Genomic DNA, 56159 nt, shown 5'->3' with positions numbered 1-56159 from the left:
GGACATCGCGGGCGGAGAGGTCCTACCGTCGCGCCCATGATGATGCACCACATCCGGATCCGACCCGCCGCCTGACAGGGGCGGCCGGCCCCGCGCCGGCCAGGGATCGGAACGAAGAGGCGCCGTCCGGAGAGGCGCGCCCATGGAGCATATCGCAATGACCACCACACCCAACGGCGGCCCGTCGGCCGCCGACATCAACCGTTTCATCGAGACCGGCGCCCTGAGGGTCGAGAACGCCTTCGACCCCGCCCTCGCGGCGGAAGTGCGCGGGATCGCGCTGCGCGAGGCCGGACCGGCGAACGGCGTCCCCGTCCTGCGCCTCGGGATGCTGACGGCGCCGCCTGCGGTCGCCGCGGCCAACACGCCGCGGCTCCACGCCCATTACGACGCCCTCGCCGGCGCCGGCCGCTGGGTCCGGCCCGGGGCGATGGGGACCTTCGTCCTGCGCTACCCCTCGGACGAGGCGCCCGCCGACACCGGGTGGCACGTCGACGTCAGCTTCGGCGACAGCCCGGACTTCATGGACTGGCGGGCCAACGTGACGAGCCGGGGGCGGCTTCTGCTGATGCTGTTCCTGTTCTCCGACGTGGGAGAGGAGGGCGGGCCGACCCGGATCCGCCTCGGCTCGCATCGGCAGATCGCGCGCGAGCTGCTGCCCTTCGGCGAGGCGGGGATGTCGTTGCGCGACCTCGCGGCGGACGGTTTCGCCTCGACCGCCGACTGCTCTCGGGCGCTGGCCACGGGTCCTGCGGGGACGGTCTGGCTGTGCCACCCGTTCCTCGTCCATGCAGGACAGCCGAACCGCGGGACCGGCGTGCGCGTGCTGGCGCAACCGCCGCTGCTGCCCGTCGCACCCTTCGACCCGGCCCTGCCGCCCAGCCCGGTCCAACGGGCGATCCGCCGCGCCTGCGGCCTGCCGTAGACGCGTCAGGGGCGCCGGCTGCGGCGCCGGAGCACGTGGCACCCTCCCGCAGCGTCCGTGCCGGGCGCTGCGGGCGGCGGGTATGCGACGTCGCTGCCAGATCGCCCGCGAGCCCGCGCTCAGTCGCCGGCTCGAGCCCGGGCCTGCGCGAGGAAGAAGCGGATCATCTCGACCGAGGCGTCCGGGCCCTTGGGGTCCGTGTAGCTGCCCGTCGTGGCGCCGCCGGACCAGGCGTGGCCGGCTCCGTCGATCTCCCACAGCTCGACGGCACTGCCGGCGGCGTTGCGGCCGGTGGTCACGCGGGCGGAGCGGGCGGCGCCGGAATGGGCGCAGGTGCGGGTGTCGCTGAGCGGTCCCGTGACGCGCTGGGCGTTCACCGGAGCGACGGTCTGATCCGACAGGCCCTGGAACACGATGCAGGGCAGCGTCAGCGCGCGGGCGCCGGGGGCGGCGTCTCCGCGCATCGCGCCGAAGGCGGACATCACGTCCCGGGCGGAGCAGGGCGCGAGGCCGGAATGCACGCCGACCGCGCCGAAGAGGTCGGGGTGCGTCTGGCCGAGGATCGCGGCCATCGCGCCGCCGGCGGAAAGGCCGGCTGCGAACACCCGGCCGTCCGGGATCCCGGTGTCGCGGGCCACGGAGCGGGCGAGATCGGCGAGCAGCGCCGGCTCTCCGCCGGTGGCGGCCTGATCCTCGCCCCGGAACCAGTTCCAGCAGAGCGACGCGTTGTCGCCGCGCCCCTGCTCGGGCCAGATCACGACGAAACCCGCCGTCTCCGCGGCGGCGTTCATCGCGGTGCCGCGGGCGAAGTCCTCGGCGCTCTGGGTGCAGCCGTGCAGCATGACGAGGGCGCCCGTTACGGGGCCGGAAGGCGTGTAGAGGAGGTAGTCGCGCGCGCCGTGGACGCACGTATGCCGCCGCCGCTCGAACCGGGCGCCCGGAGGGGCGGCGAGGCCGGGGCCCCCGCCGGCCCTGCGGGCGCGCGCCGGACGGCCGGTCGCGGGGCTCACCTTCGGGGGGGTCACCTCGAGGATCTCGGCATCCTCCACCGGGCCGCCGGGCGCGGCTGCGGCCGGCCGGCGCGGTGCGCCCTTCGGTGCGGCAAGCGGCTCGACCGACGGCTCCGCCCGGACGTCAGACCGCGAGCGCCGCAGCGAGTCCTGGATCAGCTTCGTCGCGCCTGCGGGGTCTCCGGCGCGCGTCATCTGAAGCGAGCGCCGCATCGTCTCCCTGAAGTCATCCATCTCGGTCGCCTTTCGGGCAGGGGGCCGACGCCCCGGACAGGTCCGGCCGCCGTCGCGGCCGCAGGACCGGCATCGCCGGTCCTCTGTAAAGAGATGGGGCCATGCTGCACCGCAGCAATAGGCGGCGGAGGTTTATTCGCCCGCCGTCTCTCGCGGTCAGCCAGCCGCAACGACCGGGCGGGCCCGGCATGGACGATCTCATGATGGGTGGCGGAGACGATGGGATTCGAACCCACGAGACGGTTTCCCGCCTACTCCCTTAGCAGGGGAGCGCCTTCGACCACTCGGCCACGTCTCCGTCGACCCGTTTAGCGACCGGTCCCGAGAGGAACAAGGCGAAAGTCCGGTTTGGCGAGCGGTGAGTGAGCCGGACCAACGAGATGCGAGCGTGGCAGGGTTCGACCGGAACGAGGGGCCGACGGGTTCACGGAGGCTGACGGGTCGGCCTCCTCCTTGGTCGGGTGGCCGATCAGCGGCGGACGGAAGGGCCCGGAGTCCGCGATGTCAGGCGCCGCCGGCCAGTCCGGTCCGTGGTTGGAGCAGGAGGCTCGCCTCCGGCTGCGCTGGGGGTTCGACGGGCGAGAGGACGTCGGCTACCGTCCTGTTCCGGCCGCCGCGCTTGGCGGCGTAGAGGGCGCGGTCGCTCCGGGTCAGCGCCTCGGACAGGAGGGGGACGCCGCCGTCGAAGTGCACCACGCCGATGCTCGTCGTTACCTGGAGGCGCGGGCAGTCCGGGAGGGTCATGCCCTCGATCGAGAGCCGCACCCTCTCGGCGATGCGGTACGCGGCGGCCGCACCGACCGCAGGAAGCAGTATGGCGAATTCCTCGCCTCCGATCCGCACCACGCTGTCCTCGGCCCGGCAGACGTCCTGGGCTGCCGCGACGGCGCCCTTCAGAACTTCGTCGCCGATCGCGTGGCCGTGGGTGTCGTTGACGGCCTTGAAGTGGTCGAGGTCCATGAGGAGGAGGGCGCCGCCCCTCTCCTCCATCCGCGGCATCAGATCCTCGTAGCGCCGCGCCAGCCCCCGGCGGTTCAGCGCGCCGGTGAGGGGATCGGTCATCGTCTGGCGCGTCAGCCGGCGCTCGTGGCGCGCCAGGGCGCGCTCCCGTTCGATCATCGCGCCGAAGATCAGCGCGCCGAGGATGTTGAAGGCCACGAGGATCGGCACGAAGTTCTGCAGCGCGCTGTTCCGCTGCTCGGCGGGGAGGAGAAGGACGGTCGCCAGCGACAGCGACACGGTGAGCCCCATCGCGGAGAAGCGCGCCCAGTTCGGGGCGGATCGCAGGAGCCGGCCCTGGTTCCAGACCAGCCCGACGCCGGCGGCGAGCATCATCGAGGCGATGCCGAGCGCGGCGCCGCTTCCGCCGATCGCCAGTCGCGTCGTGCAGGCCACAAGCAGCGACGCCGCCGCGCCGACCGGCCCGACGAAGGCGCCGGAGAAGGCGACGAAGAGGTTGCGGCTGTCGACGATGACACCGGGGCCCACGACCACGGTGTTGAACATCATCAGCGACGCGCCGACCCCGAACACGAGGCCGATGAGGAGGTGGCGGACGTACCGGTCCCAGCCGCGCCGCTGGACGATGGCGTAGGACCCGGTGGCGAGCGCCATCATCCCGAGTCCGTTGACGAAATTCAGAAGAAGATCCACGGCACCACCACCCACACCGATCAATACTCGAAGACGCAAGGTTTTGTTTACCCTGAGATGTGGTGAGTTCGTGGCAGGAGCGCGACCGACCGGAGGCGCGGGGGCGTCCTTCCCCGCCGGCAGGCTGGCATCGACTGCGCCGGCGTTGCGCTTGCGGCACGGTTCCCGCTCTGTGTGTGGCTCGCGGATCGAACCGCCGGGCGCGGGCGTTGCAGGCCCGTTTATCGGAGGTCGCGGAATGGAGACGACGGAACGGCAGCAGGTCGAGACACTGGCCGCTGATCTGCGGGCGAGCATCAGGGCTCTCGCGGCCCACGAAGGGACGGGCGAGGCGAGCCGCCTCGCCGTCACGGCATATCTGACGCTGCACCTCCTTCTGGACGAGCGGGACACGGCCTGGAACTCGGCGATCGAGGCGGCCACTTCGGAGGTCGAACGGCTGGACGTGGGCCGGACCGGGGCCGACGTCGCCGCTGTTCTTCGCGGCATGAGGATCTAGTTTCCCGGCAGCGCCGGGCTGTCGGACGGGCCTGTCCACTCACGGCTCGCAGGACGGGGCCGTCAGGCGCTGGCCCGTCCAAGCGTCGCTGTCGTCGGGTCCGCGGCGGCCCCTTGCTCGGCTCTCCACGACGAGCCGTCTGCCGGGTCGGGCCATGGATCGGCCGCCGGCCGCGGGCGGCCGAAGCGGAAACCCTGGCCGATGGCGCAGCCGAGGGTGGCGGCGATGCGGGCCTGCGCTGCCGTCTCCACCCCTTCCGCAACCACGTCGAGGCCGAGGGAGCGGGCGATCTCGACCACCGCAGCGACGATCCGGCGGGCCGATTCCGCCTCGGTGAGGTCGGTCAGGAAGCTCTTGTCGAGCTTCACCTCGTCGGCCGGCAGGGTGCGCAGATAGGCGAGGGACGAATAGCCCGTTCCGAAGTCGTCGAGCGAGATCCGGCAGCCGAGCGCCCGCAGCGCCGTCAGCAGGCGCATCGCCGTTGCCCAGTCGTGAACCGCCGCGCTTTCCGTCAGCTCCAGCGTCAGCAGCGGCGCCGGCAGACCCGAGGCGGCGAGCGCGGCCTCGACCTCGGCGACAAGGCCGGGTTGGCCGAGGCGCTGGGGCGAGAGGTTCACGCTGACGCCGAGGGCCGTGCCGTGCCGGCGGTTCCAGTCTGCCATCGCACGGGCCGCTTCCCGCAGCATGAAGCTGTCGAGACCCGCGATCTGGCCGTTCTCCTCGGCCAGCGAGACGAATTCCTCGGGAAGGACCAGCGTGCCCTGGTGCCGCCAGCGGGCGAGCGCCTCGAAACCGGCCAGCGCGCCGGTCGCCAGCGTGACCTTGGGCATGAACCAGACTTCCAGCTCGCCGGTGGCGGCGGCGCGGCCGAGCGCCTCCAGCCGCTCGCGGCGGCGGGCGAAGGCGCGGGCGATCTCTGGATCGAACAGCCGCAGGGCGCCCGCTCCGTCGTCGTCGCGGGCCCGGGCCAGTGCGAACTGCGCGGCGCGGACCATCGTGTCGGGCCCGGCGGCCGCCAGCCGGGCCACCTGTGCCGCCTCGGCGATGCCGATGGAGGCGCAGGCGCGGATCGAGGCGTTCGCCGCCGGGACGGGTCGGTCGATGGCGGCGCCGATCCTGCGCCCGAGCGAGGCGAGGCCGGCCGCGCCGGTCGCGGGTAGGATCGCCGCGAACTCGTCGCCGCCGATCCGCGCGATGAACAGCCCCTCGCGCGCCGCCAGCCTCGCCAGAGCCTGGCCGACATGGCGCAGCACATCGTCCCCGGCGGCCTGGCCGTGCCCGTCGTTGATGGCGCGAAAGCCGTCGAGGTCGATGCAGGCGAGCGCGACCGGCGCTGCGCCGGGGCGGGGCGGGAAGACGGTCCCGGCCATCTCGGCAAAGCTGGTGCGGTTGGGCAGGCCGGTCAGCGTGTCGTGGTAGGCGATGTGCCACGCGCGGCGCTCGGCTTCGTTCCGGGTCCGGCGGATCAGCACCTCACGGCGCAGAAGAAGGATCAGGCCGCCGCCCGCCGCAACGATCAGCCCGAGGAAACCGGCGTGGATCCGGGTCAGCCGCTCCATCGAGCCGAGCGCCGCGCGCAACGCCGTGGTCTGCGCGGCGTGCAGTTCCTCCAGCCAGCGGGTGATCGCTGACCGGGCCGACACGAGCGTCCCGTCCGCCGCCGTCTGAAGCGGCGGCAGGCTGTCGTCCGCCGTCGCCATCGCGGCATCGACCTCGTCCACGATGTCGGACAGCCACGCGATGGCCATTGCGCCGCCACCGGTCGGGTCGCCCCGGGCCGCGATCATCTGCAGGTTCACGTTGCGGACGTACAGCATGTCGAGGGCTCCCCCGATCGCGGCCCTCTCGGACGGGGCCAGTCGCCCGTCCTCGCCCGCGGCAGCGATGAGTTGGGCGAGGCGCTGCATGTCGGCGAGGCTGACCGCGGCCTCGCGGACGCCCGGCCCGCGGAACATCGCCTCCGCCTCTGCGACACGGCTGGCGGCGTTCCGGATCTGGATCACACTCGACGCGGCGAGGGCGACCAGAAGCGACAGCATCAGCGCCGTCCCCCGCGGCGTCGCGAGCGCATCCAGCAGAGCGTCGAGATCGAAGAACCGTCGGACCCGGTTGCGCCGCGGAGTCATCGGCCGCTCAGGGTCCGGGGCGAATCTCGGCCGCCATCCAGACGAGATGGTTCAGCTGGACCGGCCGATCGGGGCCGACCCGGTCGGCGGGCGCGACGAAGTAGATCGGGCCCCGCTCACGCCGGCCGATGGAGTGACCGTCGGCCCGCGTGGCGACGAGAAGGGCACCCGTGACCTGCGGGTCGGGTGGGATCCGCGTGACGTAGTCGTTCTCGGCGATCACCTCGACGCCCACGCCGGCGAGACCGTGTCGGGCGAGAAGGTCGGCCAGCAGGACACCCTCGAACCTCACTTCGTCCTCCCAGGGGGTGGCGGTCGTCAATGCCCATGTGCCCACCTCTTCGAGCTGTTCGGGCGTGTAGACCGTGGCGGTCCCGTCCGGTGCAACGACACGGAGCGTCGCCTCCGCATGTTCGATCGGCGGAAGGTCCACCCGCCGGAACGGCCCCTCTTCCTGAGCCAGCGCAGGCCATGCGCCGAAAATGACCGCCGCCGCGATCAGCGCCGCGGCCCGGAAGCTACACATCGGCCGACCTCCTTCGCGCCCCGATGGGCCGAAGCATTAGGGCAGGAACCTTTCACCCCCGTTAAGGCCAGAACCGATCGGCCGGGATGGTGCCCGCGAGGCGGCCGGCGGCGCACCAGTCGCGCTCCGCTCCGCTCGCGGCATTCCGCCGCTGCGCGCCCGAGGGCGCTTGCCGGGAACATTAGGCGAACATAAGTATATCCCGATGTCGCGCCTCTCGCTCCAGGACAAGCTCGCGATCCTGTCGGACGCCGCCCGCTACGACGCCTCCTGCGCGTCCAGCGGCACCACCCGGCGCGATTCGAAGGACGGCAAGGGCCTCGGCTCGACCGAGGGGTCGGGAATCTGCCACGCCTACGCGCCCGACGGCCGCTGCATCAGTCTCCTCAAGATCCTGATGACGAACTTCTGCATCTACGACTGCGCCTACTGCGTGAACCGGGTATCCTCCAACACCCGCCGCGCCCGGTTCAGCGTGGAGGAGGTCGTGACGCTGACGCTGGAATTCTACCGGCGCAACTACATCGAGGGCCTGTTCCTTTCCTCCGGCATCATCCGCTCGCCCGACGAGACGATGGGCGACATGGTCCGCATCGCCCGGACCCTTCGGGAGGAGCATCACTTCCGCGGCTACATCCACCTCAAGACGATCCCCGACGCCGATCCCAAGCTGATCGAGGAGGCGGGCCTTCTCGCCGACCGCATCTCGATCAATGTCGAGATGCCGACGGACCACGCGGTGAAGGCGTACGCGCCCGAGAAGGACCCCGACCAGATCCGCGGCGCGATGCGGGACACGCGCCAGCGTCTGGACGCCGCGAAGGAGCGCAGCTTCCGCGGCAAGCGCCCCGCGAAGTTCGCCCCCGCGGGGCAGTCGACGCAGATGATCGTCGGCGCCGACGGCTCCACCGACGCGACGATCCTGACGCATTCGACGCGCCTCTACTCCGACTACCGCCTGCGCCGCGTCTACTACTCCGCCTTCTCGCCGATCCCCAATGCCACCGCCAAGCTGCCGCTCATCAAGCCGCCGCTCCAGCGCGAGCATCGTCTGTACCAGGCCGACTGGCTGATGCGGTTCTACGGCTTCGAGGCGGGCGAGATCACCGCGGCGCGTCCGGACGGCAACCTCGACCTCGACCTCGACCCCAAGCTCGCCTGGGCCATCGCGCACCGCGACAGCTTCCCCGTCGACGTGAACCGCGCCGACCGCGAGGCGCTGCTCCGCGTCCCCGGCCTCGGCACCAAGACGGTCGGCCGCATCCTGACCAGCCGCCGCCACCGCACGCTGCGCTGGGACGACCTCGCCCGCATGGGCGCCAACCTCAAGGCGGCGCGGCCGTTCCTCACCGCCCTCGACTGGCGGCCCCGTGCGCTGACCGATGCCGCGGATCTGCGCGCCCGCTTCGCGCCGCCGCCGGAACAGCTGACCCTGATCTGATGCGCGCCGTGCCGCTTCCCCGCATCGGCACCGACCGGGCGTGGCGCGACGCCGCCCGCGGCCTGCTGGCGGCCCGCGTTCCGCCCGAGGACGTGCTGTGGGAACACGGCGAGGCCGCGCCCTCCCTGTTCGAGGGCGACGCGCCCCCGCCGCCGCCCGCGACCGGCGACATCAAGGTCCCGAAGGCCTTCGTCGGGATGGCGGGCAAGGTGGTCTGGCACCGCGACCCGCAGCGCTTCGCCCGCCTCTACGCCCTGCTGTGGCGCCTTCGGCGCGAACGCCGGCTGATGGAAGATCGCGGCGACGCCGACCTCGCTTACCTGCGGCAGATGGAAAAGCACGTCATGCGCTGCCGCCACAAGATGACGGCCTTCGTCCGCTTCCGCGAGATCGGCGACCGCACCGCGCCCCGCCGCTCCTTCGCCGCCTGGTTCGAGCCGACGCACCGCACGATGGAACTGACGGCGCCGTTCTTCGTCCGCAGATTCGGCGACATGGACTGGCTGATCGCGACGCCCGATGTCTCCGCCCGGTTCGAGGGCGGCACCCTCACGCTGCACGACGATCTGCCCCGGCCGGACCTGCCCGAGGACGCGAACGAGGAGCTCTGGCGCACCTACTTCTGCAACATCTTCAACCCGGCCCGGGTGAAGATCCACGCGATGACGTCGGAGATGCCGAAGAAGTACTGGAAGAACCTGCCAGAGGCGCAGGCGATTCCCGGCCTCCTCGCCGACGCCGAGGCGCGGGTCCGCGAGATGGCCGAGGCCGCGCCGACCCTGCCGCCGCTTTTCGCAGAGCGGATCGCCGCCCGCGCCTCCGCCTCCCCGGAACGCCCCGCCGCGCCCCGCGTTGCCGCCCCGATGAGCTGGGACGACCTCAAGACACGGGCCGACGAGGAGAGTCGCGACCAGCGCGAGGGCTACGGCCGCGTCGTGCTGGGCGAGGGTCCGCCGGACGCCGACCTGATGATCGTGGGCGAACAGCCGGGCGACATCGAGGATCAGGAGGGCCGTCCCTTCGTCGGCCCCGCCGGCCAGCTCTTCGACCGCATCGCGCAGGACGCCGGCATCGAGCGCCGCCGCGCCTACGTCACCAACGCCGTGAAGCGGTTCAAATTCCAGATGCGCGGCAAGCGCCGGATGCACCAGACGCCGAACGGCGGCGACATCGAACATGCCCGCTGGTGGATCGAGAAGGAGCTGGAGCTGGTGCAGCCGAAGCTGATCCTCGGCATGGGCGGCACCGCGGCCGAGACGCTGACCGGCACCCGCGCCGGCATCCTCAAGCGCCGCGGCACGGTGGAGGAGACGCGCTACGGCCCGGTCTTTCTCACGGTGCACCCCAGCTACATCCTGCGCCTGCCCGACGCCGACGCGAAGGCGGCCGAGGAAGAGCGCTACCGCCGCGATCTCGCCGCCGCTCAGGCGGTACTGGAAGAGATGCGGGCGGCCTAGTCCAGGTCCCGACGCATCGTCGCCATGTTGCCCTGCACGCCCAGCTCCTCGTACCCGGAGGAGCGGTAGAGGGCGAGCGCCGGCTCGTTGTCCAGCTCGACCTTCAGCGTGATCGACATCGCGCCGAGCGCCCGCGCCGCCTCCTCCGCCATTCCGGCAAGCTGCGTCCCCGCGCCGCCGCGGGCTGCTTCCTCCACGAAGACGTAGGTGAGGTGCCGCACCTCCGGCCCCACGCCCACCCGCAATGCGAAGAAGCCCACCTCGCGGCCGGTCTCGTCCAGCACGTAGTAGGATTCGTCGTCCAGCTCGTGCAGCCAGCGCTCCTGCCATTCCAGCGGATCGAACGGATGCTTGGCGTTCGGGTTGACCAGCGCGAGGTCGGCCTCGTCGGCCAGCAGCCGCGCCAGCGGGGCGAGATCGCGCTCGCGATTGTGCCTGAGGGCGAGGTCGGCCATCGGGGCCTCCTTCGGATACGGGACAAGGGCCGTACCTGCCACGGCAGCGGACCGGACTTCAACCGCGGCGGCCCGGAGCGCCCGGTGAAAACCCGTCGCGGGCTCCGACCCGGGACCTCGCGCAGCCGGGCGCCGCGGGCCCACCCCGGGGCGCATCCGCCCCTCCCTCTCATCGAGCCACAAGTATCCTCAGGGGGAGTCCGGCCCGACAGGACCGGACGGGGGCGGAACGCCCCCCGAACGCAAGAGAATGCGCCGTCAGGCGCTCCGCCGGATCAGGTGTTGAAGAGGAAGTGCAGGACGTCCCCGTCCTTCACCTCGTACCCCTTGCCCTCGGCGCGCATCTTGCCCGCCTCCTTCGCCGCGCTCTCGCCGCCGAGCGCGACGTAGTCGTCGAACGCGATCGTCTCGGCCCGGATGAACCCCTTCTCGAAGTCGCCGTGGATCACCCCCGCCGCCTGCGGCGCCAGCGTCCCCTTCGCAATCGTCCAGGCCCGCGCCTCCTTCGGCCCCGCGGTGAAGTAGGTCTGCAGGTTCAGCAGCTCGTAGCCGGCGCGGATCAGCCGGTCGAGGCCGGCCTCCTCCAGCCCCATCTCCTCCAGGAACATCTCCTGCTCCTCGGGGTCGAGCTGGGCGATCTCCTCCTCGATCTTCGCCGAGATCACGACGTGGGCATTGCCCTGCGCGGCCGCCATCTCGGCAACTTTCGCCGACTGGCTGTTGCCCGTCGCGGCGGAGCCTTCCTCGACGTTGCAGACGTACAGCACCGGCTTGGCCGTCAGCAGCTGCAGCATCCGCCACGCCCGCCGGTCCTCGTCCGCCACCTGGACCGTCCGCGCCGGACGCCCGGCCTCCAGCGCGGCCTTCGCCGCCTCCAGCAGGCGCTGCTGCTCCACCGCCTCCTTGTCGCCGCCCTTCAGCTTGCGCACGAGGTTCGCCATCCGCCGCTCCACCGATTCGAGGTCGGCGATCATCAGCTCGGTCTCGATCGTTTCGGCGTCCGCCACCGGGTCCACGCGCCCCTCGACGTGGGTCACGTCGCCGTCCTCGAAGCAGCGCAGGACGTGGGCGATGGCGTCGGTCTCGCGGATGTTGGCGAGGAACTGGTTGCCTAGGCCCTCGCCCTTGCTCGCGCCCTTCACCAGCCCCGCGATGTCGACGAAGGTCATCCGCGTCGGAATCACCTGTTTCGACTTCGCGATCTCGGCCAGCCGGTCGAGACGCGCATCCGGCACCGCGACCTCGCCCACGTTCGGCTCGATCGTGCAGAACGGGAAGTTCGCCGCCTGCGCCGCGGCGGTCCTGGTCAGGGCGTTGAACAGCGTGGACTTGCCGACGTTCGGCAGCCCGACGATCCCCATGCGAAAGCCCACGGCACTCTCCTCGCGGCAAAGACCGCGCTCTGGTAGGCTTCCGGCGGACCGAGGGCAAGGCGGCCTTGACGTCCTTCACCCCCAGGTCCACAATTTGAATTGATATCAATATAATTCAGCCCCCGGAGGAGCCGATGCCCACCGCCACGCCCTACCTCTTCTTCAACGGCTCCTGCCGCGAGGCCTTCACCTCCTACGCCGACATCCTGGGCGCCGAAGGCACGCCGGACTTCGCAGGGTTCGACCAGCTGCCCCCGGACGACGAGATGAGCGGCGCTGTCCCGTCGAACGCCGTGATGCACGCCGCGCTGCATCTCGGCGGCGGCAGCTGGATCTACGGCAGCGACGACGTCTCGCCGGACGGCAGCCCGGCGATGGCCGGCTGCAACGTCCATGTCAGCTATCCGACCTACGCCGAGGCCGAAGGCGTGTTCGAGAAGCTGTGGAAAGGCGGCGAGGTCCGCATGCCGTTCAAGGCGGAGTTCTGGACGCCGGGCTTCGGCGCCCTCAGCGACCGCTGGGGCATCCGCTGGATGGTCTCGGTCGATGCGCCGCAGCAGGAGGGCGCATGATGCTGGCCGGCCGGCGCGTGTGCAAGCGCCGGCCCCTCCATCCGACACAGACGAATGGCTGACGTGAGCCCGGACCTTCCCGCCTACCTCGCGCGGATCGGCCACGCCGGCCCGGCGCGGGCCGACCTCCCGACGCTGGAGGCGCTCGCGCTGCTGCACCCGGCCGCCATCGCGTTCGAGAACCTCGACGCGATGGTCGGCCGCGCCCCCTCGCTCGCGCTGCCCGATCTGGAGGCCAAGCTGGTGCGCGGCGGCCGCGGCGGCTGGTGCTTCGAGCAGAACCTGCTGCTGGCCGCCATGCTGCAGGCGCTGGGCTTCGCCGTCCGCCACGTGGCCGCGCGGGTCATGGTCGGCCGTCCGCCCGACGCGCCGCCGGGGCCGCGCAGCCACATGGCGCTGATCGTGGAGACGCCGGACGGCCCGCGGTTGATCGACGTCGGCTTCGGCGGGCGCACGCCCACCGCGCCGCTCGCGCTGACAGATGCGGTGCAGGCGACCCCGCACGAGCCGATGCGCCTCGTCCCCCTGGGCGAGGCGTGGCGGCTGGAGGTGCTGGTCGGCGCCGAGTGGCAGCCGCTCTACCGCTTCGACCTGGCCGAGACGCTGCCGGTCGATCACGAGGCGCCGAACTGGTACCTCGCCACGCACCCCGCCTCGCACTTCCGCGTCCGCCCGGTCGCCGCGCGGCCTCTGCCGGACGGCCGGCGGCTCTCCCTGGCGGGCCGCCGGTTCACCGTCCGGACCGGGGCGCGCGAGGAGGCGTATGTCCTCGCTGACAACGAGCGTGTCGGGATGTGCCTGCATGAGGAGTTCGGCCTCATCCTGCCGGCCGATGCCGCGACATGGGACGCATTGGGGCGCGAGTGACGGAGCGCAGTCCGCCGGGTGGCGGCCCCGGGACAGCTCGCCCGCACCGCCTTTCGTTCGCCCCGGACCTGACCCGGGCCTCTCGCATGGGGAGCGACTGGTCGATCGCGGTCCCGGGCAGGGCAGGGGACGGGCAGGGGCGCCGGCCAACCTTTCCTTGCGTTTCGCGTTCTGCCTTGGCACATCGGCTCGACCAGCCCGGGAGGCCGCCATGACCCGCATCGACGACACCTTCGCCCGGCTGCGGGCCGAGAAGCGCAAGGCGTTCGTGGCCTACGTCATGGCGGGCGATCCGAACTACGAGACGTCGAAGCAGATCGTCCTCGGCCTGCCATCGGCCGGCGTCGACGTGATCGAGCTGGGGCTGCCCTTCACCGACCCGATGGCGGACGGCCCGACGATCCAGCTCGCCGGCGCGCGCGCGCTCGCCGGCGGGCAGACGCTTGAGAAGACGCTCGACATCGCCCGCGCCCTGCGGGCCACCGGCGACCAGACGCCGATCGTCCTGATGGGCTACTACAACCCGATCTATTCCCGCGGCGTCGACCGCTTCCTCTCCGAGGCGAAGGAGGCCGGGATCGACGGCCTGATCGTCGTCGACCTGCCTCCCGAGGAGGACGAGGAGCTGTGCCTGCCGGCGCAGGAGGCGGGCCTCAACTTCATCCGCCTCGCGACGCCGACCACCGACGACCGCCGCCTGCCCAAGGTCCTGACCAACACCACCGGCTTCGTCTACTACGTCTCGATCACCGGCATCACCGGCGCCGCCGCCGCGGAGGCGTCCCAGGTGGCGCCCGAGGTGGCGCGGATCAAGAAGGCCACCGACCTGCCGGTCATCGTCGGCTTCGGCATCCGCACGCCCGAGACGGCGCAGGCGATCGCCGAGGTCGCGGACGGCGCCGTCGTCGGCACCGCCATCGTCGGCAAGATCGCCGAGGGCCGCCCGGTGAACGAAGTGCTGGACTACGTCCGCACCCTCGCCGACGGGGCGCACCGGGGCTGAGGTCCGGGCCGGTCGCCGGTCAGTCGTCTCCGCCGTCGTCGTCCTCCTCATCGTCGTCGTCTTCCGCGGCCGGATCGGCGCAGGCCGGAGGGACGTCCACGCCGGGCGGGAACAGCGTCGCGGCGTCCGTGCAGGCGGCGGCGAGGTCCCCCGTCCGCAGATCGATCGCCCCCCGCAGATCCGCGCCCCTGAGGTCCGTCCCCCGCATCAGCGCCCCCGCGAGCGCGGCTCCCGACAGGTCCGCGTCCCGCAGCACCGCGAAATCTAGGTCGGCGCCGGTCAGGTCCGCTCCCGACAGATCCGCCCCCTCCAGATCGGCGCCCTCCAGATCGGCCCCGGACAGCGCGGCGTCCTCGAGGTCGATCCCGCTCATCTGAAGGTCGGAGAGGTCCGCGCGCGTGAGGTCGATGCCCTCCATCTCGCCCGCGAACTCGTCCAGGCGGCCGATGGCGGCGAGAAAGCGCACGACGCGGCCGGCCTGCTCGGGCGGCAGCAGGGACAGGACAGCCACCGTCTGCGCGCGTCCCGCCGCGCGCGCCGTCTCCGGCGCCTCGGCGAGGGCCGGATCGACGAGAAGCGCGGTGACCCGGTCGACATAGGCGACGAAGATCTCCTCGTTCGCCCGCCGCTCGGACAGCACGAACTGCAGCGCGCCGAAGCCGGCGGCGGCGGCGGCGACCGCGCCGGGGCTGAGGATCAGGCCGAGCCAGTCCCAGAGCGTCCGCCCCTCGAACCCCATCCAGCGCGGACGGGCCAGCCGCCAGAAGGCGGCCGCCATCACCGCCACCAGGACGAAGGCGATCGCGCTGGCGGTCAGGCTGAGGACGAGGGGGTTGGACATGGCGCGGCTCCCGTGGCTGCCATCGAACCCGCCCCGGCGCGCGGGATCAACCCGGAGCGCCTATCCCAGCGTCACGTCGAGGATCATCATCACGATCAGCCCGACGATCAGGCCCGCCGTGGCACGGTGCTGGTGGCCGTTGCGGTGGGTCTCGGGCACGATCTCGTGGCTGATGATGTAGAGCATGGCGCCCGCGGCGAAGGTCAGGCCCCAGGGCAGCAGGGAGTGCGACACCGACACCAGCGAGGCGCCGACGAAGGCGCCGACGGGCTCGGCCGCGCCCGAGCCGAGGGCGGTCAGGAACGCGGTCCGCCGCGGATAGCCCAGGCCGACGACGGCGACGGCCACCGCCAGCCCCTCGGGGATGTCCTGGATCGAGATGCCGGTCATCACGGACAGCCCGCCGGCCCGGCCCTCGCCGAAGGCGACGCCGATCGACAGGCCCTCGGGGAAGTTGTGGATGGTGATCGCAATCACGAACAGCCAGATCCGCGCGATCTGTGCGGCGTCGCGGCCCTCGGGGCCGGAACGGAAATGCTCGTGCGGGATCGTCGCATTCAGCCAGGCGACGAAGCCGGCGCCGAGGGCGATCCCGGCCCCGGCGATCAGCGCGGCGACGACCTCGGACCCCGTCCGTTCGGTCGAGACCTCGATTCCCGGCAGGATCAGCGAGAAGTAGGCGGCCGACAGCATCACCCCGGCGGCGAAGCCGAGCATCGTGTCGCTCGCCCGCTGGCTGAGCGAGCGGCCGATCACCGCGGGGATCGCGCCCAGCGTCGTCGCCGCCATCGCGACGAACCCGCCGAAGGTGCCCCAGAGTATCGTCTCCATGTCCGCCGCCGTTCCTTCGCCAGGCTGCGGACCCTAGCGCCGGGCGGGGGCGGCGCAACCCGCCGCATTGCCACTCCGCGGGCGCGTTGCTAGGATGGATGAGAGCTGTGGCGGAGGACCCGGCGGGATGGCCGTCATAACCTGCATCGACGATCTCAAGCGCCTGCACCGCCGGCGCACACCGAGGATGTTCTACGACTACTGCGAAAGCGGCAGCTACACGGAACAGACCTTCCGCGAGAACACCAGCGACTTCGACCGGATCCGCCTGCGCCAGCGGGTGGCCGTGGACATGTCGGGACGCTCCCTCGCCGGGAGCATGGCGGGCGAGCCGGTGTCGATGCCGGTGGCGCTGGCGCCCGTGGGCATGTGCGGGATGCAGCGCGCCGACGGCGAGATCAAGGCGGCCCGCGCCGCCAAGGCGTTCGGCGTGCCGTTCACGCTCTCCACCATGTCGATCTGCTCGATCGAGGACGTGGCCGAGGCGACGCAGGCGCCGTTCTGGTTCCAGCTCTACGTGATGCGGGACGAGGAGTTCGTGGACGACATCCTCGCCCGCGCCAGGGCGGCGGGCGTGTCGGCGCTGGTGCTGACGCTGGACCTGCAGATCCTCGGCCAGCGGCACAAGGATCTCAAGAACGACCTCACCGCCCCGCCGCGGCTGACGCTGAAGAACATCGCCGACATGGCGATCCCGACGCGCTGGCCCTGGGGGATCGAGATGCTGCAGACGAAGCGGCGCACGTTCGGCAACATCGTCGGCCACGCGAAGAACGTCGACGATATCCGCTCCTTGATGAGCTGGACGGCCGAGCAGTTCGACCCGAGGCTCGACTGGGACAAGGTGGCGCGGCTGCGCGACAAGTGGGGCGGCAAGCTGATCCTGAAGGGCGTGCTCGACCCCGACGACGCCCGCAAATGCGCCGAACTCGGCTGCGACGCGATGATCGTGTCGAACCACGGCGGTCGGCAGCTGGACGGCGCGCTGTCCTCGATCCGGATGCTGCCGTCGATCCTGCGGGCGGTCGGCGGGCGCTCCGAGGTCTGGCTCGACAGCGGCATCCGCTCGGGACAGGACGTGCTGAAGGCGCTGGCGATGGGCGCGACCGGCACGATGATCGGCCGCAGCTACATCTACGGCCTCGGCGCGATGGGCGAGGCGGGGGTGACAAGGGCGCTGGAGGTGATCCGCCGCGAGCTCGACATCACGATGGCGCTGTGCGGCGAGCGGGACGTGAAGAACCTCGGCCGGCACAACCTGCTGATCCCCGACGATTTCGAGGGGCGCTGGGCGACGGAGCCCCTGCGGGCGGCGGCGGAGTGAGCGGGCGCCTCGCCGGCGGATGCCTGTGCGGGGCCTGCCGCTACGAGGTCGAGGACGCGTTCCGCTACGCCCTCATCTGCCACTGCCAGCAATGCCGCCGGGCGACCGGGGCCGCGAACAAGCCGTTCGGCGGGATCGAGATCGGCCGGCTGACCGACCTGTCGCCGCCGGGCGCGCAGCTGATCCACGGCGACCCCGCCGGCGCGCACGACGTGCGCTGCCGCAGCTGCGGCTCGCTCCTGTGGTCCGTGGTGCGCGAGGGGCAATGGGCGCACGTCGCTTACGGCACGCTCGCGGACGCGCCGTCGCTGACGCCGCAGGCCCACATCTTCGCCACGTCGAAGGCCCCGTGGGAGGTGCTGCCCGAGGACGGCCTGCCGCGCCACGCCGCCTACGGCTGATCCTTGCGGCCCGTCCGGGGCGCGGGCAGAGTCGCGGCACGCAAGCGGAGGGGACGGCATGGCGAAGGCGAGCACGCGCACGGCGAAGACCGCTCCGGACGATCTGTTCGAGCTGCGCTGGACCCGGGGGCGGCGCGACCTGATCGGCCCGCTGTCGAAGCTGTACGGCGCCGCTGCGCTGGACGGGCTTCTCGCCGACCTCAAGACCCTCCTCGCCCGGCACTCCGCCGAACGTCCGGACGACCTGCGCCGGCTGGACCTCCTGCGCGACGTCGATCCCGACTGGTTCCTCGGGCCGGAGATGGTGGGCTACGTCTTCTACGTCGACCGCTTCGCCGGCCGGCTGAAGGACGTGCCGAAGCGCATCCCCTACCTGACCGACCTCGGCGTCACCTACGCCCACATGATGCCGCTCCTGAAGCCGCGCTCCGGCCAGTCCGACGGCGGCTACGCGGTGATGGACTACCGCGCCATCGACCCGAAACTCGGCACGATGAAGGACTTCGAGGCGGTCTGCCGCGCCTTCCGCGAGGCCGGGATCAGCCCCTGCATCGACATGGTGCTGAACCATACGGCGAAGGAGCACGAGTGGGCCGAGAAGGCGAAGGCGGGCGATCCGCGCTACCAGGCCTTCTACCGGATGTACGACACCGACGACGTGCCGAAGCAGTACGAGCAGACCCTGCTGGAAATCTTCCCCGACCAGGCGCCCGGCAACTTCACCTTCTACCCCGACCTCGGCAAATGGGTCTGGACCACCTTCAACGAGTACCAGTGGGACCTGAACTGGGAGAATCCGGAGGTCTTCCTCGCCGTCCTCGACACGATCCTGCACCTCGCCAACAAGGGGGTGGAGGTGTTCCGCCTCGACGCCGTCGCCTTCATGTGGAAACGCCTCGGCACCCAGTGCCAGAACCTGCCGGAGGTGCACGACATCCTGCAGGCGCTGACCCAGGCGACCCGCGTCGCCGCGCCGGGCGTGATCCACAAGGCCGAGGCGATCGTGGGGCCGCGGGATCTGGTGCCGTATCTCGGCGTCGGAAGCCATGCCGGGCGCGAGAGCAACCTCGCCTACCACAACAACCTGATGGTGCAGTTCTGGTCCTCGCTGGCGTCGCGGGACACCCGGCTGATGACCCACGTCCTGCGGACGCACTTCCCCGAAAGCTTCCGCCGGGCCTGCTGGGCCACCTACATCCGCTGCCACGACGACATCGGCTGGGCGATCACCGAGGAGGACGCGGCGGCGATCCCGCACATGTCGGGGCCGGGGCACCGCACCTTCCTCGCCGACTTCTACAACGGCAGCTTCCCCGGCAGCTTCGCCCGCGGCGCCGACTTCCAGTCCAACCCCGAGACCGGGGACCGGCGGACCAACGGCAGCTTCGCCTCGCTCGCGGGGCTGGAGGCGGCGCTGGCCTCGGGGGACGAGGCGGAGGTGGATCTGGCGATCGAGCGCATCCTGCTGGGGCACGCGCTGATCGCGGGGTTCGGGGGGATACCGCTGATCTACATGGGCGATGAGATCGGGCTGTTGAACGATCATTCCTACGCGGAGGATCTGGACCTCGCGGCGGACGGGCGGTGGATGCACCGGCCGCGGATGGACTGGAACGCGGTGAAGCGGCTGGGCAAGGGCACGTCGCCGGCGGCGCGGCTGCACGCAGGGACGAAGCTCATCCTCGCCGTGCGCAAGGCGACGACGCAGCTGGCGTCCGGCCTGCCGACGCGGGTCCTCGACCTCGGCCACCCGTCGCTGTTCGCGGTGGAGCGCGAGGGCGAGGCCCGGCCGGTCCTGTGTCTCTACAACTTCGAGCCGCGGGCGCAGGACGTCCCGCCCTGGGCGCTGGGGCTGGCGCCGGAGGAGACCTACGAGGACCTGTTGGCCGGCGCCCCGCTGGCGGTGAGCCACGGCACGGTCCGGGTGCCGCCCTACGGGCGGATGTGGCTGCGGGCGATGCGGTAGGAAGCGGGGCCTTGCGCTGCCGTGCGTCGTCCAGCGGGCGGCGTCCGCGCTGCCGTAGCTCGACCGGAGGGCGGCGTCTGGCCGCGGACGGACGCTCCGACGCCGCGGTGGACGCGGTTTATCTCGCCACCCCCGAATACCCTCGGCCGTCTCGCAGGTGGTGAGGAAGCGTCTGGCCGGGGGGTGGCCAGACGCTGCCCGGGCCGCTGAAGCGGCCGATTCCGGGCGGGGCGGGTGGCGAAACCTGTCGCATCGGAACGCCCGCCCCGGCCGTGAGCCGGGGCCTCTTTCGACTGAAGCGCTCGTTCGCCGCGGGGCCCCGGCCCAGGGCCGGGGCGGGTGCTCTTGCTCTCGGACGCTGCATCACCGCCGCGGCGGGGCGCACGTCCCCCCTTTCCAAACACCGGATTCCCCCCTATAGGCCCGGGCTTCCACCCGGTCCCACACCCTTGGAGGGGGGCCGACCAACGCAAAGGATAACCGACATGGCACGCGAGATCCCGGATCTTGTCGCCGAGGTCCGGACGGGGACAGGCAAGGGGGCCGCCCGTCAAGCCCGCCGCGAGGGCAAGGTACCCGGCATCGTCTACGGCGGCGGCAACGACCCGCTTCCGATCAACCTCGACTTCAACAAGCTGCTGGCGCGCCTGCGCCAGGGCCGCTTCCTGTCGACGCTGTTCAACCTCAAGGTCGACGGCCAGGACGATGTCCGGGTCATCTGCCGCGGCGTGCAGCGCGACGTGGTCAAGGACCTGCCGACGCACGTCGATTTCATGCGCCTGCGCCGCACCAGCCGCGTGAACATCTTCGTCCACGTCGAGTTCGAGAACCACAAGGCCAGCCCGGGCATCAAGCGCGGCGGCGTCCTCACCGTGGTCCGCCCCGAGGTGGAGCTGTCGGTGATCGCCGGCGACATCCCCGAGCAGATCGTGGTCGACCTGACCGGCAAGGAAGTCGGCGACGTCATCCACATCCAGGACGTGACGCTGCCCGAGGGCGCGAAGCCGACCGTCGACCGGAACTTCGTGATCGCCAACATCTCGGCCCCGTCGGGCCTCCGCGGCGCCGCCGCGGCGGGTGACGAGGGCGACGCCGAAGAGGCGGAGACCGAAGAAGAGGCGTGAGCCTTTCCGTCCCCTGCGGACGCGCGCGGGGCCCTTCGGGGCCCCGCTGTCGTATCAAGGCCGGCCGCTTCGCCCCGCTGCGCGCCGACGGATCGACGTCCTCGCTGGACCTGCCTCCACCCGTCGGGCAGACAGGGCGCGAGGGAGGCGGCGCATGATCGAGACATCGCAGACCGGACCCGGCCGCCACGCCTGCGGCCCGCGCGCCCCCGGGCGACGCCGCGGTCCGCCTCCGGCCCTTTCGCCTCGCGGCTGCGACGTCGCAGCCGCACCTCGGCCGCTTCACGAGGCCGCCCGATGACCGCCCGCCGCCGCATCGTCATCGCGATCACCGGCGCGTCGGGCGTGATCTACGGCATTCGCGCGCTGCAGCTGCTCAAGGACGTGCCCGACATCGAAACCCACGGCATCCTCTCGCCCTCCGCCCTGCGCACTGCGCAGGACGAGGTGGAGATGGACGCCGAGGAGATGAAGGCGCTGCCGGACGTCCTGTACAGCCACCGTGACATCGGCGCGGCGCTGTCGTCGGGCTCGTTCCGCACGATCGGGATGCTGGTCGCGCCCTGCTCGGTCAAGACGCTGTCCAACATCGCCACCTCGAACGCGGGCGAGCTGATCCCCCGCGCCGCCGACGTGTGCCTCAAGGAGCGGCGGCGCCTCGTCCTGATGCTGCGCGAGACGCCGTTCCATGCCGGGCACATCGCGCTGATGGACCAGGCGACGCGGGCGGGTGCGATCATCATGCCGCCGGTGCCGGCCTTCTACAGCAAGCCCCGCTCGCTGATGGAGATGGTCGATCAGTCGGTCGGCCGCGCCCTCGACCTGTTCGACATCCACCTCCCCCACGTCCGGCGCTGGACCGAGGACTGAGCCTCAGCCGACCGGCACCACGTCCACCCGGTGCTCCGTCGTGTGCGTCCCGGCCGAGCGAAGCGTTCCCCGGACCGGGGAGACGTCGGAATAATCCCGCCCCACGGCGACCGCGACGTGATCCACCCCAGCCAGCATGTCGTTCGTGGGGTCGATCTCGACCCAGCCCGTCTCGGCCCCGCACCAGGCCCGCACCCAGGCGTGCATCGCGTCCGTCCCCTCCAGCCGCGGCTGGCCGGGCGGCGGGTCGGTCCGCAGGAAGCCCGAGACGTAGCCCGCCGGCACGCCGATCCCCCGCAGGCCGGCGATCATGACGTGGCTGATGTCCTGGCAGACGCCGCGGCGGTTGCGGAACGCCTCGGCCGGGTCGGTGGTGACGTCGGTCGCCTCGGGATCGAAGGTGAACTCGCCGTGCAGCGCAGCGGAGAGCGCCCGCACCGCCGCGAGGGTCGAGCCGCTTTCCACGGTCGCGGCGCGGGCGAAGGCCGCGATCTCCGGCACCGGGACGACGCGCGGCGAGGTGCCGATGAAATGCTGCGGCGACAGCGGGTGCAGGCTCTGCGCCGCGGCCAGCTCGGACGCCAGCTGCGACAGGCCGCACGACAGGTCGAGCCCGTCGTCGGGCCGCTGCCGCCGCACCCGGCCGTCGAACCGGAACTCCACCTCCTCCAGCGCCGTGTCGTATCCGATCTCGACCGTGGCGTTGCCCCAGAAGTCGCGCCCGTCCCGCCGCACCGCCGGCCCCGGCCGCGCGTCGACGAAGCCGGTGACAAGCTGCTGGCCGGGCCCCGTCAGCGGCAGCATCCGCAGCACCGCGCGGCTCGCGGCGGCGGGCGCGTCGTAGGCGTAGGCGATGCGCAGGCTGATGTCGTAGAGCGTCGCGTGGTCCATCGGTCAGCCCAGGTGGCGCAGGGTCAGCAGGTCCGAGATCGCGGCGATCCCGGCCGCCATCTCCTGCAGCCGGTCGCCGTCGAGTTCCACGGGACGCGCGACGGCGAGGTCGGTGCGCAGGCGCAGGATCCGCCGCCCCGCCTCGCTCAGCTGGCCGGGCGCGTCGGCGGTCGGCAGCAGGCGTTCCTGCTCGGCCAGGACGTCGGCCTGGAACATCAGCGAGCGGGGGTTGCCGCCGTCGAGGGCGAGGAGGTCGATCACCGTCTCGCGCGTGGTGCCGACGGCGTAGCGGCGGCGGTGGGCGAAGACGCTGTCGCCGACCTCGATCGCGACGTCCATCGCGCCGTCCGGCGCGTCGGGGTCGGCGAAGACCGCCAGCAGGTGCGCGGTGTGCGCCGCCCGCTCCAGCGCCCGGCCCATCGTCAGGAAGCGCCAGCCGGTGAAGCGGAACATGTTCTCGTGCACCAGCCCCGAGAAGCCGGCGAGCTTGCGCAGAAGGACGCTCATCGCGCGCGCCGCGTCGTCCCCGCACTCGATCCGCCCGGCGAAGGCACGGGCGGTGCCGGCGACGTCGTTCAGGGCGTTCCACCCATCCACGGAGAAGCGGTCGCGCACCTTCGCCGCGCAGCCCCGGCTGGCGTCGAACAGCGTCAGCAACCCCTCGGGCAGCGGCTCGTCCGGGTCGAGGCCGAGGGCGTCGAGCGTCTCCGCCAGGTGGTCGAGGAGCGGCCCCGTCCGACGCCCCGCCTCGTCGAGGCGCAGGTGATAGGCGCGCAGCAGCCGCACGCCGTTCTCCACCCGCTCGACGTAGCGGCCGAGCCAGAACAGGTTCTCGGCCGCGCGGGCGGGCAGCAGGCCCGGCATCCGCCGCAGCGCCCCGTCGCCCGCCGCAGCAGTGAGCGTGTCGGTCTTCACCGCGCTGTCGCTGACCACCCAGACGTCCGCGACCGACCCGCCCGCCTGCAGGGCAAGCGCCGTGGGATCGACGCCGCCGCCGATCCGGGCGTAGCCGCCGGGCATGACGGCCCAGCCGTCGCGCGTGCGGGCGGCGAAGACGCGGACCACCATCGGCCGCGGCACCAGCCGCCCGTCCTCCATCGCCGGGGTCGTGGACAGCGTCACCGATTCCTGCCCGACCAGCCGCGCCCCCTCCGCCTCCAGCCAGTCGCCGATGGAGCCTGTCGCCCCGCCGCGGACCTTGCCGCCGAGGATCGTCGTCGCCTCGCCGTCGAACGGCAGGCGCGTCGTCAGCGCCGGGCCGATCATCATCCGGTCGAGGTTGTCGCGGACGTACTGCCGCTCCGCCGGCTGGCCGCACCACCAGGTCGCGATGTTCGGCAGGCGCAGCGGCTCGCCCAGCAGCCGCTCGCTGATGCGGGGCAGGAAGGCCAGCAGCGCCCGCGATTCAAGCACGCCGGAGCCGAGGCAGTTCGCCATCGTCACCGCGCCCGACCGCAGCGCCGAGACCAGCGCCGGCGTGCCGAGCGTCGAGCCCTCGTCCAGCTCCAGCGGGTCGCAGAAGCGCGAGTCCAGCCGACGCCAGACCACGCTGATCGGCTCCGGCCGGTTGATCGTCTGAACCGCGAGCCGGCCGTCGCTGACCGTGAGGTCCGCACCCTCCAGCAGCATGAAGCCGAGGTAGCGGGCGATGTAGGCGTGCTCGTAGTAGGTGTCCGTGTGCTGGCCCGGCGTCAGGATCGCGACCCGCCCGCCGGTGTCGTCCCGCAGGTCGTTCAGCCCGTCGCGGAAGGCGCGGAAGAAGCCGGCCAACCGCTCCACGTTCGCGGCCGGAAACAGGTCGGGAAAGACCCGGCTCGTCGCCATCCGGTTCTCCAGCGCGAAGCCGGCCCCCGAGGGCGCCTGCGCCCGGTCGCCGAGGACGAACCACGACCCGTCGGGCGAGCGGCCGATCTCGAACGCCAGGAAGTGCAGGTGGTGCCCGGACCGCGGCCTGATGCCCACCAGGGGGCGCAGCCATTCCGGATTGCCCGCCACCAGCTCCGCGGGCAGGTAGCCGTCTGACACCAGCCGCCCCTCGCCGTAGAGGTCCGCCATCACCCGCTCCAGCAGGTCGGCGCGCTGGGCGATCCCGTCGGAGAGGCGCATCCACTCCTCGGACGAGATCATCACCGGCAGCGGGCTCAGCGGCCAGTCGCGGTCGGTCGCCGTGGCCGCGCCCGTGCCGTACTGGCGGAAGTAGACGCCGGCGTCCCGCAGGTACTGCTCGCCACGGGCGAAGCGCTGGCGCAGGCCGTCGGCGCTCTCCCCCGCCAGCAGCTCCAGCAGGGGCCGCCAGACCGGCCGGACCGAGCCGTCGGGCCGCAGCAACTCGTCCGCGACGCCGCGGGGCGGGCGGTAGCCGGTCAGCAGCGCCGACAGGTCGGGCAGGGCGCGGGCGGCGGGGTCGGGCATGGGCGGCGTCAGACCCCCGGGGCGCGGCGCAGGTCGAGCGTCATCGGAAACTCCGGATGCGGCACCTCGGGCTGCGAGCGGTAGCGGCCGGGCGTGTGGCCCATCTTCTCGAACCGCGCCAGCCGCCGCGCCTCGGCCTCGTTGCCGTTCACCGGGAACGTCTCGTAATTGCGCCCGCCGGGGTGGGCGACGTGGTAGATACAGCCCCCCAGCGCGCGGCCGGTCCAGGTGTCGAAGATGTCGAAGGTCAGCGGCGCGTTCACCGGCAGCACCGGGTGCAGCGCCTCCGCCGGCTGCCACGCCTTGAAGCGGACGCCGCCGACCCGGACGCCGCTGGTGCCCGCGTCCGCCAGCGGCACCAGCCGGCCGTTGCAGGCCACCGCAAAGCGGCCGGGGTCGGTCGTCGTCAGCTTCACCTGCATCCGCTCGACACTGCTGTCGGTGTAGCGCACGGTGCCGCCGATCGCGCCGCGCTCGCCGAGGACGTGCCACGGCTCCAGCGCCTGCCGCAGCTCCAGATGGACGCCGTCGTACTCCACCTCGCCGCAGAACGGGAAGCGGAACTCGGCTTGCGCCTCGTACCATTCGGGCCGCACCGGAAAGCCGTGGTCGGAGAGGTCGCGCAGCACGTCCAGGAAGTCGGCCCAGACGAAATGCGGCAGCATGAACCGGTCGTGCAGGGTCGTCCCCCAGCGCACCGGCCGGCCCTTCAGCGGGCTCTGCCAGAACCGCGCCAGCAGCGCCCGGATCAGCACCTGCTGCGCGAGGCTCATCTTGGCGTCGGGCGGCATCTCGAAGCCGCGGAACTCCACGAGGCCGAGGCGGCCGGTCGGTCCGTCGGGCGAGAACAGCTTGTCGATGCAGATCTCCGCCCGGTGGGTGTTGCCGGTGACGTCGATCAGGATGTTCCGCAGCAGGCGGTCCACCAGCCACGGCAGGGGCGGCGGCGCCTCCTCGGGGTCGGGGATCTGCGCCAGGGCGATCTCCAGCTCGTACAGCGTGTCGTGCCGCGCCTCGTCGATCCGCGGCGCCTGGCTCGTCGGGCCGATGAACAGGCCCGAGAACAGGTAGGACAGCGACGGATGCCGCTGCCAGTGCAGGATGAGCGAGCGCAGGAGGTCCGGCCGCCGCAGGAACGGGCTGTCGTCCGGCGTCTGGCCGCCGACGACGACGTGGTTGCCGCCGCCGGTGCCGGTGTGCCGGCCGTCGATCATGAACTTGTCCGCGCCGAGGCGGGTCTGCCGCGCGTCGTCGTAGACGCCGAAGGTGATGGCCTTGCAGTCGTCCCAGGAGTGCGCCGGCTGCACGTTCACCTCGATCACGCCGGGGTCCGGCGCGACGCGGATGACGTTCAGGCGCGGGTCCTGCGGCGGGGCGTAGCCCTCGATATGCACGGGCAGCTTCAGCTCGGCCGCGGCCGCCTCGGCCACCGACAGGAGCTCCAGGTAATCCTCCAGCGCCTCCACCGGCGGCATGAAGACGCAGAGCCGCCCGTCCCGCGGCTCGACGCTCATCGCCGTGCGGACCGCGCCGCCGACGGGACCGAGCTCCTGCTCGATCACGTCCTGCACCGGGCCGGAGGCCACCGGCTCGGTCACCGGCTGCTGCCGCTCGGGCGTCGGCTCGGGCGCGTCGGGCGGGGCGAAGTCGGGCAGGGGGCCGCGTGGGACGGAGGGGTCGGTGACGTGGATGTAGGGGAACTGCGACGGCGGAACGTGGGGGAGGGAGCCGAGCGGGATGCGGTAGCCGACCGGGCTGTCGCCGGGGACGAGGAAGACCTTGCCGCGCCGCAGGGTCCACTTCTCGGACTTCCAGCGATGGCCCGCCGCCTGCGCCTGCCAGCGCTGCACCGGCAGGACGTAGCCCGACGGCTCGGTCAGGCCGCGCTCGAACACGCGGGCGATGCGGTGGCGCTCCTCGGGGTCCCTCAGCTTCGAGTTTTCCGGGCTGACGTTCTCTGGCAGGCCCGCTTCCTTCAGCACCCACTCCGCCGGGTCCTCGTATGCCGGTACCACGTGGTCGCCGCCGACGCCGAGGCCCTCGGCGATCCGCCCCAGCAGGCGTTCGGCATCCTCCGCCGTCGCGCCCGTCTCCTGCGCCTCACCCGCGACCAGCGCCTCGTCGCGCCAGATCGGCTTGCCGTCCCGGCGCCAGTAGAGGGAGAACGTCCAGCGCGGCAGCGTCTCGCCCGGATACCACTTGCCCTGCCCGTAATGCAGGAACCCGCCTGGCGCGAAACGGTCGCGCAGGCGCCGGATCAGCTGGTCCGCCAGCCCCCGCTTCGTCTGCCCGACGGCGGCGGTGTTCCACTCCGCGCTCTCGAAATCGTCGATGGAGACGAAGGTCGGCTCGCCGCCCATCGTCAGCCGCATGTCGGCGGCGGCGATGGCCTCGTCGACCTTGCGGCCCAGCGCGTCCAGCGCCTCCCAGCTCTCCTCCGGGAAGGGCTTGGTAATCCGTGGATGCTCCGCCGTCCGAGTCACCTGCATGTCGAAGTGGAAATCGACCTCGGCGTAGCTCGCCATGCCCACGACGGGGGCGGCGTTGCGGTAGTGCGGCGTCGCGGCCAGCGGGATGTGGCTCTCGCCCGTCAGCAGTCCGGAGGTGGGGTCGAGGCCGATCCAGCCGGCGCCGGGCAGGTAGACCTCCGCCCAGGCATGCAGGTCGGTGAAGTCGTGGTCCGTCCCCGCCGGCCCGTCGAGGCTCACGAGGTCGGGCTTCAGCTGGATCAGGTAGCCCGACACGAAGCGCACGGCGAAGCCGAGGTGGCGGAGGACCTGTACCAGCAGCCACGACGTGTCCCGGCATGAGCCGCGCGCCGACCCCAGCGTCTCCTCCGGCGTCTGCACGCCCGGTTCCAGCCGCACGACGTAGTCGATCTCGCGCTGCAGCCGGGCGTTGAGATCCACGAGGAAATCGACGGTCCCGGTCGTCTCGCGCGGCACCGTGGCCAGGAAGGCCGAGAGCAGCGGGCCGGCCGCCTCGGGCGTCATGTAGATCGACAGATCCTCGCGGAACTCCTCGGGGTAGCCGAAGGGCCACTCCTGCGCGCTCTCCTCCGTGAAGAAGTCGAACGGGTTGTAGACGGTCATGTCCGCGACGAGGTCCACCTCGATGCGGAACTCCGTTACCGGCTCGGGAAAGACGAACCGCGCCAGCCAGTTGCCGTAGGGGTCCTGCTGATGGTTCACGAAATGACCGGCGGGCGAGACCTTGAGCGAATGCGAGATCACCCGCGTCCGGCTGTGCGGGGCCGGGCGCAGGCGGATGATCTGCGGGCCCAGCGTCACCGGCCGGTCGTACTTGTAGTGCGTCAGGTGGGTGATGCTCGCCGTGATCGCCATGAGGCCCCCTTCAGTTCGTCGCCGCGCGGTACCAGCGGACGAGTGCCAGTCGGTCCTCCTCGCCGATCATCGTCACGTTCGCAGGCGGCATGGCATGAGATAGCCCGGCCTGCAGGTAGATCTCCCGCGCGTGCCGCGCGATGTCGCCCTCCGTCTCCAGCACCACGCCCTTCGGTGGCCAGCGGATGCCGTCCCAGACCGGCTCGCGCGCGTGGCACATGGCGCAGCGGCCCATGACGATGTCGTGCGCCTCGTCGAAGCCGTCCGCCTCGGCGAACCGTGTCTCGAAGGGTGTCAGCGCCCGCGCCTCGGCCTCCTCAAAGGTGTCCAGCATCGGCGCGGTGGAGAGCCACGCGATGACGACGAACAGGACGACGGTCACCGCCCAGGTCCAGTGCGGGCTCCCCTTGCGGGCGTGGCGGGTGTTGAACCAGTGCCGGATCGTGACGCCCATCAGGAAGACGAGGGCCGCGATGATCCACGCGTAGTCCGTCGCGAAGGCCAGCGGGTAGTGGTTCGACAGCATCAGGAAGACGACCGGCAGCGTCAGGTAGTTGTTGTGGGTCGAGCGCAGCTTGGCGATCTTGCCGTACTTGGGGTCCGGCTTGCGCCCCGCCTTGAGGTCCGCGACCACGATCCGCTGGTTCGGCATGATGATGAAGAACACGTTCGCCGTCATGATCGTCGCGGTGAAGGCACCCAGATGCAGCATCGCCGCCCGCCCGGTGAAGACCTGGTGGTAGCCCCAGCTCATCGCGACGAGCATGACGAACAGCAGCAGCATCAGCACCGTCGGTCGCTCGCCCAGCGGCGACTTGCACAGGGCGTCGTAGACCAGCCAGCCGACCGCCAGCGACGCGGCCGAGATCGCGATCCCCTGCCAGAGGGCGAGGTCCGCCTTGCCGGGCTCGATCAGGTACAGATGCCCGCCGGCCCAGTAGACGATCATCAGGAGCGCGGCGCCCGAGAGCCAGGTCGCGTAGCTCTCCCACTTGAACCAGGTCAGGTGCTCGGGCATCGCGTCGGGCGCCACGAGGTACTTCTGGATGTGATAGAACCCGCCGCCGTGGACCTGCCACTCCTCGCCGTCCGCGGGGCCGGGGATGTCGCGGTTCAGGCCGAGATCGAGCGCGATGAAGTAGAAGGACGAGCCGATCCAGGCGATCGCGGTCACGACGTGCAGCCAGCGCACGGCGAAGCCCGCCCAGTCCCAGATCGCCGCGAAATCGTACATCCGTTCCCTCCGAAGCGCACCGCGCCCGGCCCAGCCTAGGCGCATCGGTCGGGCTGTGCCATATGGGCGGGCCGGGTGCACGGCGACCGGCAGGGCGATCTGGCGGCAACTGCCTGTTTCCGCGGCGCCGTGCGGCGCGCCTGCGACACCGCCCGGCCCTTGCCGGGCGCGTCCGGGTCGCCCAACTCTGTCGCGAAAAGGGGAGCGGAGACGATGACGGGACGCAAGCTCACCTGCCTCGACTGCGGGCAGGTCAACCGGGTGCCGGCCGAGCGGCTGGCCGAGGCGCCGAAATGCGGCACCTGCGGCGCGCCGCTGATGCCGGGCAAGGCGGTGGAGATCGACCTCGCCACCCTGCGCAAGGCGGCCCGGAATGACGACGTCCCGCTGGTCGTCGACTTCTGGGCGCCCTGGTGCGGCCCGTGCCGCTCGATGGCGCCCGCCTTCTCGGCCGCCGCCGGGACGCTGAAGGGGCGCGCCCGCCTGGTGAAGCTGAACACCGAGGCCGAGCCGGCCGCGAGCCAGGCCTACGGCATCCGCTCGATCCCGACGATGGTCCGCTTCGAAGGCGGGCGCGAGCGGGCGCGCCAGACCGGGGCGCTCCCCGAAGGTGCCATTCTGCAATGGATCGGCGCGTGAGCCGCCGGATCGCCGTCGCGCCCCTGACGGCGGAGGCGTTCGCCCGGTTCGGCGACGTTCTCGACACCGAGGGCGAGCCCGACCGGATCATCAACCAGGGCCTCTGCGGCCGCTTTCACGACCTCGCGGCGCTGGACTTCACCGACGGCCGCGCGGGAATCAGCCTGTTCCGGGCCGAGCCGCGGATGCTGCCCCTGGCGCTGGAAATGGTGGAACGGCACCCCGACGGCAGCCAGTGCTTCGTCCCGATGTCGCCGGACCCGTTCCTCGTGATCGTCGCGCCGGACGAGGGCGGCGCGCCGGGCCGGCCGCTGGCCTTCCGCACCGCGCCCGGGCAGGCGGTGAACTTCCACCGCGGGACGTGGCACGGGGTGCTCACGCCGCTGCATCCGCCGGGGCTGTTTGCCGTGGTCGACCGGATCGGCGAGGGCGCGAACCTGCAGGAGCACTGGTTCGACGAGGCGTGGACGGTGGGGTGATGGGTCGAGAACCCATCCTACCTCCTCGCGCGATGTCCCCCGCTCGCGCCACCTCGCAGCTCGCCAGGCCCGGAATCAGCCGCGCAAGCGGCCCGGGCAGCGTCTGGCCGCCCCCCGGCCAGACGCTTCCTCACCACCTGCGAGACGGTCGAGGTCGTCCGGTGGAGGCGAGATGAAGTGCTCCTACCGCAGCGTCGGAGCGTCTGTCCGCGGCCAGCCGCTGCCCTCGCGTTGGATGGAGGCTCTGACGGAGCCGCCGCCCCCGCTCACCGCGCCCGCAAGGCCGCGTGCCGGTTCACGTCCTTGTAGAGCAGGTACCGGAACCGTCCCGGCCCGCCCGCATAGCACGCCTGCGGGCAGAAGGCGCGGAGCCACATGAAGTCCCCCGCCTCGACCTCCACCCAGTCCCGGTTCAGCCGGTAGACCGCCTTGCCTTCCAGCACGTACAGGCCGTGCTCCATCACGTGCGTCTCCTCGAACGGGATCGTCCCGCCCGGCTCGAACGTCACGATGTTCACGTGCATGTCGTGGCGCAGGTCCTCCGGATCCACGAAGCGCTGCGTGCCCCAGCGCTCGGAGGTGTCCGGCATCCAGCGCACGGGCACGTCGGCCTCGTGGGTCACGAATACCTCCGGCGCCGCGACGCCCTCGGCCGGCACATAGGCCTTGCGGATCCAGTGGAAGCGCAGCGTCTCCTCCCCCGCCTTCAGCGACCACGCGGCGCCAGCCGGCAGATAGGCGTAGGACCCCGCCTCCAGCGCATGGGCCGTGCCGCCGACCGTCAGCGTCCCTTGCCCGTGGGTCACGAACAGAACCGCCTCCGCCCCTGCGTCCGGCTCCGCCGCGTTTGATCCGCCGCCCGGCGCCACCTCGGCGATGTACTGCGAGAACGTCTCGGCGAACCCTGACAGCGGCCGCGCCAGCACCCAGAACCGGGCACCCTCCCAGCCGGGGAGGTAGCTCGTCACGATGTCCCGCTGCACGCCTGCCGGAATCACCGCGTAGGCCTCGGTGAAGACGGCGCGCTGGGTGTGCAGGCTGTCCTGTCGGGGCAGGCCGGCGGGCGGGGCGGCGTAGGGCATCGGGGTCTCCGTCGATCGTCCGGCGTCACCGTCGCAGGGCGGCGGGCGCCGGACAAGCAACGAAAAAGGCCGGACACCTGGGGTGCCCGGCCTTCCGGTTCCATCGGCCCGCCCGAAGGCGGGGTCGGGTCCTCAGACCAGCGACAGGTTGGTCGCCGACTGACGGCCGTCACGGCCGCTCTCGAGGTCGAACTGGACTTTCTGGTTGTCCTTCAGGCCGGTGAGGCCCGCCCGCTCGACGGCGGAGATGTGGACGAACACGTCCTTGGAGCCGCCGTCGGGCTGGATGAAGCCGAAGCCTTTGGTGGCGTTGAACCATTTCACGGTGCCAGTGGCCATCTCGTGAATTCCTTCTGTTGCGCTGCCCGCACGATGCGGCAGCCCGGCTCGGTCACGTCTAGGTTCGAGAACTCTGGGGCCGGTAGGCGTAGCAGAAGGTCGAATAGAAGATCGGTAGCGAGACGGCATATGGGGCAGCACGGGTCGGTTTGCAACGATTCCTTTCGAAAGAAGGACCGCCCGGCGCCGACCCGCCGATTCACCCGGGTTTAACCCGGCATCGACCAGACTGCCGGAATGACAGCTTACCTGCGACGCCGCGGGCCGGGCGGCACCTACTTCTTCACGGTCAAGCTCGCCGAGGCGGGGAGCGGCGTGCTGATCGACCACGTCGACCTCCTCCGCCGGGCCTACGCTCACATGGCAGCGCTCAAGCCGCTGACCTGCCACGCGATGGTCGTTCTGCCCGACCACCTGTATGCGCTCTGGACCTTGCCCGAAGAAGACGCCGACTACTCCAATCGGTGGGGCGCTCTGAAAGCGCGGTTCTCCCGCGACTTCCGGGTGAGGCTCGGCCTGCCGCCGCTGCCTCGGTCGCCTTCGCGGCGGCGGAAGAAGGATGCCGGCATCTGGCAGCGCCGGTTCTGGGAGCACGCGATCCGCGACGACGCGGAGTTCGAGGCGCACCGACGGTATTGCTGGATGAATCCGGTGAAGCACGGGTTAGTGGCGGACCCGGCGGACTGGGCCTTCTCGTCGATCCACCGGGAGATCCGCGCGGGGACGCTCCCGGCGGATTTCGTCAGGTCGCCGGAAAAGGGGGAGGTCGGCGAGGCGGCCTGAAAGATGCGGTCGTGCGGCGGGCGCGGGAGGGACGATGGATCGAGAACCCACCGGTGCGGACCCGGCACACCCTCTTCCAGCGTTCGCGTGGGACGGGCTTTCTACCCGTCTTCGGTCCCTATCTGCGGGCGCCGGGCGGTCGTGGGCGCCCCGACCGGCTCAGGCGCGGTCGGCCAGCTTTCGCACTCGCCCCGGGCCGGCCTTGGGCATGGCCCCGGCCTCGTTCGCCAGGCGCAGTTTGCGCAGGCGCACGGTCGACGCCTCGCGGCTCGCGGCCTCGCTCTCGGTGATCAGGCGGGCTGCCCGGGTGATCTTGTCGCCGAGCGATTCGGGGGCAGTCTGGGGCGCGAACGCGCGGTCCGCGTTCCGTTGGGCGGCACCTTGCGGACCCGGGACGGACAGGAAGGCGTCGAGCGGGTGCAGCGGCTGGCGGGTTTTTGTTTTCATCCTATGGAAGTGGAGCGTTCCGCCGCCAGCGCAAGGGCCGCCGGCGAAACATTCTTTCCCCACATGCGTCAGCGCGTGAACTTCTTGAACTTCACACGCTTCGGCTCCAGCGCGTCCTCGCCGAGGCGGCGCTTCTTGTCCTCCTCGTAATCCTCGAAGTTGCCCTGGAACCACTCGACATGCGCCTCGCCCTCGAAGGCGAGGATGTGGGTGCAGATGCGGTCGAGGAAGAAGCGGTCGTGCGAGATCACGACGGCGCAGCCGGCGAAGTCCACCAGCGCGTCCTCCAGCGCCCGCAGCGTCTCGACGTCGAGGTCGTTGGTCGGCTCGTCGAGCAGCAGGACGTTGCCGCCGGACTTCAGCAGCTTGGCCATGTGGACGCGGTTGCGCTCACCACCCGACAGCAGGCCCACCTTCTTCTGCTGGTCGCCGCCCTTGAAGTTGAAGGCGCCGCAATAGGCGCGGGAGTTCATCGAGGCGTCGCCGAGTTCGATCACCTCGGCCCCGCCAGAAATCTCCTCCCAGACGGTCTTTCCCGGGTCGAGCGCGTCGCGTGACTGGTCGACGTAGGCCAGCTTCACCGTGTCGCCGTACTCGACCGTGCCCTCGTCCGGCTGCTCCTGCCCGGTCAGCATGCGGAAGAGCGTCGTCTTGCCGGCGCCGTTGGGGCCGATCACACCGACGATGCCGCCGGGCGGCAGGCTGAAGGACAGATCCTCGATGAGGAGCTTGTCGCCCATCGCCTTCTTGAGGTTCTCGACCTCGATCACCCGGTTGCCGAGGCGGGGGCCCGACGGGATGATGATCTGCGCCTTGCCGATCCGCTCGCGCTCGGACTGGTTGGCGAGCTCGTTGTAGGCCTGGATGCGGGCCTTGGACTTGGCCTGACGGGCCTTGGCGCCCTGGCGCATCCACTCGAGTTCACGTTCGAGGGTCTTCTGCTTGGCCTTGTCCTCGCGGGCCTCCTGCTCCAGCCGCTTGGCCTTCTGCTCCAGCCAGCTGGAATAGTTGCCCTCCCACGGCACGCCCCGGCCACGGTCCAGCTCGAGGATCCAGGAGGTGATGTCGTCGAGGAAGTAGCGGTCGTGGGTGACGACGAGGATCGTGCCCTTGTACTCGATCAGGTGGTTCTGCAGCCAGGCGATCGTCTCGGCGTCGAGGTGGTTGGTCGGCTCGTCCAGCAGCAGCATCTCGGGCGCCTCGAGCAGCAGCTTGCACAAAGCCACGCGCCGCTTCTCGCCGCCCGAGAGCGTGTCGACGTTCGCGTCGTCCGGCGGGCAGCGCAGCGCCTCCATCGCGACGTCGACCTGGGCGTCGAGGTCCCACAGGTTCTGCGCATCGATCTGGTCCTGCAGCTGGGCCATCTCGTCCGCGGTCTCGTCGGAGTAGTTCATGGCAAGCTCGTTGTAGCGGTCGAGGATCGCCTGCTTGCCCTTCACGCCCTCCATCACGTTGCCCCGCACGTCGAGCGCGGGGTCGAGCTCGGGCTCCTGCGGCAGGTACCCGACGCGGGCGCCCTCGGCGGCCCACGCCTCGCCCGAGAAGTCCTTGTCAAGGCCGGCCATGATCCGCAGCAGGGACGACTTGCCGGCGCCGTTGACCCCGACGACGCCGATCTTCACGCCGGGCAGGAAGTTCAGGCGGATGTTCTCGAACACCTTCTTGCCGCCGGCATAGGCCTTGGACACGCCGTCCATGTGGTAGACGAACTGATACGCAGCCATCGCAAACTTCTCCCGCCAGGTTCGGCCCCCGCTTTATCGAAGGGGCGGGGCGAGGACAACGCGCGGCCGCGGGTCAGGCGGACGCGCGGCGAGATCCGGCGGGTACGGGGCCCGGCTCCGCCACGGGGCGCCCGGCCAGCCAGTCCGCCACCGCATCCGCGGGCAGCGGGGCGCCCGCCCAGGCCCCCTGGCCCGAGAAGCGACCGATCGCACCGAGGCAGGCCGCCGTCTCGGCCGTGTCCACGCCTTCGGCGATGAGCCGAAGGCCCAGCGCCCCGGCGATCCCGCCGAGGCCGCGCACGATCTGGAACCTCGCAGCATCGCCCTCCAGCCCCGCGACGAGGTCGGCGCCCAGCTTGATTCCCGCGACCGGCAGCCGCGCCAGCCGAACGATGGCCGCCGGCCGGGTGCCGAACTCGTCTAGGAGGATCGGAAAGCCCATCTGCGCGAGATCGAGGATGGTGCCGGGCAGCGGATCGTCCGGACCGTCGACGGCGCGTACCCCGGTGTCGCCGATCGCCATCGGCAACAGGTGGGGCGTGACGCCGTGGCGCGCCGCGGCGCGGGTCAGGCGCGAGAAGATCTGCGGATGCAGGAACAGCTCGCGCGAGGCCGCGATGCCGACCGGGACGGATCGGCCGGTCGCGTCGCGCAGGGTCCGCTGCAGGCGGAGCGCGGCCTCGATCGCGCCGTAGCCGACCTCGGCCAGAAGGCCGAGGCCGCGCGCCTCGGCGAGGAAATCACGGTGGTCGAAGGCGGGCCCGGCGGCACCGTCGTGGCGGACGACCGCCTCGAACCCCTCGACCGCGCCGGTGGCGATGTCGATCACCGGCGCGAACTCGAACTCCAGCCGCCCCTCGGCGACCGAGCGGCGGATCCGCTCCACCCGGTGGGCGGCGACGGCGTGGCGGGCCCTGAGATCGCCGTCGAACAGGCACAGCCGGCCGCGGCCCCGCCGCTTGGCTTCGTACAGGGCGAGGTCGGACCGGCCGAGCGCGTCCTGCGGCGAGGTGTCGCCCGGTTCGGACAGGGCGGCGCCCATCGAGACCGAGCAGGGGATGCGCCGATCCCGCCAGCGCAGCGGCCGGTCGAGCCGGTCCGCGATCTCCTGGCCGCGGGCGCGCAGCGCCTCGAGCGAGCCGATGCCGGGGCAGACCAGCAGGAACTCGTCCCCGCCCATCCGCGCGGCGAGGTCGCCGGCCCGCGCGGTGGCGGCGATGGCGTCGGCGACATGGCAGACCACGGCATCCCCCGCGACATGCCCGAACGTGTCGTTGACCTCCTTGAAGCGGTCGAGGTCGATATGGATCATACCCGTCGCCGGTCCGCCCGCGGCCAGCGCCGCACTCGCCACGCGCAGGAACTCGGTCCGGTTTGCGAGGCCGGTCAGCGCGTCGTGGCGGGCGAGGTAGGTCACCTCCTCGTGCGCGGCGCGCAGCTGGCGTTCCTTCTCCACCTGGTCGGTGGCGTCGCGGCAGACGAGAACCGCCCGCTCGCGCCCGTCCGGCAGGCGGTGCAGGGCGAAGCGGATCTCGTTCCAGAACATCTCGCCCGATTTGCGGACGTTGTGGAAGAGCAGGATCTTGCCGTCGAATTCGCCGTCCGAATAGCGGAAGGCGGCGATCTCCTCATCGGTCGGGCGCAGGTCGGGCGGGACCGCGAACGACAGGGGGTTGCGGCCCAGCATCTCGGCCGGGGCGCGGCCGAACAGCTCGCAATAGGCGCGGTTCATCCACAGGATCCGGCCGTCCAGCGACTGGACCACCAGCCCGTCCTTGGCGTGGTCGGCGACCATCTCGCCGAACTCCGCCGCGCGGCGGGCGCGGCGCAGGCGCAGCGTGGTGAGGACGAGCGCCCCGATGGCGCACGCCGTCGTCACGGCCGCCAGCCAGATCGTCGCGTCAGCGGTCAGCGCCGGCATCGTCCATCCTGTCGAGGTCGCCGGCGGACATTGGCGGCGAGAGGATGCCAAACGGTTAAGTCTGCAATTCTAGCCGCTTTGTTGACAACGGCTCCCGCCCGTGGCTGTCATGTGCCCGCCGCAGGGGCCCCATGCGGCGGGGTCCGCGGCGCCCGGAGGACCACCCATGACCTATCGCCCCGATCCCGCCCGCTACGAGCGGATGACCTACCGCCGCTGCGGCGCGTCCGGCCTGAAGCTGCCCGCCGTCAGCCTTGGCCTGTGGCACAATTTCGGCGACGACTTCCCGCACGAGACCAAGCGGGCGATCTGCCGGACCGCCTTCGACCAAGGCATCACGCACTTCGACCTCGCCAACAACTACGGCCCTCCGCCCGGCAGCGCCGAGCATGCCTTCGGCTCGATCCTCGCCGAGGATTTCGCCGGCCTGCGGGACGAGCTGATCATCAGCTCCAAGGCGGGCTACGAGATGTGGGACGGCCCCTACGGCGAGTGGGGCAGCCGCAAGTACCTGATCGCCTCCTGCGACCAGTCGCTCAAGCGGATGGGCCTCGACTACGTCGACATCTTCTACTCCCACCGCTTCGACCCCGAGACCCCGCTGGAAGAGACGATGGGCGCGCTCGACCACATCGTCCGCTCGGGCCGCGCGCTCTATGCCGGGATCAGCAGCTACAACGCCGAGCAGACGGCCAGGGCTGCGGCGATCCTCAAGGACCTCGGCACGCCCTGCCTGATCCACCAGCCCGCCTACAACATGCTGAACCGCACGATCGAGCGGGACCGGCTGGCGAAGGCGACGACGAAGGCCGGCATGGGCATCATCGCCTTCATGCCGCTCGCGCAGGGGATGCTGACGAAGAAGTACCTGGGCGGCATTCCCGAGGGCAGCCGTGCGGTGCAGGGCAAGTCGCTGGACCCCGGCCGCCTGTCCGACAAGGCCATCGCCGCGCTGAACGAGCTGAACGCCATCGCCGGGGCGCGGGGCCAGACGCTGGCGCAGATGGCCATCGCCTGGGTGCTGCGGGACCAGGCGGTGACCTCGGCGCTGATCGGTGCGAGCCGGCCCGAGCAGGTGATCGACTGCGCCGGCGCGGTGGGCAACCTGACCTTCTCGAGCGACGAGCTGGCCCGGATCGACGAGTTCGCCGACGAGGCGAAGTTCGACGCTTGGGCGCGGGGCGAGGATGCCTGACGTCCGGCCGCTGTCGCCGGACACGTGGGACGCCTACGCCGCCCTGATCGAGCGGCACAAGGGCGTCTGGGGCGGCTGCTGGTGCATCGGCTTCCACACCCGCGCCTTTGCCGGCGCGGAGGCCAACCGCGAGACCAAGCGGCAGATGGTGGAGGCGGGCACGACCCATGCCGCCCTCGTCTTCGACGGCGGCGCGTGCATCGGCTGGGCGCAGTACGGCCCCACGGCGAGCCTGCCGGAGATCAAGAACCGCAAGGCCTACGAGTCCTCGTGCGAGGGCGACCTGCCGGACTGGCGGGTCACCTGCTTCTTTACCGACGCCCGCCACCGCAAGGCCGGCGTCTCGGCCGACGCGCTGGCCGGCGCCGTGGACCTGATCGCCCGCTCCGGCGGCGGCACGGTCGAGGGCTATCCCGAGGCGGTCGAAGGGCAGAAGACCTCGGCCGGGTTCCTCTATTGCGGCACGCTCGGCGTCTTCGAGCGCGCCGGGTTCACCGCCAATCGCCGCATCGGCAAGCATCGCTGGGTCGCCCGGCGCACAGTGGAGGCAGCATGATCCGCAATCCCGTCCTGCCGGGCTTCAACCCCGACCCGTCGTTCCTGCGCGTGGGCGAGGACTACTACCTCGCCACGTCCACCTTCGAATGGTACCCGGGCGTGCAGATCTTCCACTCCCGCGACCTCGCCAACTGGGAGCTGGTCGCCCGCCCGCTGAACCGCGCCGCCCTCCTCGACATGCGCGGCAACCCCGACAGCTGCGGCATCTGGGCGCCGTGCCTGTCCCACGACGGCGAGAGGTTCTGGCTGGTCTATACCGACGTCAAGCGCCTCGACGGGGCGTTCAAGGACGCCCACAACTACATCACCGCCTGCGAGACCATCGACGGCGTCTGGTCCGATCCGTGGTACGTGAACTCCTCCGGCTTCGACCCCTCGCTGTTCCACGACGACGACGGCCGGAAATGGTTCGTCAACATGCGCTGGAACCACCGCTGGGCAGGGTCCGGCGTGAACGGCGCGAACGACCGGTTCGACGGGATCGTGCTGCAGGAATGGTCGCCCGAAGGCGGACTGACGGGGCCGGTGACGATGATCTATCCGGGCTCCGACAAGGGCCTGACGGAGGCACCGCACCTCTTCAAGCGGGACGGCTGGTATTACCTGACGACGGCCGAGGGCGGCACCGGCTACGAGCACGCGGTGACCATGGCCCGCTCGCGGACCATCGACGGCCAGTACGAGACGCACCCGCAGAAGCACGTGCTGTGCGCCGAAGGCTCCAACGGCGCGGTCCAGCGCACCGGCCACGGCCAGTACGTCGAGACGCACTGGGGCGATCACTACCACTCCTTCCTGATGGGCCGTCCGATCGAGGGGCCGGACGGGCAGGGGCGGTTCTGCCCGCTGGGGCGCGAGACCGGGCTGGAGAAGGTCGTCTGGCGCGATGGCTGGCTGTGGCTGGAGCGGGGCGGCATGATCGCGTCCGCCGAGGTGGACGCGCCGGGCGGCGCCGTCTCGGCCCCGCGCGCGCCGGTGCACCGCCGGCTCGGCGGGCCGCTCCCGCCGGAGTTCCAGTGGCTGCGCACGCCGGAATGGGAGCGGATCTTCCGCTGCGAGGACGACGCCCTCGTCCTGATCGGCCGCGAGAGCGTGGGGTCCTGGTTCGAGCAGTCCCTCGTCGCCCGCCGGCAGGAGGATCACGCCTACGTCGCCGAGACGGATCTCGACTTCGCGCCCGACACCTACCAGCAGGGGGCGGGCCTGATCACCTACTACAACCGCCACAAGTTCCACGCCGCGATCCTGTCCCACGACGAGGGCGCGGGGCGGACCCTGTCGGTGATGTCCTGCGCCGGCGACTGGCCGGCGGGAGACCTGGACTGGCCCGTCCATTCGGTGCCTGTCGGTCCCGGCCCGGTGTCGCTGCGGGTCGAGGTGGACAAGGGCACCCAGCGGTTCCGGTGGAAGCAGCAGGGCGAATGGCAGGCGCTGGGCGGGGAGCTGAACGCGGCGGTCATCTCCGACGAGGGCGGGCAGGGGGAGCATGCCTCCTTCACCGGCGCCTTCGTCGGCATGGTCTGCTTCGACGTCTCGGGCCGGGCGGCCGAGGCGCGGTTCACCCGCTTCGACTACACGCCCGGCGCGGCGTGACACCGCTGCCGGTCGGCCGCGGCCGCGCCGTCGGCCTGCTCGGCGGCTCGTTCGACCCGCCCCATGCCGGGCACGTCGCGATCACGCTGGCGGCGCTGCGCCGGTTCGCGCTGGACGAGGTGTGGTGGGTCGTCTCGCCCGGCAACCCGCTGAAGGCGCGGGGACCGGCGCCGCTGGCCCGGCGGCTGGCGGCGGCCGAGGCGCTGATCGACCACCCGCGCGTGCGCATCAGCGACATCGAGGCGCGGCTCGGCACCCGCTACACCGCCGACACGCTGGCGGCGCTGCGGGCGCGGCGGCCGGACGTGCGGTGGGTCTGGCTGATGGGGGCGGACAACCTGAAACAGCTGCCGCAATGGGACGGCTGGCGGCGTATCATGGACCACACGCCCGTCGGCGTCCTCGCCCGCCCGGGCGAGCGCATCTCCGCCCGCCTGTCGCTGGCCGCCCGGGTCTACGCCCGCGCCCGCCTCCCCGCCTCCGCCTCTCGCGCCCTGCCGTTCGCCGATCCGCCGGCCTGGTGCTTCGTCAACCTGCCGATGTCGGAGGCCTCCTCCACGGCGATCCGCGCGGGCGGCGGGTGGCGGCATGCCGCGGATGTGACAGGGTCGGGCGATTGAACCCCGCGTACCGGCGCGGGTAGGGTCGCCCGCATGACTCGCCCGTTCTCCCGTCGCGCCTTCCTCGGCACCGGCCTCGCCACTCTCGGCAGCGCCGCCCTGTCCGAGGCGCCGCTGTCCGCGATCCGGCCCCGCCCGCGCCCCGACCACGAGGCGCCGCCCCTCGTCCCCGGCCTCGCCCCCGAAGCGCGGCCCGAGATGGACGACCTCATCGCCGAGGCCGGCCTCGGCGGCGTCGTCGGCTGGGCGCTGGCGGATGTCGAGACGGGCGAGGTCCATTCCTCCGGCGACGCCGACGTGCCGCAGCCGCCCGCCAGCGTGATGAAGGCGATCACCACGCTCTACGCCCTCGACCGGCTCGGCCCCGACCACCGCTTCACGACCCGCGTGCTGGCGACCGCCGGGCTGTCCGAGGACGGCACGATCGACGGCGACCTGATCCTCGCCGGGGGCGGCGATCCCGGCCTCGACACCGATCAGCTGTCGACCCTCGCGCAGCGACTGCACGCCGCTGGCGTCCGCCGCGTGACGGGCGCGTTCGAGGTGTGGGGCGGCGCGCTGCCCTATGAGGAGGAGATCGAGCCGGGCCAGCTCGACCACCTCGGCTACAACCCCGCCGTCTCGGGGTTGAACCTCAACTACAACCGCGTCCATTTCGCGTGGGAGCGGCAGGGAGGCGATTACCGGATCACGCTGGACGGCCGCTCGGACACCGTCCGGCCGGAGGTCAGGATGGCGCGGATGACCGTCGCCGACCGATCGGTGCCCGTCTACACCTACGAGAACGGCCCCGACGCCGACCTCTGGACCGTTGCGCGCGGCGCTCTGGGCGACGCCGGGTCGCGCTGGCTGCCGGTGCGGCGCCCGGCTGGCTATGCCGGCGACGTCTTCCGCACCCTCGCCGCCGCGCAGGGCCTGACGCTGCCCTACCCGCGAGAGCGCGAGGGCGCACTGCCCCTCGGCCTGATCGAAGTCGCCCGCTTCGAGAGCGCACCGCTCCACGAGGTGGCGCAGGACATGCTGAAATGGTCGACGAACCTGACGGCAGAATGCCTCGGCCTGTCGGCGACCGCCGCGGGAGAGGGGGACGCGGAGTCGCTCGTCCACTCCGCCTCCGCCATGACCACGTGGCTGGGCGAGGCGGCGGGGGTCGAGGCCCGCTTCGCCGACCATTCCGGCCTCAGCGACGCCTCCGGCATCAGCGCGGGCCAGATGGTCCGGACGCTCGTCCACGCCTCGAGGGACGGCGCATTGAAGCCGCTGCTGAAGGACATTCCCCTCACCGACGAGAAGGGCGAGCGGTTGCGGTTCTCGCGCGGGGACGTCGCGGCCAAGACCGGAACGCTGAACTTCGTCTCGTCGCTCGCGGGCTACATCACCACCCTCGAGGGGCGCGACATGGCCTTCGCGATCTTCTGCGCCAATCCCGACCTGCGGGCCGAGTCGAAGGACAGCGACGACGAGATGCCCGAGGGTGCGCGCTACTGGAACGGCCGGGCCAAGCGGCTGCAGCAGCGTATGCTGCAGCGCTGGGGCCTGGTCTCGACGATCGAGCCGTCGACCGCCGACGAGGACCCGGCCGGCGCGCCTGCCGCTTCACTCGGCGGGGCCCAGCCCGCAGCGTTCGCCGGGCCCTGACGGTCAGACGTGGGCCTTGCCGCCGCGCGGCCCGAACAGCAGCCAGGCGATGGCGCCGAGCACCGGCAGCAGCAGGATCGCGATGGTCCAGACGGCTTTCGACGCCGTCGACGCGCCGGAGGTGAGGACCTGATAGATCGCGTAGAGGTCGATGATCAGGACGATCAGGCCGAAGATGCCGTATTCCATGGGGAGACTCCGTGAGGGGCGTGTTCGGCGGATCAACGCGGCGGAACGGGCCGCCGGTTCCCCCGAGCAGAGCGGCCCGCCCGATGGATGGAAGGTCCCGGCTCGAGGCCGGGACGGGCTTGCCTCATGCAAGCGCGTGCGGCTGTCATGATGGTCCCGCCCCGGGCTTGCCCCGGGGGCCTCGCCGAACAAGGCGCAACGCTGCGGCAGCGCTCCCTGCGCCCTCCCCGCCGGATGCGCCCTCACCCGTAGGTCCGCGTGTCCTCGATCACCACGCCGGCTCGAGGCCGGGACGGGTTGCCTCATGCAAGCGCGTGCGGCTGTCATGATGGTCCCGCCCCGGGCTTGCCCCGGGGCCTCGCCGAACAAGGCGCAACGCTGCGGCAGCGTTTCCTACGCCCTCCCCGCCGGATGCGCCCTCACCCGTAGGTCCGCGTGTCCTCGATCACCACGCCGTCCCGCGGCAGCTCCGCCGCCGCCTCGACCTTGCCGCGCAGCTTCAGCACCGACTGCACCACGGCCTCGGCTCCCTCGGGCACCGCACCGGCCTCCAGCCGCACGAGCATCGTGTCCGCCTCGCCTTCGCGCCCGGCGATCACCCGCGCCCGCGCGACGCCCAGCCGCCTGACCAGTTCCGCCACCTGCTCGGGCCGGACGAACATGCCCTTGATCTTGGTCGTCTGGTCCGCCCGGCCCATCCAGCCCCGGATCCGCATATTGGTCCGCCCGCAGGACGACGTCCCCGGCTGCACCGCCGACAGGTCCCCGGTCGCGAACCGGACCAGCGGGTAGTCCGGATTCAGCACCGTCACCACCACCTCGCCGACCTCGCCCTCGGCCACCGGGTCGCCGGTGCCGGGGGTCACGATCTCCACGATCACGCCCTCGTCCACGATCATCCCGCTGCCCGGCGCGCTCTCGTAGGCGACATGGCCGAGGTCGGCCGTCCCGTAGCACTGCAGGCAGGCGATCCCGCGCTCCGCGTACCACTCCCGCAGGGACGGAAAGAGAGCCCCGCCAGACACCGCCGACTTGCCGATCCTCAGCGTCAGCCCGGCGGCGTCCGCGGCCTCGATGATCACCTTCAGGTAATCGGGCGTTCCCGCGTAGGCGGTCGTTCCGATGTCTGCCGCCGCCCGCGCCTGCAGCTCTGTTTGCCCGGTTCCGGCGGGCAGGACCACCGCCCCCACCGCCCGCGCCGCGTTCTCGAACATCGTGCCCGCAGGCGTCAGGTGGTAGGAAAAGCAGTTCTGCACGATGTCCCCGGCGCCGATGCCGCAGGCATGGACGAAGCGCCCGAACCGCCACCAGTCCCGCGCCGCCCCGCCCGGCTCGTAGATCGGGCCCGGCGACTGGAAGACGTGACTGATCTCCCCGACATGGAGGCCGCCGAAGGGCGGCAGCGCCCGCTGCCGCTCCACCAGGTCGGCCTTGCGCAGCACCGGCAGGCGGGCGAGGCCCGACAGGCCGACCTGCTCCATCCCCAGCCGCGAAAGCTGCGCGTTCAGCGCCGCCTCCTGCGCCGCCGCCCGCGCCTCCGGCGCCCGCGTCTCCAGGTCGTCGTAATGTTCGGTCATCGAACGCCTCCCCGCGGCCAGCCTAGGCGGAGCGGGGAAGGCTGGCCAGTCCTCAGGCGGCGGCCTCGACGGCCTCGTCCGGCCCCTCCAGCCGCGCCCGCGTCAGCGCCGCGACGAGGCGCACGAAGCGCTCGCGCCCACCGGCGAGGTCGCGCAGGTCCTCCGCCTCGGTCGGCAGCCCCAGCTCGCCCGCCATCTCGACCGCCTTGCCGTCGATCGTGGGGTAGAGCTCGTCCCACACCAGCTGCGCCTCGCGCGCGAAGATCGACGCGCCGAGCTTGCCGAGCCCCTTGGCCTGCTGCAGCCGCTTCAGCGTCTCGTCCGCGCTGTCGCCGCGCATCTGCCGCAGATCGCCGTCGTAGCTTTCGTCCACCAGCCGCGCGGTGTCGCGCAGGTAGTCGGCGGTGGATTCGTCGTAGCGGGCATAGCCGTTGCCGTTCAGCACCTTGACGAGGTCGTGCCGGTCCGCGCCGAGGATCGCGTCGATCTTGTGCAGTCCCGCCTCGCGCAGCGCGGCCGCCCCCTCGACGGCGTTGCCGGCCGAGATGCGGGCCGACAGCATGATGCTGGCGATCAGCCAGTGGAACAGCTCCTGCGGGGTGTTGCGCGAGATGGTCGCGCCGATCGCCTCGGAATAGAGCGTGCCCTGGTGGTCGATCAGGGCCGTCGCGACGTCCTTGCGGGTCATGTCGGGCCTCCGTTCGTTACGGGACCTCAACGTACCCTCGCGCGTCCGTGTTCCGGCGCGCCGCCGCCCTCAGGCCAGCCAGCGCTTGCGCCGGCGGTAGCTGCGCACGTCGCGGAACGACTTGCGGCCCTCGTCCGACACGCCGAGATAGAACTCCTTCACGTCCGGGTTCTCCCGCAGCTCCGCCGCCGGCCCGTCCATCACCACCCGCCCCGACTCCAGGATGTAGCCCCGGTGCGCGAAGCGCAGCGCCACGTTGGTGTTCTGCTCGGCCAGCAGGAAGGTTACCCCCTGCTCCTCGTTCAGCCGCTTCACGATTCCGAAGATCTGCTCCACCAGCTGCGGCGCGAGGCCCATCGACGGCTCGTCCAGCAGGATCGTCTCCGGCCGGCTCATCAGCGCGCGCCCAAGTGCGCACATCTGCTGCTCGCCGCCGCTGGTATAGCCCGCCTGGCTGCGCCGCCGCTCCTTCAGGCGCGGGAAGTAGCCGTAGACCATCTCGAGATCCTGCTGCACCGCCGCCCGGTCCCGGCGGGTGTAGGCGCCCGTCAGCAGGTTCTCCTCCACCGTCAGGTGCTCGAAGCAGTGCCGCCCCTCCATCACCTGCACCACGCCCATCTTCACCAGCGCCTCTGGCGAGAGGTCCTGCACCCGCCGGCCGCGATAGAGGATGGAGCCCTTCGTCACCTCCCCCCGCTCGGAGTGCAGCAGGTTCGAGATCGCCTTCAGCGTCGTCGTCTTGCCCGCCCCGTTGCCGCCCAGCAGCGCGGTGATCCCGCCCTTCGGCACGGTCAGCGACACGCCCTTCAGGACGAGGATGACGTGGTTGTAGATCACCTCGATGTTGTTCACCTCGAGGAGCGCCTCGCTTGCGCCCTCGGCGGGGCGCGCCTCCGGCGCCTCCTGCATCTCCGGCGTCGCCACCTCGCACCTCCCTGGGGGACGGGCGCGTCGCCCCTCCCTCTCACCGAGCCATAAATATCCCACGGGGGTCCGGGGGTGTGAAACCCCCGGCGGCCGGCCATGACGGACCGCCGCCGGGGGGCAGGGCGCTACTCGCAGCCCGCCTCGATGCCGGCCTCGGCGGCATAGGCTTCGCTGTCCGACACGATGAGCGGGTCGATTACGCCGGCGCGGTCGGCGTCGATCCAGTCGCTGACCGGCTCGAACGACCCTTCCGACGCATTCCAGCGCACGATCAGGCCGCGGCCCGGCCCGCCGTGGTTCTGGCAGCTGACAGAGAACTCCGGCCCGATCCCCGGCGCGCCCCAGGCTTCCATCGTGGCGTTCGTGACCTCGAGCGCCTCCATCCCGTCGCGCATCTCGGCGGCGGTGATGTCGGTGTTGCCCGACAGCTCCTGCGCGGTGCGGATCGCCTCGGCCGCGAGCATCGCGGCGTACATGCCGCGGATGTACTGCACGTTGCCGATGCTCTGCCCGTCGCCCGCGCCGTGGCCGGCGTCGATCACCAGTTCCTGGATCTCGTCCAGCACCGGGAAGTCGTCGAGGCCGGTGAAGCTGGCGGCGAGATAGCCGTCGGCGGCGGCGCCGGCCGGCGTCACGTCATGCTCGGCGCCCGACCACCAGATGCCGATGAACTGGTCCATCGGGTAGCGGATGTTGGCCGCCTCCTGGATCGCCACCTGGTTCATCACGCCCCAGCCGTACATCACCACGTAGTCCGGACGCTCGCGCCGGATCTGAAGCCACTGCGAGCTCTGCTCCTGCCCCGGATGGTCGACCGGGATCTCGATCAGCTCGAAGCCGAGGTCCTGGCTCAGCTGGGTCAGCGTCGGGATCGGCTCCTTGCCGTAGGCGGAGTTGTGGTAGACCAGGGCGATCCTCTTGCCGTCGAGCGAGCCCTCGTTCTGGTCCAGGAGGTAGTTGACGATGACGCTGGCCCCGTCCCAGTAGTTGGCGGGGTAGTTGAAGATGTTGTGGAACACCGCGCCGTTCGCGGCCGAGGTGCGCCCGTATCCCATCGTGTGCATCGGGATGCCGTCCTCGGCGGTCTTAGGGATCAGCTGGTAGGTGATGCCCGTCGACAGCGGCTGGTAGACCAGCGCGCCCTCGCCCTTGGTGGATTCGTAGCACTCGACGCCCCGCTCGGTGTCGTAGGCGGTCTCGCACTCGATCACCCGGATCGGCTCGCCGCCGATGCCGCCGTCGCGCTGGTTCAGCAGCTCGAAATAGTCCTGGTAGCCGTCCGAGAACGGGATGCCGCCCGCGGCGTAGGGGCCGGTGCGGTAGCTGAGATCGGGGATCACCAGATCGGCCAGCGCCGAGGTCGCCAGAAGGCTCGCGGCGGCCGCCGCTGCCAGAGTCTTGGTCTTCATCGTCGTCTCCTCCCTTTCGTTGTTTCGGCCCTCCCTCCTCCGGAGGGCCGTCGTATGGTGGGTCCGCCGTCAATACGGGAACGGCCAGAGCCGCAGCTTCTCCTTCGTCACCCGCCACAGCTGCGCCAGCCCGTGCGGCTCCAGCACCAGGAACAGGATGATGAGCGCGCCCACGATCACCAGCTGGATGTGCGCCACGATGTCCGTGGGCCAGCCCAGCATGTCGACCCCGATCGCCTTGAGCAGCACCGGCAGCAGCACCAGGAACGCCGCGCCCGCGAAGCTGCCGAAGATGCTGCCCAGCCCGCCGATGATGATCATGAACAGCACCAGGAACGACTTCTGGATGCCGAATGCGCTGCCCACCTCGACCGCGCCGAGATAGACCGCGAAGAACAGCGCCCCCGCGACCCCGATGAAGAACGAGGATACCGCGAACGCCGACAGCTTCGCCGTCAGCGGGTTCACCCCGATGATCTCGGCCGCGATGTCCATGTCCCGGATCGCCATCCAGGTCCGGCCCGTCGTGCCCCGGGTGAGGTTCCGCGCGATCAGCGCCAGCACGGTCAGGAAGATCAGGCAGATGAGGTAGCTCGCCGCAGGCGTCGCCGACGGTCCCGTCACCGCCCATCCGAACACCTCGCGCGTGGGTGCGCTGATCTGGCCGGAGGCGGAGTAGTTGTAGAACCACGGCACCTTGTTGAAGAGCCAGACGAGGAAGAACTGCGCCGCCAGCGTCGCCACGGCGAGGTAGAAGCCCTTGATCCGCAGCGACGGCAGGCCGAACAGCACCCCCACCGCCGCCGTGATCCCGCCCGCGAGGACGACGTGCACCGGGAACGGCACGTCCGGAAAGGCGGTCATCAGCTTGTAGGCGGCGTAGGCGCCCACGGCCATGAAGCCGCCGGTTCCCAGCGACACCTGCCCGCAATAGCCGGTGAGGATGTTCAGCCCGATCGCCGCGATGGCGTAGATCAGGAACGGCACGAAGACCGCGTTGGCCCAGTAATCGTCGATCACGAACGGGATCACCAGGAACGCCACCGCCAGCAGCAGGCCATAGGCCCAGCGGTCGAACCGCAGCGGAAAGGTCTGCCCGTCCGAGACGTAGTTCGTCTTGAAGTCCCCGGCCTCGCGGTAGATCATCGCAACAAGGCCCTGCTAGTCATTGAAGACGCAACGAGCGGTCGCCGCATCGTTGCCCGAGTAGCGGATCAAGACGCTGGTGGCGAGATTGTCTGTAATTTGGGTGTCCGAAGCGATTAGTTCGCCCGAATCGTTGTAGGCCGCGCATATAATTCTGCGTCCTGCGACAGTATCTTGCAGCAGGATTTCAAGATATCTGTCACTCGAACGGCTGAACGATGCAATTTCGAGACTGTCGAACTCATGTGCCCACGAGCCTACCGGTATGCAGGCCGCAGCAGCAGCTAGAGCCTTAAGTTTTCTGGACGAGATCGACCACGTACTACGATAAATCTGCATTGATGCCTCTCTAAGCATTTTCACCACATTTCTAAATTCAAACCCGCTCAATGATCCGCTCCCCGAACAGGCCCTGCGGCCGCACCACCAGGAACGCCAGCGCCAGCACGTAGGCGAACCAGTTCTCGGTCGCCCCGCCGATGGACGGGCCGACGAGGTACTCGAACAGCTGCTCGCCCACGCCGATGATCAGCCCGCCGACGATGGCGCCCGGGATCGACGTGAAGCCGCCCAGCATCAGCACCGGCAGCGCCTTCAGCGCGATCAGCGACAGCGAGAACTGCACGCCCGACTTCGCCCCCCACATGATGCCGGCCACCAGCGCCACGAACCCCGCTAGCGACCAGACCAGCCACCAGATGAAGTTGAGCGAGATGCCCACCGACAGCGCCGCCTGGTGGTCGTCCGCCACCGCCCGCATCGCCCGGCCCTGCTTGGTGTACTGCGAGAACAGCACCAGCGCGGCGACCAGCACCGCCGCGACCAGCGTCGCCGCGACGTCCAGCCGGTCGATGAAGAAGCCGTAGAACCCGTCGCCGCCGAGGAACGCGGTCGAGTCCTCGATCCACAGCGACGCCCCCTGCGGCAGGCCGACGTCCAGCGTCTTGATGTCCGACCCCCACATCAGGTCGCCGACGCCTTCGAGGAAGTAGGCCAGCCCGATGGTCGCCATGAACAGGATGATCGGCGGCTGCCCGACGAGGTGGCGGAAGACGAACGTGTGCACGCACCAGGCGAAGAGGATCATCACCAGGATCGTCAGCAGGATCGCCGCGAAGGCCGGCACCGTCCAGCCGAACCCGTGCAGGTCGGTGCCGAAGATCGCGTTGATCAGGTGCCCGAACGGCACCTGCCCGTCCATGATCCCGACCAGCGTCAGCGCCGCGAACAGCGCCATCACGCCCTGCGCGTAGTTGAAGATGCCCGACGCCTTGTAGATCAGCACGAACCCCAGCGCGACGAGCGCATACAGTACCCCCGCCATCAGCCCGTTCAGGACCACTTCGACGCCGTAGAGGAAATCAGCGCTCATGCCGGGCTCCTAGTCATGCGCCACCCCCAGATACGCGTCGATCACCTCGGGATTCGCCCGCACCTCGGCCGGCGTGCCGTCGCCGATCTTGCGGCCGTAATCCATCACCACGACGCGGTCGGAGAGGTCCATGACCACGCCCATGTCGTGCTCGATCAGCGCGATGGTGGTGCCGAACTCGTCGTTCACGTCGAGGATGAAGCGGCTCATGTCCTCCTTCTCCTCGACGTTCATGCCGGCCATCGGCTCGTCGAGAAGCAGCAGCTTCGGCTCCGCCGCCAGCGCCCGTGCCAGCTCCACCCGCTTCTTGAGGCCATAGGGCAGGCGGCCGACCGGCGTCTTGCGGATGCGCTGGATCTCCAGGAAGTCGATGATCCGCTCCACCGCCTCGCGGTTCGCGACCTCTTCCCGCTCCGCCGGGCCCTTCCAGACGCCTTGCGCGAAGATCCCACGTTTCATGTGGGTGATGCGCCCGGTCATGACGTTGTCGAGCACGCTCATCCCGTCGAACAGCGCGATGTTCTGGAACGTCCGGGCGATGCCGAGGCGGGCGACCTGGTACGGCTTCATGGCCGGCCGCCGCCGGCCCCGGAACCAGACCTCGCCCTCCTGCGGATGGTAGAAGCCGGAGATGACGTTCAGCATCGAGGACTTGCCAGCCCCGTTCGGCCCGATGATCGCCCGGATCTCCCCCTCGCGGATGTCGAACGAGATGTCCTTGATCGCCTCCACCCCGCCGAAGCGCAGGGTGATGTTCTTCAGCTCCATCAGGACGGGGCGGCTGGGCGCGGCCTCCGGCCCGGCGGCGGGCAGGGCACTCATTCCGCCGCCACCCTGCGCGACTCGCCAACCGGCCAGACCCTCGCGTCCCGCAGGTCCAGTGTCGCCTTGATGCTGCCCTTGCGCCCGTCCTCGTAGGTGACTTCCGTCTCGGTGTAGACGCTGTCCCGGCCGGCATAGAGCGCGTCGATCAGGTCGGCGTACTTCTCCTCGATGATCCGCCGCCGCACCTTGCGCGTCCGCGTCAGCTCGCCGTCGTCGGCGTCCAGCTCCTTGTGCAGGACGAGGAAGCGGTGGACCTGGCAGCCGGACAGCATCTCGTCGCCGGCGAGGCTCTCGTTCACCGCCTCGACGTGGCCCTGCAGGATGTCGAGGACCTGCCGGTTCTGGCTCAGCTCCTGGTAGGAGGCATAGGCGACGTTGTTCCGCTCGGCCCAGTTGCCGACGGCGGTGAGGTCGATGTTGAGGAACGCGACGCAGGTCTCGCGGCCGTTCCCGAAGACCACCGCCTCGAGGATGTTGGGATAGAACTTGAGCTTGTTCTCCACATACTTCGGGGCGAACAACGCGCCCGATGCCATCTTCCCCACATCCTTGGCGCGGTCGATGATCCGCAGGTGCCCGGTCCCGTCCTCGATGAAGCCGGCATCCCCGGTCGCCACCCAGCCTTCGGCGTCCTTGGTCGAGGCGGTGCTCTCGGGGTTCTTGTAATAGGTCTGGAACACGCCGGGCGAGCGGTAGAACACCTCGCCCGACGGCGCCATCCTCAGCTCCACCCCCGGGGTCGGCGTGCCGACCGTGTCGGACCGCACCTCGCCGTCCTTCTGCTGGGTGATGAAGACCGACGCCTCGGTCTGGCCGTAGAGCTGCTTGAGGTTGATTCCCAGCGCCCGGTAGAAGTCGAAGATTTCCGGCCCGATCGCCTCGCCCGCGGTGTAGCCGACGCGAATCCGGCTGAGGCCCATCGTGTTCTTGAGCGGCCCCAGCACCAGCGCCTGCGCGATGCGGTAGCGCAGCCGGTCCATCCCCGACACCCGCTCCCCGTCCAGCAGCCGCGGCCCGACGCGGCGCGCCAAGATCATCGCCCGGTCGAACATCCGCCGCTTCAGCCGGCTCGCGTCCTCCATCCGGATCATCACCGTCGTCAGCTGGCTCTCGAACACGCGCGGCGGGGCGAAGAAGTAGGTCGGCCCTATCTCGCGCAGGTCGGTCAGCATCGTGTCCTCGCTTTCGGGACAGTTGACGCAGAACCCGGTCCACATCGCCTGCCCGATGGAGAAGATGAAGTCGCCGACCCAGGCCATCGGCAGGTAGGCCAGCACGTCGTCGGTGGCGCGCAGGTGGTCGAACTCCGAGCTCGCGCGGGCGGTCTCGATGATGTTGCGGTTACTGAGGACGACGCCCTTGGGCCGGCCGGTCGTGCCGGAGGTGTAGAGCATCACGCAGGTCGAATCGGGGCCGAGACGCGCCTCACGCGCCTCCAGCTCGAGGAGCAATTTTCCACGCTGCGAGCCTGCTGTTTCGGCCGCTTCCGCAAGAGAACACATCCTGCCGTGATCGTACTTCCGGAGGCCGCGCGGGTCGAGGTACAGCAACTGCGCGACGGGCAGGCCCTCCTGCACCTCCAGCACCTTGTCCACCTGTTCTTGGTCGCCGCAGATCACGAAGCGCGCGCCGCAATGGTCGAGGACGTAGGCCATCTCCTCGGCGCTGCTGTCCTGGTAGACCGGCACCGGGATCGCGCCGCACATCTGCGCGGCGACCATCGACCAGTAGAGCGCCGGGCGGTTGCGGCCGATCACGGCGACATGGTCGCCCTCGGCGAGACCGAGCGCGAGAAAGCCCAGCGCCAGGCCCTCGACCTCCCCCAGGGCCTGGCGCCAGGTCCATTCCTGCCAGATCCCGTATTCCTTTTCCCGATAGGCGGGACGGTCGCCGTAGCGCGACGCGTTTCGCCTCAGCAGGGCCGGAATGGACGGGGCCGCCCCCTCGGGGGCGTCCGGCGAATGGCTCACGGTCTCCTCCCTCCCGGCCCTTCTCCGGGGCCGGACCCGCGGGGCGACCGACGCCCGCGCGATGGAAGAATATTGCGAGGGAGGACCGCTCCAGGTCAAACCTTATCGTGCCGACGTCGCCGATTGGCCGATCACGTCTCGCGCAGCGACGCCTCCAGCTTCTCCACCACGGCAGCCGTCAGGCCCTGCGGCGCAGGCCGGTCCGCAGGCCAGTCCCGCTCCAGGCCCTCGTCCATGCCGAAGGAGGACGCGCTGTCCAGGCCGTCCAGCTCGTCCCACGAAACCGGCACCGCGACCGGCGCCCCCTCGCGCGCGCGCAGCGAGAAGGGCGCGACGGCGGTGGAGCCGCGGTCGTTGCGCAGCCAGTCGATGAAGATGCGGCCCTTGCGCTTCTCCTTGGACATCGTGGCGACGAAGCGCTTCGGCTCTTCCTCCGCCAGCAGCGTCGCCATCGTCCGCGAGAACAGCGTCACCGCGTCCCAGCCCGCGGTCCGGCGCAGCGGCAGGATCACGTGCACGCCCTTGCCGCCGGTGACCATCGCCTCCGACTCCAGCCCCAGGTCCGCGAGCCGGTCCCGCAGGTCGCGCGCCGCCGCCTTCACCTCGCCGAAGCCCAGCCCCTCGTCGGGGTCGAGGTCGAAGACCATGCGGTCGGGCCGGTCCAGCCGGTCGCGGTGCGCCGGCCAGAGGTGGAACTCGATGGTGCCCATCTGCGCGGCGCCCACGAGGCCGGCGGCGTCGGTGACGTACATGTAGTCCGCCGTCTTGCCATTCGATTCCTCGATCGCCACGTCCTTGAGCGCATCGGGCCAGCCCTTGCCGGCGTGCTTCTGGAAGAACCGCTCGCCCTCCAGCCCCTCGGGCAGGCGCACCAGGGACAGAGGCCGATTCGCCGTCTCGACAAGCATCCGGTCGGCGATGGCCTCGTAGTAGCGGGCGACGTCGAGCTTGGTCTTCTTCGCCTTCGGATAGACGACGCGGCCCGGGCTGCTGACCCCGACGCCCGCCACCTCCACGCGATCCCTGTCCGTCACCTCGCGCACCTCCGCGATGTCGTTGCCGGCCGTCACCTCGTCCGCCGCCTTGTCCTGCCGCAGGCCCATGAAGGCCGGGTGGCGCAGGCGGCCGTCGCCGGTGATCTCGCCATAGCGGATCTCGGCGACCAGCTTGGGCGTGATCCACGTCACGTCCTTCGCCTCCGCCCGCTCCACCTCCACCGGGGCGGTCTTGCGCGCGAGCGGTCGCATCGCCGCCATCACGTCGTCCATCGTCTGCGCGTCCCAGCCGGTGCCGACCTTGCCGCGATAGACCAGTTCGCCCTGCTCGTACGTGGCGAGCGCCAGAGAGGCGAAAAGCCGGCCCTTCTTGTCCGACTTCTGCCAGCCGACGACGACGAACTCGTCCCGCCGCTCGCATTTCAGCTTGAGCCAGTCGTCGCTGCGGCCGTGCCGGTAGGGGGCGTCGATGCGCTTGGAGATGAGGCCCTCGCCGCCGGCGCCGCAGACCGCCTCGAACGGCGCGACCGGGTCGCCCTCGATCAGAGGCGACAGCTGCAACGCGCCGAGCGGGACGACCTCCTTCAGCAGCTTCTCCAGCGCCGCGCGGCGGTCCTTGAGGGGCTGCTTCTCCAGGCTCTTGCCGTCCAGCGACAGCAGGTCGAAGGCGTGGAAGGTGTAGGGCCCGCCCGCCTTGATGACCTTCTGCAGCGTGCCGAAGCCGTGCAGGCCGGCGCCCGCCACGATTTCGCCGTCGATCAGCGCCGTGTCGCAGGGCAGGGCGTCGAACCACGGGATCAGGGCGGCGAAGCGGTCGGACCAGTCGTGGCCGTTGCGCGTCCAGAATTTCGGCCCGCCCTCGCCGAGCGCGACGAGCGTGCGATAGCCGTCGAACTTCAGCTCGTGCCAGCGGCCCTCGACCTGTCGCGGCGCCACGCGGCTGAGCGTCGCCAGCTGCGGCTCGGCGAAGCCGGGCGCCTTCCCCTTGCGCTCGGCCGGAGGCACCACGTCGCCGCCCTTGCCGATCTGCGCCATCGTCCGTCCGGTCGAGACGCTTTTCGTCCAGCGCCGCACCGGGTCGGCCCGGCCCGCGGCCTCGTCGTCCTCCTTGATGAGAAGCCAGTTGTCGCCCTTGTCGTCCGTCTTCATGCGGATCAGGTTCCACCGCCCCGTCAGCCGCTGGCCGTGCAGCGCGAAATGCAGGTGCCCCTTCTTCAGCCCCTTGGGGACGGGGTCGAGCGGCTGCCAGTGGCCGACGTCCCACAGCATCACCGTGCCCGCGCCGTAACCCTCGGGGATCACGTCCTCGAACGTCAGGTAGTCGATCGGGTGGTCCTCGGTCCGCACCGCAAGCCGCTTGTCGGAGGTCTTCAGCGACGGCCCCTTGGTGATCGCCCAGGACAGCAGCACCCCCTCCCATTCCAGCCGCAGGTCGAAATGCAGTCGCGAGGCGTCGTGCTTCTGGATCGAGTAGCGGGGCGCGGGGCCGGGCGCGGTGTCGCCGCCCATCGGCTCGGGCGTCCGGTCGAAGTTCCGCTTGGCGATGTAGCGGTCGAGCGCGCCCATGGGTCAGGCGCTCTTCTTCTGGCGGGCGGTCGAGGATTTGGAGGTCGCGCTTTTCGACGACGATTTCGAGGCGGAGGACTTGGCGGTCGACGACTTGGACGCGGAGGACTTCGCCCCCGAGGATGTCGTCCCCGACGACTTCGCTCCGGACGACTTCGCCCCGGACGACTTCGACGACGCCCGCGACTTCGACGGCGCCGCGTCCTTGTCCGCGAGGCTCGCCTTCAGGGCGCCCATCAGATCCACCACGTTCCCGCCCTTCGGCCGGTCGCCCTCGCCCTCGGTCAGGGCGCGGGGCACGTCCTTGTCCTTGCGCTTGGCCTCGATCAGCTTGCGCAGCGCGGCGTCGTAATGGTCGGTGAAGGCGTCCGCCTCGAACGGGCCGGTCTTGCGATCGATCAGCTGCGTCGCGACGTCCAGCAGCTCGTCGTCCGACGCCTCGTCGCCGATCTCCGAGAACAGCGGCTCGGCGTTCCGGATCTCGTCGGCGTAGTGCAGCGTCTCCAGCAGCAGGCCGTCGCCGCAGGGGCGGATCGCGCAGAGGTATTCCTTGCCCCGCATCGTCACCTGCCCAAGGCCGACCTTCTGCGCCTGCCGCAGGGCATCGCGGACCACGCGGTACGCCTCCTCGGCCATCTCGTCGGACGGGATCAGGTAGTAGGGCCGGTCGAAGTAGATCGGCGGGATCTCGGCGACGCCGACGAACTGCACCAGCTCCAGCGTGCGCTTCGTCTCGAGCTTCAGCGCGTCGATCTCGTCGGGTTCCAGCAGCAGGTACTCGTCCTTGCCGACCTCATAGCCCTTGAGGATGTCCTCGGCCTTCACCGGCCCGACGCCCGGCACCGTCTTCTCGTACCGCACCTTCTTGCCCGAGGGCCCGTGGATCTGCCGGAACGACACGCGCGAGCCGGACTTGTGGGCCGAGTGCATCTCGACCGGGATCGAGACCAGCGACAGCCTCAGCTGCCCTTTCCAGACGGCGCGCGATGCCATGGCTCACCCTTTCGTGTGCATACGGGCCGTCAACGCGCGCCGGCGCCGCCCCGGTTCCGGGGTGTCGGTGCATTGCAAATGCCGGCGACGCAGCGCAGAACTGTT

48 protein-coding genes and 1 tRNA gene are annotated in these 56159 nt (G+C 70.9%); 20 read left to right on the top strand and 29 right to left on the bottom strand.

The window, feature by feature from the left end; all coding sequences use genetic code 11:
• Positions 1–157: 157 nt before the first annotated feature.
• Positions 158–925 carry a phytanoyl-CoA dioxygenase family protein gene (locus tag A37W_RS0105325; RefSeq protein WP_026198311.1) on the top strand — a complete coding sequence of 256 codons (768 nt, stop codon included), beginning with the start codon at positions 158–160 and terminating at the stop codon, positions 923–925.
• Between the two features lie 119 nt (positions 926–1044).
• Here the strand turns inward: A37W_RS0105325 and A37W_RS0105320 are convergent, their stop codons facing one another.
• The 3 genes from A37W_RS0105320 to A37W_RS21015 all read right to left on the bottom strand — a co-directional run bounded on the left by A37W_RS0105320 (position 1045) and on the right by A37W_RS21015 (position 3822).
• Positions 1045–2169, bottom strand: coding sequence for an extracellular catalytic domain type 1 short-chain-length polyhydroxyalkanoate depolymerase (locus A37W_RS0105320; RefSeq protein ID WP_018301991.1), 1125 nt, complete (start codon positions 2167–2169; stop codon positions 1045–1047).
• 208 nt (positions 2170–2377) lie between these two features.
• A tRNA-Ser gene (locus tag A37W_RS0105315) sits at positions 2378–2467 on the bottom strand.
• 206 nt (positions 2468–2673) lie between these two features.
• Positions 2674–3822, bottom strand: coding sequence for a GGDEF domain-containing protein (locus tag A37W_RS21015; RefSeq protein ID WP_169337569.1), 1149 nt, complete (start codon positions 3820–3822; stop codon positions 2674–2676).
• Positions 3823–4060: 238 nt separating this feature from the next.
• Here A37W_RS21015 and A37W_RS24000 point away from each other — a divergent pair, with 238 nt between their 5' ends.
• Entirely contained in the window at positions 4061–4321 is a 261-nt protein-coding gene (locus A37W_RS24000) for a hypothetical protein (protein ID WP_018301989.1), read from the top strand.
• Positions 4322–4383: 62 nt separating this feature from the next.
• Here the strand turns inward: A37W_RS24000 and A37W_RS22720 are convergent, their stop codons facing one another.
• The gene (locus A37W_RS22720; protein WP_018301988.1) at positions 4384–6447 is read right to left on the bottom strand and encodes a putative bifunctional diguanylate cyclase/phosphodiesterase; all 2064 of its coding nucleotides are present in this window, start codon (positions 6445–6447) and stop codon (positions 4384–4386) included.
• A gap of 7 nt (positions 6448–6454) precedes the next feature.
• Positions 6455–6973, bottom strand: a complete 519-nt coding sequence (locus A37W_RS0105295) for a hypothetical protein (protein WP_018301987.1) — start codon at positions 6971–6973, stop codon at positions 6455–6457.
• Between the two features lie 205 nt (positions 6974–7178).
• On the opposite strand from A37W_RS0105295, the gene A37W_RS0105290 reads away from it, so the two are divergent.
• Together A37W_RS0105290 and A37W_RS0105285 are read left to right on the top strand one after the other, a co-directional pair.
• Complete coding sequence (locus A37W_RS0105290) at positions 7179–8414, top strand: putative DNA modification/repair radical SAM protein (protein ID WP_018301986.1); 1236 nt, start codon at positions 7179–7181, stop codon at positions 8412–8414.
• Positions 8414–9871: a UdgX family uracil-DNA binding protein gene (locus tag A37W_RS0105285; RefSeq protein WP_018301985.1), complete on the top strand. Its 1458-nt coding sequence runs from the start codon at positions 8414–8416 to the stop codon at positions 9869–9871. Before A37W_RS0105290 ends, A37W_RS0105285 begins: the two co-directional genes overlap by 1 nt.
• On the opposite strand, the gene A37W_RS0105280 is transcribed toward A37W_RS0105285, so the two are convergent.
• Both A37W_RS0105280 and ychF read right to left on the bottom strand, forming a co-directional pair.
• Positions 9868–10326 (bottom strand): GNAT family N-acetyltransferase, encoded by a 459-nt coding sequence (locus A37W_RS0105280; protein WP_018301984.1) that lies wholly within the window; start codon positions 10324–10326, stop codon positions 9868–9870. The two genes, A37W_RS0105285 and A37W_RS0105280, sit on opposite strands and share 4 nt — an antisense overlap.
• A gap of 275 nt (positions 10327–10601) precedes the next feature.
• A complete protein-coding gene (gene ychF, locus A37W_RS0105275; protein ID WP_026198310.1) occupies positions 10602–11699 on the bottom strand; it encodes a redox-regulated ATPase YchF in 1098 nt (365 codons plus the stop codon).
• A 134-nt stretch (positions 11700–11833) separates the two neighbouring features.
• On the opposite strand from ychF, the gene A37W_RS0105270 reads away from it, so the two are divergent.
• The 3 genes from A37W_RS0105270 (at position 11834) to trpA (ending at position 14141) form a co-directional block, all read left to right on the top strand.
• Positions 11834–12271: a VOC family protein gene (locus A37W_RS0105270; protein WP_018301982.1), complete on the top strand. Its 438-nt coding sequence runs from the start codon at positions 11834–11836 to the stop codon at positions 12269–12271.
• 54 nt (positions 12272–12325) lie between these two features.
• Positions 12326–13138: an arylamine N-acetyltransferase family protein gene (locus A37W_RS0105265; RefSeq protein WP_026198309.1), complete on the top strand. Its 813-nt coding sequence runs from the start codon at positions 12326–12328 to the stop codon at positions 13136–13138.
• 211 nt (positions 13139–13349) lie between these two features.
• On the top strand, positions 13350–14141 hold the full coding sequence (trpA, locus tag A37W_RS0105260) for a tryptophan synthase subunit alpha (protein WP_018301980.1): 792 nt from the start codon (positions 13350–13352) through the stop codon (positions 14139–14141).
• A gap of 19 nt (positions 14142–14160) precedes the next feature.
• On the opposite strand, the gene A37W_RS22715 is transcribed toward trpA, so the two are convergent.
• Positions 14161–14982, bottom strand: a complete 822-nt coding sequence (locus tag A37W_RS22715) for a pentapeptide repeat-containing protein (RefSeq protein ID WP_018301979.1) — start codon at positions 14980–14982, stop codon at positions 14161–14163.
• Between the two features lie 60 nt (positions 14983–15042).
• Entirely contained in the window at positions 15043–15813 is a 771-nt protein-coding gene (locus A37W_RS0105250; protein WP_018301978.1) for a ZIP family metal transporter, read from the bottom strand.
• A 127-nt stretch (positions 15814–15940) separates the two neighbouring features.
• Here A37W_RS0105250 and A37W_RS0105245 point away from each other — a divergent pair, with 127 nt between their 5' ends.
• The 5 genes from A37W_RS0105245 (at position 15941) to A37W_RS0105225 (ending at position 21498) form a co-directional block, all read left to right on the top strand.
• The gene (locus tag A37W_RS0105245) at positions 15941–17137 is read left to right on the top strand and encodes an alpha-hydroxy acid oxidase (RefSeq protein WP_018301977.1); all 1197 of its coding nucleotides are present in this window, start codon (positions 15941–15943) and stop codon (positions 17135–17137) included.
• On the top strand, positions 17134–17538 hold the full coding sequence (locus A37W_RS0105240; protein WP_018301976.1) for a GFA family protein: 405 nt from the start codon (positions 17134–17136) through the stop codon (positions 17536–17538). The genes A37W_RS0105245 and A37W_RS0105240 overlap by 4 nt, the downstream gene beginning before the upstream one ends.
• A 58-nt stretch (positions 17539–17596) precedes the next feature.
• Positions 17597–19504: an amylosucrase gene (locus tag A37W_RS24510; protein ID WP_018301975.1), complete on the top strand. Its 1908-nt coding sequence runs from the start codon at positions 17597–17599 to the stop codon at positions 19502–19504.
• A 485-nt stretch (positions 19505–19989) separates the two neighbouring features.
• Positions 19990–20628 carry a 50S ribosomal protein L25/general stress protein Ctc gene (locus tag A37W_RS0105230; RefSeq protein WP_018301974.1) on the top strand — a complete coding sequence of 213 codons (639 nt, stop codon included), beginning with the start codon at positions 19990–19992 and terminating at the stop codon, positions 20626–20628.
• Between the two features lie 297 nt (positions 20629–20925).
• Positions 20926–21498: a UbiX family flavin prenyltransferase gene (locus tag A37W_RS0105225; protein ID WP_018301973.1), complete on the top strand. Its 573-nt coding sequence runs from the start codon at positions 20926–20928 to the stop codon at positions 21496–21498.
• Positions 21499–21501: 3 nt separating this feature from the next.
• On the opposite strand, the gene A37W_RS0105220 is transcribed toward A37W_RS0105225, so the two are convergent.
• From A37W_RS0105220 to A37W_RS0105205, 4 genes are read right to left on the bottom strand one after another with little or no spacing between them, the layout of a single operon-like run.
• Entirely contained in the window at positions 21502–22389 is an 888-nt protein-coding gene (locus A37W_RS0105220; protein WP_018301972.1) for a transglutaminase domain-containing protein, read from the bottom strand.
• A 3-nt stretch (positions 22390–22392) separates the two neighbouring features.
• On the bottom strand, positions 22393–24801 hold the full coding sequence (locus A37W_RS0105215) for a circularly permuted type 2 ATP-grasp protein (protein ID WP_018301971.1): 2409 nt from the start codon (positions 24799–24801) through the stop codon (positions 22393–22395).
• Positions 24802–24809: 8 nt separating this feature from the next.
• On the bottom strand, positions 24810–28145 hold the full coding sequence (locus tag A37W_RS0105210; protein ID WP_018301970.1) for a transglutaminase family protein: 3336 nt from the start codon (positions 28143–28145) through the stop codon (positions 24810–24812).
• A gap of 10 nt (positions 28146–28155) precedes the next feature.
• Positions 28156–29379 carry a urate hydroxylase PuuD gene (locus A37W_RS0105205; RefSeq protein ID WP_018301969.1) on the bottom strand — a complete coding sequence of 408 codons (1224 nt, stop codon included), beginning with the start codon at positions 29377–29379 and terminating at the stop codon, positions 28156–28158.
• A gap of 213 nt (positions 29380–29592) precedes the next feature.
• On the opposite strand from A37W_RS0105205, the gene trxC reads away from it, so the two are divergent.
• Both trxC and A37W_RS0105195 read left to right on the top strand, forming a co-directional pair.
• Positions 29593–30018, top strand: coding sequence for a thioredoxin TrxC (gene trxC, locus A37W_RS0105200; protein WP_018301968.1), 426 nt, complete (start codon positions 29593–29595; stop codon positions 30016–30018).
• The gene (locus A37W_RS0105195) at positions 30003–30497 is read left to right on the top strand and encodes an ureidoglycolate lyase (protein ID WP_018301967.1); all 495 of its coding nucleotides are present in this window, start codon (positions 30003–30005) and stop codon (positions 30495–30497) included. The genes trxC and A37W_RS0105195 overlap by 16 nt, the downstream gene beginning before the upstream one ends.
• Before the next feature lie 266 nt (positions 30498–30763).
• Here the strand turns inward: A37W_RS0105195 and A37W_RS0105190 are convergent, their stop codons facing one another.
• Both A37W_RS0105190 and A37W_RS0105185 read right to left on the bottom strand, forming a co-directional pair.
• Complete coding sequence (locus A37W_RS0105190; protein ID WP_018301966.1) at positions 30764–31579, bottom strand: bifunctional allantoicase/(S)-ureidoglycine aminohydrolase; 816 nt, start codon at positions 31577–31579, stop codon at positions 30764–30766.
• A 132-nt stretch (positions 31580–31711) separates the two neighbouring features.
• On the bottom strand, positions 31712–31918 hold the full coding sequence (locus A37W_RS0105185) for a cold-shock protein (protein WP_018301965.1): 207 nt from the start codon (positions 31916–31918) through the stop codon (positions 31712–31714).
• A 237-nt stretch (positions 31919–32155) separates the two neighbouring features.
• Between A37W_RS0105185 and A37W_RS0105180 the strand changes: the two genes are divergently transcribed.
• Positions 32156–32701, top strand: coding sequence for an REP-associated tyrosine transposase (locus tag A37W_RS0105180; protein ID WP_018301964.1), 546 nt, complete (start codon positions 32156–32158; stop codon positions 32699–32701).
• 159 nt (positions 32702–32860) lie between these two features.
• On the opposite strand, the gene A37W_RS0105175 is transcribed toward A37W_RS0105180, so the two are convergent.
• From A37W_RS0105175 to A37W_RS0105165, 3 genes are all read right to left on the bottom strand, one after another.
• Entirely contained in the window at positions 32861–33148 is a 288-nt protein-coding gene (locus A37W_RS0105175; protein ID WP_018301963.1) for a hypothetical protein, read from the bottom strand.
• A gap of 68 nt (positions 33149–33216) precedes the next feature.
• Positions 33217–34872, bottom strand: a complete 1656-nt coding sequence (gene ettA, locus A37W_RS0105170; protein ID WP_018301962.1) for an energy-dependent translational throttle protein EttA — start codon at positions 34870–34872, stop codon at positions 33217–33219.
• 73 nt (positions 34873–34945) lie between these two features.
• A complete protein-coding gene (locus tag A37W_RS0105165; RefSeq protein WP_018301961.1) occupies positions 34946–36793 on the bottom strand; it encodes an EAL domain-containing protein in 1848 nt (615 codons plus the stop codon).
• Between the two features lie 166 nt (positions 36794–36959).
• Here A37W_RS0105165 and mgrA point away from each other — a divergent pair, with 166 nt between their 5' ends.
• The 5 genes from mgrA to dacB are packed head-to-tail and all read left to right on the top strand — an operon-like array spanning position 36960 to position 42397.
• Entirely contained in the window at positions 36960–37988 is a 1029-nt protein-coding gene (gene mgrA / locus A37W_RS0105160) for an L-glyceraldehyde 3-phosphate reductase (RefSeq protein ID WP_018301960.1), read from the top strand.
• A complete protein-coding gene (locus A37W_RS0105155; RefSeq protein ID WP_018301959.1) occupies positions 37981–38544 on the top strand; it encodes a hypothetical protein in 564 nt (187 codons plus the stop codon). The genes mgrA and A37W_RS0105155 overlap by 8 nt, the downstream gene beginning before the upstream one ends.
• Positions 38541–40139 (top strand): glycoside hydrolase family 43 protein, encoded by a 1599-nt coding sequence (locus tag A37W_RS0105150; RefSeq protein ID WP_018301958.1) that lies wholly within the window; start codon positions 38541–38543, stop codon positions 40137–40139. Before A37W_RS0105155 ends, A37W_RS0105150 begins: the two co-directional genes overlap by 4 nt.
• Entirely contained in the window at positions 40136–40759 is a 624-nt protein-coding gene (locus tag A37W_RS0105145; protein WP_018301957.1) for a nicotinate-nucleotide adenylyltransferase, read from the top strand. The genes A37W_RS0105150 and A37W_RS0105145 overlap by 4 nt, the downstream gene beginning before the upstream one ends.
• A gap of 33 nt (positions 40760–40792) precedes the next feature.
• Positions 40793–42397 (top strand): D-alanyl-D-alanine carboxypeptidase/D-alanyl-D-alanine endopeptidase, encoded by a 1605-nt coding sequence (dacB, locus tag A37W_RS21000; protein WP_018301956.1) that lies wholly within the window; start codon positions 40793–40795, stop codon positions 42395–42397.
• Between the two features lie 3 nt (positions 42398–42400).
• Here the strand turns inward: dacB and A37W_RS0105135 are convergent, their stop codons facing one another.
• From A37W_RS0105135 to ku, 11 genes are all read right to left on the bottom strand, one after another.
• Positions 42401–42586 carry a PLD nuclease N-terminal domain-containing protein gene (locus A37W_RS0105135; RefSeq protein ID WP_018301955.1) on the bottom strand — a complete coding sequence of 62 codons (186 nt, stop codon included), beginning with the start codon at positions 42584–42586 and terminating at the stop codon, positions 42401–42403.
• Positions 42587–43005: 419 nt separating this feature from the next.
• The gene (locus A37W_RS0105130) at positions 43006–44163 is read right to left on the bottom strand and encodes a phenylacetate--CoA ligase family protein (protein WP_018301954.1); all 1158 of its coding nucleotides are present in this window, start codon (positions 44161–44163) and stop codon (positions 43006–43008) included.
• 52 nt (positions 44164–44215) lie between these two features.
• Positions 44216–44851 carry an HhH-GDP family DNA glycosylase gene (locus A37W_RS0105125; protein WP_018301953.1) on the bottom strand — a complete coding sequence of 212 codons (636 nt, stop codon included), beginning with the start codon at positions 44849–44851 and terminating at the stop codon, positions 44216–44218.
• A gap of 69 nt (positions 44852–44920) precedes the next feature.
• Positions 44921–45760 carry an ABC transporter ATP-binding protein gene (locus A37W_RS0105120; protein ID WP_040753527.1) on the bottom strand — a complete coding sequence of 280 codons (840 nt, stop codon included), beginning with the start codon at positions 45758–45760 and terminating at the stop codon, positions 44921–44923.
• 143 nt (positions 45761–45903) lie between these two features.
• Positions 45904–47187 carry an ABC transporter substrate-binding protein gene (locus tag A37W_RS0105115; RefSeq protein WP_018301951.1) on the bottom strand — a complete coding sequence of 428 codons (1284 nt, stop codon included), beginning with the start codon at positions 47185–47187 and terminating at the stop codon, positions 45904–45906.
• A gap of 69 nt (positions 47188–47256) precedes the next feature.
• Complete coding sequence (locus A37W_RS0105110) at positions 47257–48333, bottom strand: branched-chain amino acid ABC transporter permease (RefSeq protein WP_018301950.1); 1077 nt, start codon at positions 48331–48333, stop codon at positions 47257–47259.
• A 376-nt stretch (positions 48334–48709) separates the two neighbouring features.
• Positions 48710–49705 carry a branched-chain amino acid ABC transporter permease gene (locus A37W_RS0105105; RefSeq protein WP_018301949.1) on the bottom strand — a complete coding sequence of 332 codons (996 nt, stop codon included), beginning with the start codon at positions 49703–49705 and terminating at the stop codon, positions 48710–48712.
• A 9-nt stretch (positions 49706–49714) separates the two neighbouring features.
• Positions 49715–50527 carry an ABC transporter ATP-binding protein gene (locus A37W_RS0105100; protein ID WP_018301948.1) on the bottom strand — a complete coding sequence of 271 codons (813 nt, stop codon included), beginning with the start codon at positions 50525–50527 and terminating at the stop codon, positions 49715–49717.
• Positions 50524–52500, bottom strand: coding sequence for an AMP-binding protein (locus A37W_RS0105095; RefSeq protein ID WP_018301947.1), 1977 nt, complete (start codon positions 52498–52500; stop codon positions 50524–50526). The genes A37W_RS0105100 and A37W_RS0105095 overlap by 4 nt, the downstream gene beginning before the upstream one ends.
• A 131-nt stretch (positions 52501–52631) precedes the next feature.
• Entirely contained in the window at positions 52632–55061 is a 2430-nt protein-coding gene (gene ligD / locus A37W_RS0105090; RefSeq protein WP_018301946.1) for a DNA ligase D, read from the bottom strand.
• 3 nt (positions 55062–55064) lie between these two features.
• On the bottom strand, positions 55065–56054 hold the full coding sequence (ku, locus tag A37W_RS0105085) for a non-homologous end joining protein Ku (RefSeq protein ID WP_018301945.1): 990 nt from the start codon (positions 56052–56054) through the stop codon (positions 55065–55067).
• Positions 56055–56159 lie beyond the last annotated feature (105 nt).

Origin of the sequence: Wenxinia marina DSM 24838 (assembly GCF_000379485.1) — a bacterium.
GTDB classification, from domain to species: Bacteria; Pseudomonadota; Alphaproteobacteria; order Rhodobacterales; family Rhodobacteraceae; genus Wenxinia; species Wenxinia marina.
The sequence above is the reverse complement of the archived record's forward strand: the minus strand, read 5'-3'. Positions and strand labels throughout refer to the sequence as shown.

Coding starts and splice junctions, on each gene's coding strand:
- A37W_RS0105325 (WP_026198311.1), top strand. CDS start 158: ATGACCACCACACCCAACGGCGGCCCGTCGGCCGCCGACATCAACCGT.
- A37W_RS0105320 (WP_018301991.1), bottom strand. CDS start 2,169: ATGGATGACTTCAGGGAGACGATGCGGCGCTCGCTTCAGATGACGCGC.
- A37W_RS24000 (WP_018301989.1), top strand. CDS start 4,061: ATGGAGACGACGGAACGGCAGCAGGTCGAGACACTGGCCGCTGATCTG.
- A37W_RS22720 (WP_018301988.1), bottom strand. CDS start 6,447: ATGACTCCGCGGCGCAACCGGGTCCGACGGTTCTTCGATCTCGACGCT.
- A37W_RS0105295 (WP_018301987.1), bottom strand. CDS start 6,973: ATGTGTAGCTTCCGGGCCGCGGCGCTGATCGCGGCGGCGGTCATTTTC.
- A37W_RS0105290 (WP_018301986.1), top strand. CDS start 7,179: ATGTCGCGCCTCTCGCTCCAGGACAAGCTCGCGATCCTGTCGGACGCC.
- A37W_RS0105285 (WP_018301985.1), top strand. CDS start 8,414: ATGCGCGCCGTGCCGCTTCCCCGCATCGGCACCGACCGGGCGTGGCGC.
- A37W_RS0105280 (WP_018301984.1), bottom strand. CDS start 10,326: ATGGCCGACCTCGCCCTCAGGCACAATCGCGAGCGCGATCTCGCCCCG.
- A37W_RS0105270 (WP_018301982.1), top strand. CDS start 11,834: ATGCCCACCGCCACGCCCTACCTCTTCTTCAACGGCTCCTGCCGCGAG.
- A37W_RS0105265 (WP_026198309.1), top strand. CDS start 12,326: ATGGCTGACGTGAGCCCGGACCTTCCCGCCTACCTCGCGCGGATCGGC.
- trpA (WP_018301980.1), top strand. CDS start 13,350: ATGACCCGCATCGACGACACCTTCGCCCGGCTGCGGGCCGAGAAGCGC.
- A37W_RS22715 (WP_018301979.1), bottom strand. CDS start 14,982: ATGTCCAACCCCCTCGTCCTCAGCCTGACCGCCAGCGCGATCGCCTTC.
- A37W_RS0105250 (WP_018301978.1), bottom strand. CDS start 15,813: ATGGAGACGATACTCTGGGGCACCTTCGGCGGGTTCGTCGCGATGGCG.
- A37W_RS0105245 (WP_018301977.1), top strand. CDS start 15,941: ATGGCCGTCATAACCTGCATCGACGATCTCAAGCGCCTGCACCGCCGG.
- A37W_RS24510 (WP_018301975.1), top strand. CDS start 17,597: ATGGCGAAGGCGAGCACGCGCACGGCGAAGACCGCTCCGGACGATCTG.
- A37W_RS0105230 (WP_018301974.1), top strand. CDS start 19,990: ATGGCACGCGAGATCCCGGATCTTGTCGCCGAGGTCCGGACGGGGACA.
- A37W_RS0105225 (WP_018301973.1), top strand. CDS start 20,926: ATGACCGCCCGCCGCCGCATCGTCATCGCGATCACCGGCGCGTCGGGC.
- A37W_RS0105220 (WP_018301972.1), bottom strand. CDS start 22,389: ATGGACCACGCGACGCTCTACGACATCAGCCTGCGCATCGCCTACGCC.
- A37W_RS0105215 (WP_018301971.1), bottom strand. CDS start 24,801: ATGCCCGACCCCGCCGCCCGCGCCCTGCCCGACCTGTCGGCGCTGCTG.
- A37W_RS0105210 (WP_018301970.1), bottom strand. CDS start 28,145: ATGGCGATCACGGCGAGCATCACCCACCTGACGCACTACAAGTACGAC.
- A37W_RS0105205 (WP_018301969.1), bottom strand. CDS start 29,379: ATGTACGATTTCGCGGCGATCTGGGACTGGGCGGGCTTCGCCGTGCGC.
- trxC (WP_018301968.1), top strand. CDS start 29,593: ATGACGGGACGCAAGCTCACCTGCCTCGACTGCGGGCAGGTCAACCGG.
- A37W_RS0105195 (WP_018301967.1), top strand. CDS start 30,003: ATGGATCGGCGCGTGAGCCGCCGGATCGCCGTCGCGCCCCTGACGGCG.
- A37W_RS0105190 (WP_018301966.1), bottom strand. CDS start 31,579: ATGCCCTACGCCGCCCCGCCCGCCGGCCTGCCCCGACAGGACAGCCTG.
- A37W_RS0105185 (WP_018301965.1), bottom strand. CDS start 31,918: ATGGCCACTGGCACCGTGAAATGGTTCAACGCCACCAAAGGCTTCGGC.
- A37W_RS0105180 (WP_018301964.1), top strand. CDS start 32,156: ATGACAGCTTACCTGCGACGCCGCGGGCCGGGCGGCACCTACTTCTTC.
- A37W_RS0105175 (WP_018301963.1), bottom strand. CDS start 33,148: ATGAAAACAAAAACCCGCCAGCCGCTGCACCCGCTCGACGCCTTCCTG.
- ettA (WP_018301962.1), bottom strand. CDS start 34,872: ATGGCTGCGTATCAGTTCGTCTACCACATGGACGGCGTGTCCAAGGCC.
- A37W_RS0105165 (WP_018301961.1), bottom strand. CDS start 36,793: ATGCCGGCGCTGACCGCTGACGCGACGATCTGGCTGGCGGCCGTGACG.
- mgrA (WP_018301960.1), top strand. CDS start 36,960: ATGACCTATCGCCCCGATCCCGCCCGCTACGAGCGGATGACCTACCGC.
- A37W_RS0105155 (WP_018301959.1), top strand. CDS start 37,981: ATGCCTGACGTCCGGCCGCTGTCGCCGGACACGTGGGACGCCTACGCC.
- A37W_RS0105150 (WP_018301958.1), top strand. CDS start 38,541: ATGATCCGCAATCCCGTCCTGCCGGGCTTCAACCCCGACCCGTCGTTC.
- dacB (WP_018301956.1), top strand. CDS start 40,793: ATGACTCGCCCGTTCTCCCGTCGCGCCTTCCTCGGCACCGGCCTCGCC.
- A37W_RS0105135 (WP_018301955.1), bottom strand. CDS start 42,586: ATGGAATACGGCATCTTCGGCCTGATCGTCCTGATCATCGACCTCTAC.
- A37W_RS0105130 (WP_018301954.1), bottom strand. CDS start 44,163: ATGACCGAACATTACGACGACCTGGAGACGCGGGCGCCGGAGGCGCGG.
- A37W_RS0105125 (WP_018301953.1), bottom strand. CDS start 44,851: ATGACCCGCAAGGACGTCGCGACGGCCCTGATCGACCACCAGGGCACG.
- A37W_RS0105120 (WP_040753527.1), bottom strand. CDS start 45,760: ATGCAGGAGGCGCCGGAGGCGCGCCCCGCCGAGGGCGCAAGCGAGGCG.
- A37W_RS0105115 (WP_018301951.1), bottom strand. CDS start 47,187: ATGAAGACCAAGACTCTGGCAGCGGCGGCCGCCGCGAGCCTTCTGGCG.
- A37W_RS0105110 (WP_018301950.1), bottom strand. CDS start 48,333: ATGATCTACCGCGAGGCCGGGGACTTCAAGACGAACTACGTCTCGGAC.
- A37W_RS0105105 (WP_018301949.1), bottom strand. CDS start 49,705: ATGAGCGCTGATTTCCTCTACGGCGTCGAAGTGGTCCTGAACGGGCTG.
- A37W_RS0105100 (WP_018301948.1), bottom strand. CDS start 50,527: ATGAGTGCCCTGCCCGCCGCCGGGCCGGAGGCCGCGCCCAGCCGCCCC.
- ligD (WP_018301946.1), bottom strand. CDS start 55,061: ATGGGCGCGCTCGACCGCTACATCGCCAAGCGGAACTTCGACCGGACG.
- ku (WP_018301945.1), bottom strand. CDS start 56,054: ATGGCATCGCGCGCCGTCTGGAAAGGGCAGCTGAGGCTGTCGCTGGTC.